Origin of the sequence: Azospirillum sp. Sh1 (assembly GCF_008365135.1) — a bacterium.
Classification (GTDB): Bacteria; Pseudomonadota; Alphaproteobacteria; order Azospirillales; family Azospirillaceae; genus Azospirillum; species Azospirillum oryzae.
In genome coordinates this window covers 57,672-106,498 of sequence record NZ_VTTK01000023.1, presented here as the reverse complement: position 1 = coordinate 106,498, position 48,827 = coordinate 57,672, and the positions used below count along the sequence as shown (strand labels likewise).

Here is a 48,827-nt window from a genome sequence, read left to right as displayed (position 1 = left end):
CACCGCGACCCGACCATCCTCCTGCATGGCGGCAAGACCCCCGCCGCGACGGGAGCCGCGAAATGAGCGCCGTGATGCCCCACACCACGATGAACGACAAGCCTTTGCTGAGCGTCGAGCACCTGACCATGCGCTTCGGCGGTCTGGTGGCGAACAACGACGTGTCCTTCGAGGCGCGGGCGGGCGAGATCACCGCGCTGATCGGCCCGAACGGCGCCGGCAAGACGACGCTGTTCAACTGCGTCACCGGCTTCTACACCCCCACCGTCGGCCGGCTGACGCTGCGCCACCCGCAGGGCAAGGAGTTCCTGCTGGAGCGGATGCCGGGCTACCGCATCGCCCAGCTGGCCGGGGTGGCGCGCACCTTCCAGAACATCCGGCTGTTCAGCGGCATGAGCGTTCTGGAGAACCTGATCGTCGCCCAGCACAACAAGCTGATGCGGGCGTCGGGCTTCGCCATCGGCGGGCTTCTCGGCCTGCCCGGCTTCCGCAAGGCCGAGCATGAGGCGGTGGAGCTGGCGAAATACTGGCTCGACCGGGTTCGCCTGACCGAGTTCGCCGACTGGGAGGCCGGCAACCTGCCCTATGGCGCCCAGCGCCGGCTGGAGATCGCCCGTGCCATGTGCACCGAACCGGTGCTGCTGTGCCTGGACGAGCCGGCGGCCGGCCTGAACCCGCGCGAGTCGGGCGAGCTGGCCGAGATCCTGACCTTCATCCGTGACGTCCGGACGCCGCAGGGGCACCAGACCGGCGTGTTGCTGATCGAGCATGACATGAGCGTGGTGATGCGCATTTCCGACCATGTTGTGGTGCTGGACTATGGCCGGAAGATTTCCGACGGCGATCCGGAGCATGTGAAGAACGACCCGGCGGTGATCCGCGCCTATCTCGGCGAGGACGAGGACGAAGCGCTGCCGCCGGAGATCGCGGCCGACCTGAACCTCGCGCAGAAGGGGGCCTGAGCCATGTTGAAGGTATCGGGCGTCCATACGTTTTACGGCGCCATCGAGGCGCTGAAGGGCATCGACATCGAGATCGGCGCCGGCGAGATCGTCTCGCTGATCGGCGCGAACGGGGCGGGCAAGTCGACGCTGCTGATGACGATCTGCGGCAGCCCGCGCGCCCGCCAGGGCCGGGTGTTCTTCGAGGGCGAGGACATCACCGACCTCCCCACCCACGAGATCGTGCGGCGCGGCATCGCGCAAAGCCCGGAAGGCCGGCGCATCTTCCCGCGGATGACGGTGCTTGAGAACCTGCAGATGGGCTCGATCGTCGCCCAGCCCGGCAGCTTCGAGCGCGAGCTGGAGCGGGTGCTGACGCTGTTCCCGCGCCTGAAGGAGCGCATCAACCAGCGCGCCGGCACGATGTCGGGCGGCGAGCAGCAGATGCTGGCGATCGGCCGTGCGCTGATGAGCCAGCCGCGTCTGCTGCTGCTGGACGAGCCGAGCCTTGGTCTGGCGCCGCTGATCGTGAAGCAGATCTTCCAGGTGATCCAGGAGATCAACCGGGAACAGAAGATGACGGTGTTCATGGTCGAGCAGAACGCCTTCCACGCGCTGAAGCTGGCGCACCGGGCCTATGTGATGGTGACGGGGAAGATCACGATGACGGGAACCGGGGCGCAGCTTCTGGCCGACCCGGAGGTGCGGTCGGCCTATCTGGAAGGGGGGCACTGAGATGGAGACGATCCTGGGTTCGTCGGTTCCGGTCTTCGTGTTCCTGACGCTTCTGGTGTTCGGCGGCTGCGGCGTGCTGACCGGGCAGACGCTGGCGGAGGGCTGGAAGCCGGTGTCGAACGTCCTGGCCTACTCGCTGCTGCTGGGGGTGGGCGACCGCTTCCTGGCCTGGGGCCTGTTCGGCGAGCAGCTGCTGTCCGTGTGGGGCTTCATCGTCCATACGGTCGTGCTCGGCCTCATCACGCTGACGGCGCATCGCATCGCCATCGCAAGGCGCATGGTCAACCAGTATCCGTGGCTCTATGAGACCGCCGGCCCCTTCGGCTGGCGGGAGCGCAATCCGGCCCGCGGCTGAGACGCTATGATCCTGGGGTGTCCCGGTGCCCATGGTGAGCCCGGATACCCCAGGATAGCGCACAACCAAAAGAACAGAAGCCGGATTAGCAATATATCCGGCATTGAAAGGCGCCGTTCCGTCAATGAAACGGCGGCGTCTTCACTTTAGACGCGTCGGCCCACGACTTTGGGATTGCCATGACAACTGGCAACCATCCGAAAGTCAGAGAAGAAGATCATGGCGCAGACCATGACGCTCCGTTACAATACCATTTAAATTTTGCAATTCGTTGACGCTTCGACAGCAAACGCCGGTCTTTCCGGCGGCTGATCCGTCATGCCTTGACGGTCGATGCGACGCGAAGGCGGCATGGGAAGGGCAAGAGCATGGCAGTGGACAAGGCGGCCGCATCCCGGCCGCGTCGGTTCTGGAGCGTCGGGCGCAAGGTGACGGCGGCCTTCGTCGCGGCCATCGTCGGCGGCTTCATCGTCATCATGGGGCTGCAGGCCAAGATGCAGTACGACGACGCGGTGCGGCTGGCCACGCACGACGCCCGCGTCAAGACGGACATGCTGGCGAACGCCACCAAGACCAGCTTCATCGCCAGCGACGGCGCCTCCATCGAGACGGAGTTCATGCCGCTGGCCGACAGTCACGAGGTGCAGCTCGCCTCGCTGCGCGCCGCGACGTCTTCCGACACGCTGGCCGACTTCTCCAACCCGCGCTTCGCCAAGTACGACCTGAAGGCCGACCAGGATCTGGTCGAGGCGGTGCTGGCCGGCAAGGGGGCGCAGACCCGCTCGGCCAAGGGCCACATCGTCGTGACGGTGCCGGTGGTGACCGGCAAGAGCAACCGGCTGGTCGGCGCCCTGCAGATCGCCTGGAGCCTGGACCAGCAGATCGACGCCATCGCCACCCAGATGCGCAACCAGATCGCCATCTGCCTGATCGCGCTGGTGGTGCAGATCGCCCTGCTGAACGTCCTGCTCGGCCGCATCGTCATCCGCCCGCTGCGCGCCATGTCGGCGGCGATGGCGAAGCTGGCCGACGGCGACACCGCCGTCGAGGTGCCCGGCAACGGCCGCTCCGACGAGATCGGCGCCATGGCCGGCTCGGTCACCGTCTTCCGCGACAACGCCCGCGCCATCGAGCGCATGCACGCCGCCCAGGCCGAAGCCGACGCCAGGGCGGAGGCGGCCAAGCGCGCGGCCCTGCTCGACCTCGCCGACCGCTTCCAGGGCACGGTGAAGCGGCTGGTCGAGGGCATCGCCGAGTCGGCGTCCGGCATGGCCGACAGCGCCGACCGCATGGCGGTGGTGGTGGGCGAGGCGTCCAGCCAGACCCGCAACGTCGCCCGCGAATCCGACGACATCCAGTCCAACGTCCGCTCCGCGGCGGCGGCGGCGACCGAACTCGCCAGCTCCATCGGCGGTATCACCGAGCAGGTCGGCCATTCCGCCCGCATCGCCGGCGAGGCGGTGTCCCATGCCGACCGCACCAACGCCACCGTCCAGGGGTTGATCGCCAATGCCGAGCGCATCGGCCAGGTGGTCGGGCTGATCCACGCCATCGCCAAGCAGACCAACCTGTTGGCGCTGAACGCCACCATCGAGGCCGCCCGCGCCGGGGAGGCCGGCAAGGGCTTCGCCGTGGTGGCGACCGAGGTGAAGGGGCTGGCCGACCAGACCGCCAAGGCCACCGACGAGATCGCGGCCCAGGTCAACGCCATGCAGTCGGTGACCCGCGAGGCCGCCGAGGCCATCGGCGCCATCGGCAGCACCATCACCGAGATCGACGGCATTTCCGGCACCATCACCCAGTCGGTGCAGGAGCAGAACTCCGCCACCCAGGAGATCGCGCGGGCGGTGGAGATGGCGGCGCTGGGCACCCAGGACGTGTCGGCGACCATCGCCGCGCTGGCCCACACGGCGGAAAGCGCCGGCAGCACGGCGCTGGGCGTGCAGGACGCCGCCCGCGGCCTGTCCGGCCAGACCCGCGCGCTGGCATCCGAGGTCGACCGCTTCCTGGCGGAGGTCCGCCAGCAGGCGACCGGGGATGTGAGGGCGGCGTGAGTTCCCTGACGGACCTCACGCCAGCAGCAGGAATCCCGCCCCGGTGCCGATCAGGGCGCCCGCCCACAGCAGATCGAAATTCACCCAGCCGCGGCGCAGGATGCCGAGCCCGACGGTTTCGAAGACCGCCAGCCCGATAACGGCGATCACCGCCAGCATCGCCGCCATATGCACCAGAACCACCGCCAGCCCGGCCGCCGCCGATCCCAGTGCGGCGACCGGGCCGGTCATCTCCGCCCCCGGTCCGCACAGGGACAGCGCCATCAGCTGCGCCGGCGCCAGCATGCCCAGCAGCAGGGGCAGGATCATCAGCCCGGCCCCGTGGGCCGACGCCATCAGGAAGGACCAGAGCGTCAGCCCGGCAAAGCCGGTGCGCATGCCGACCCGCAGCCGGTGGCGGTATCCGCGCACCAGCCGGTAGAGGCCGAAACCGATCAGGAGGGCAGGCGTGACCAGCCTCAGCGGGGCCGTCGTGACGACCAACTGCAGGATGGCGAAGCCCGCCACCACCACCAGCACCGACAGGGCATGGCCCAGCGCGATGGGGGGCAGAGCCCTGATGACGGCACCCCGCCGCCCCTCCTGAAGGCCGAGGGCCACGGCAAAGAGCCATCCCATCGCCGGGTTCACTCCATGGAAGGCGCCGAGCCCGGCCAGCGCCAGCCATTGCCAAGGGTCATCCATGGAGAGGCGTTCCTCAGAGTGCGGTCGCGGTCACGGATAGCAGTAGGAATCCGAAGAGGCGTCGCCTCCTTCCAGCCGGATCTGATGACCGCGGAACTCGTCGTCGAAGCGCAGGAAGAACCGCTCGTCGATGGTCAGGCCACCATCGGAGTCGGCATCGAGCTTGACCATCCAGCTCCTGATGCCGTCCGGATAGAACTGGTCGTCCCAACTCCGGTACAGCGAGTTGGTGAAGTAGACCCGCTTGCCGTCGCGGCTGACCTCGACCATCTGCGGGCCGCCGTTGAGGGCGCCGCCATCGGCATCGCCGCCGGGATGACGGCTGCGCCCGACGATCCCTCCCAACCGCACCGAGCCGGTCAGCCTGGGCTGGAACGGATCGGACACGTCGTAGCGCTGCATCTCCCCCGTGCCCCAGCAGGACACGTAGAGCCAGCGGTCGTCCAGCGACAGGTCGATGTCGGTGACGAGCGGCGGCACCGCCTTGAAGCCCTTGAGCATGGGCGGCAGCAGATCCGGGTCCGCCGGTTCGGCCGGGATGTCGATCACCTTCCTCATGGCCCACCGGCCGTCACCGTTCCCGCCGGTCTCGCGATGCCAGAGCCAGATCGACGAGGACAGGTCCGACAGGTTGACCACGGCATTCATGAACCCATGGGCCTTGGTCGGGTCGTGGGCCGGCCGCAGTTCCAGTGCCAGCTGGTATTCCGGCCCCAGATCGATGGTCTGCCGGTGCCGGCGGTTGCGCAGATCCCAGAAATGGACCTGATGGCCGTATTTCGCGCCGAGCAGCAGTTCGGGGTTCAGCCCGTCCTCGATCATGTCGGGCGTGCCCCATTCGCTGGTGATCAGCGTGTCCTGGCCGAGATGCCACCAGACATCATAGGCCAGGAACTGCGGGCCGCGGTCGATCTCCCACTGGCCCAGCACCTCGAAGGTTTCGTGGTCCATCAGGAAGACGCCGCCCGGCCCGCCGCCATCGCCTTTCCCGTTGCCGAGCGCGCTGACATAGATGCCTTCCGGTCCGCAATGCAGCGTGTGCGGGCGGGAATAATTGGCGCGCGCCGCGAGTTCCTCCGCCTCGATCACCTTGACGATCCTGGGGCTGGCCGGATCGGGCTTGGTGTCCAGGATGTGGATGCGCGACGAACGCAGCCCGGGCACGATCAGATAGCGCCGCTCCACATGCGGATGCGGGGCGTAGGGGCACAGGGCGGAACTGCAGGCGTTCCAGCCGAAATGGTGCAGCTCGTCGCCGACGTTCGGCATGTCGACCCGCCGGAGGAGCCGGCCGTAGCTGGCGGAGGATGGATCGACATCGACCACCCCAAGCGCATCCGGCCCCCCTCCGACATTCAGCATCGCCACATAGGCCAGCCGTTCCGAAGGAGCCTGCATCGCCATGCGTGGCGAGGGGTAGAAGCTGGGATCAGGAGTCCAGGTTGCCATGGAAATTCCTCCCAAATCGGCATGCGCCGAATTGGAAAGAATACCTCAGCCTTGACAGACGACAGCGGAAGAAAAGGGAGTGGATTGTCTATATACCGCGCCGACGATCACCCCAATTCTGAATTAGTTTTTGGGACGAACCGGCTGATTCTTCTGGAACGCCCGGCACTCAGTAGAAAAATTCCCGCCTCGGGACAAAGGAAGCCGGTGTCAGCCGAGAGGAGGAGCTTGCTCCGGGAATCCGCAACCACACCGATTCCCGCAAGGTCCCCGCGCATTCGCCGCATCACGCAGGCTCCCCTCCTCTCCCCGGCACCGGACGGATCTGCGATCCGCCCGATACCGCCGGCAACGCATGCGTTGGCACGAGAGGCGGGAAAGGGGATGGACTACCCGCTTAGAAGAACGCCTGCAGGCCCGTCTGCGCCCGGCCCAGGATCAGGGCATGGACGTCGTGGGTGCCTTCGTAGGTGTTCACCGTCTCCAGGTTCACCATGTGGCGGATGACCTGGAACTCCTCGGAGATGCCGTTGCCGCCGTGCATGTCGCGGGCGACGCGGGCGATGTCGAGCGCCTTGCCGCAGTTGTTGCGCTTGATCAGCGAGATCGCCTCCGGCGACCAGCTGCCGTCGTCCATCATGCGGCCGACCCGCAGGCAGGCCTGAAGGCCCAGCGTGATCTCCGTCATCATGTCGGCCAGCTTCTTCTGGACCAGCTGGGTCTGGGCCAGCGGGCGGCCGAACTGCTTGCGGTCCAGCGTGTACTGGCGGGCGGCGTGCCAGCAGAACTCCGCCGCGCCCAGCACGCCCCAGGCGATGCCGTAGCGCGCCTTGTTCAGGCAGCCGAACGGACCGCCCAGGCCCGACACGTTGGGTAGCAGGTTCTCGTCGGGGACGAAGGCCTCGTCCAGCACGATCTCGCCGGTGACGGACGAGCGCAGCGACAGCTTGCCCTCGATCTTGGGCGTGGAGAAGCCCTTGGTCCCGCGCTCCACCACGAAGCCCTTGATCTTGTTGTCATGGGCGTCCGACTTCGCCCAGACGACGGCGAGGTCGGCGATGGGGGAGTTGGTGATCCACATCTTGGAGCCCGACAGCAGATAGCCGCCGTCGACCTTGGTGGCGCGGGTCTTCATGCCGCCGGGATCGGAGCCGTGGTCCGGCTCGGTCAGGCCGAAGCAGCCGATCAGCTCGCCGGTGGCCAGCCGCGGCAGCCACTTCTTCTTCTGCTCCTCGCTGCCATAGGCGTAGATCGGATGCATGACCAGCGACGACTGCACCGACATCGCCGAACGATAGCCGCTGTCCACCCGCTCCACCTCGCGGGCGACCAGACCGTAGGCGACATGGCTGACGCCCGGCCCGCCATATTCCTCCGGGATGGTCGGGCCGAGCAGGCCCAGCTCGCCCATCTCGGTCATGATCTCGCGGTCGAACCGCTCCTCGCGGAAGGCGGAGATCACACGCGGCTGCAGCCGGTCCTGGCAGTAGGCGCGGGCGCTGTCGCGCACCAGCTTCTCATCCTCGGTCAGTTGGGCTTCAAGGAGGAAGGCGTCGTCCCACTGGATGCTCTGCACGGTGCGTCTCCTGGTCGGGTGGCGGTTCGGCCGTCGATGGTCATTTGGCCGGTCATTTATTGGGACGCACTGTGCCGCGCCGGCGCCATAGCTGCAAACACATATTTTCTATCATCCCCATATCGTTTTGATATGGTCCAAAGGAAACAGTCGCTATGTCGCACGGTTCCATAAAAGTTTTAACGTGAAGCTTACCATTTCCTATGCAATTTTGCCGATGGCACCGTAACCGCCCCCTACCCAACGGACACCCCGCACGTGTTTGCTGCATTGCAACCAATAACCGCTTTCGCCGGTTTTCCCCTGTTGCTGGGCCTTGCTTTGCTTACGCTTCTGCACGAAGACGTTGCAATTGCGGTTGGAGCGAGCCTCGTCAGCGTCGGCACGGTCAGCATCGGCGTGACCGCCATCACGCTGCTGTGTGGGATCGTTATCGGCGATTTGTTCATTTATGTCCTCGGACTATTGTCGCTGCGGGTGTCATGGATCCGGCGGCGGACCGAAGGGCCGATGCTTGAACGCTGCCGCGGAGCCTTGCAGAGGAACCTGCTGCCGACATTGGTGACTTGCCGGCTGGTGCCCGGCGTCTTGTTCCCGACCTATTTCGCCTGCGGCGTGATGCGGGTGCCGTTCCTGCGCTTCATCGCCATCACGCTGGCGACCGCCGGGGTGCATGTCGGGCTGCTGCTGACGCTGATGACCTCGTCGCTCGAAGCGGCGGCGATCCAGGTGCAGGTCATCGGCATCGGCTGTGCCGCGCTGCTGATGATCCTGCGGACCAAGCGGGCGCAGACCGTCGTCCGCGCGCTGTTCGCCCGCATCCGGGCGGCGCTGGAGCCGCTGCTGCCCGACGCCCTGCGCGATGCGCTGCACGGCAGCCCGACCCCGCGCGCCATCGCCCTGCCCGGCCTGCCGGTGGTGCCGGCCGGCGCCCCCACCATCGGCTGGGCGGAGCGCATTCCGCCGCTGCTGTTCTACATTCCGCTGGTGGCGCAGTGGTTCGCGCTCGGCATCCGCCACCGCAGCCTGACGCTGCCGACCGCCGCCAACCCGTCGATCGAGGCCGGCGGCCTGCTGGGCGAGTCGAAGATCGCCTGCATGGACCTGATCGGGCCGGAGGCGCGCAAATGGGCGGCGAAATCCGTCGCCCTGGTCAACCGCCCGTCGCTGACCCCGACACAGCTGGAGTCGCTGGCCTCGGGCGCCGGGCTGTCCTTCCCGCTGGTCGCCAAGCCGGACATCGGCTGGCGCGGCATCGGCGTGCGGCTGGTGCGCGATGCCGCCGATCTCCGCACCTATCTCCACGGCTTCCCGGCCGACGTCCGCCTGATCCTGCAGGAGCATGTGCCTTACGCCGGCGAAGCCGGCATCTTCTACGTCCGCAAGCCGGGGGAGCGGCACGGGCGCATCTTCTCCATGACCTTCCGCTATTACCCGCATGTGGTCGGCGACGGCCGCTCCACCCTGCGCCAGCTGATCGCCGCCGACCCGCGCGCATCCTGGAAGGCCGACCTCCACCACGAGGCGCTGGCCGACCGGCTGGACGAGGTGCCGGAGGCGGGCCGCACGGTTCGGCTGTCGCTGGTCGGCAGCAGCCGGGTCGGCGGCCTCTACAAGGATGCCTGCGGCCATGTCACGGCGACGCTGACCGCCCGCTTCGACGAGATCGCCGACCAGATGCCGGGCTTCCATTTCGGCCGCTTCGACGTCCGCTTCGCCTCGGTGGAGCGGCTGGCGGTGGGCGAGGATTTCCGCATCATCGAGGTCAACGGCGCCGGGGCGGAGGCCATCCACATGTGGGATCCGGAATTCAGGCTGGGCGACGCCTACGCCACCCTGTTCCACCAGCAGGCACTGATGTTCGAGGTCGCCGACGCCTGCCGCGCCCAGGGTGCCCGGCCGCTGACCGCGCTGGAGCTGGTCCGCTATCAGCGCCGCCAGCAGACCTTGCTTCCGCTCTATCCCGCCTCCAACTGAAGCGCTGCAGCCTCGGCTGCAGGCAATCGCCGGAGTCGAGATGCGCGGCAGCCTGACCCATCTGCGCAACCGCCCGTCGCTCAGCGGGGCGCTGGCGATCGCCCTGTTGGCCGGGTGCGCCGCCGCCGTCTGGCTGCGGCCGACCACCGCAGTGCTGATCGGCTGGGATTGCGGGGTCGCCGTCTACATCCTGCTGGCCAGCATCCTGATGAACCGGGCCACTGTGGCCTCCATGCGCCGGCGGGCGAGGCTGCTCGATCCCGGCAAATGGGGGGTGCTGGCCGGGGCGGTTCTGGCCTCGCTCGCCGCCCTGGTCGCCATCGTGGCGGAACTGGTGTCGGCCAAGGGCTCCCCGCACGAGGGCGTGGCGGCGGTCCTGTCGGGGGTGACGGTCCTGCTGTCCTGGGGCTTCCTGCACGTCTTCTTCGCCCAGCATTACGCCCACGAATACTGGCTGGACGGCGAAGCGGACCGGGAGCGCAGCCTGGATTTTCCCGGCAACGACGCGCCGGATTACCTGGAGTTCCTCTATTTCAGCTTCACCGTCGGGATGACCGCGCAGGTGTCCGACGTGACCACCCGCGGCGCCGGCATGCGCCGCCTGGTGCTGATGCACGGCGCCCTGTCCTTCCTGTTCAACACCGCGGTGCTGGCGCTGGGCGTCAATCTGGCCGCCGGGCTGGTCAGCTAGAGACAATCACTGAGCCGGTTCAGCGGATCGGCCGCAGGTCGGCGACCGTCCGGCAGCCGAGCAGCGCCAAGGTCCGGTCGAGTTCGTCCCGCAGGATCGCCAGCGCGTGTTCCGCCCCCGCCTGTCCGCCGGCCGCCAGTCCGAACAGCGGCGCCCGGCCGAGCAGAACCGCGGCCGCACCGGCGGCCAGCAGCTTCGCGGCGTCGCTGCCGCGCCGCACGCCGCTGTCGGCCAGCACCGTCATCCGGTCGCCGACCGCGTCCATGATCCGCGGCAGAACGCCAAGCGGCGAGGGCGCGCAGTCCAGGTTGCGCCCGCCATGGTTGGACACCACGACGGCCTCGACCCCCGACTCCGCCGCGCGCAGCGCATCCGCCGGCGCCAGCAGGCCCTTGAGGATGATCCGGCCATGCCAGCGGCGGCGCAGCTCCGCCACGTCGTCCCAACTCACCCGGTCGCACAGCCGGATCGGGTCGTGGGCGGCGGCGTCGGTGATGCGGGTGCGGAACTGCTTCGGATAATGGGCGTATCCGGGCCAGCCGCCGTCGGCCAGCAGGCGCAGCAGCACCCCTGCCGTCCAGGCCGGATGGCGCGCCACGTCCAGCGCGCCACGCAGGGACGGCGTGACCGGCACGGTGAAGCCGTTATGCCGGTTGTACTCGCGTTTCGGCGAAACGGCGGTGTCAACCGTCAGGATCAGCGTATCGACGCCGCAGGCGGCGACGCGGTCGAGCAGGGCATGGGTCAGGCTGCGGTCGCGCCAGACATAAAGCTGGAACCACAGCTCGGCCCCGGCCTCGGCGATGGCCTCGATGCTGGTGATCGACTGGGTCGAGACGCAGAAGGGAATGCCGGCCGCGCGGGCGGCCCGCGCCAGCAGAACCTCCCCGTCGTAGCGGACCAGCCCGGCGGCGGCGGTGGGCGCGATGACGAAGGGCAGCGGACGCTCGCGGCCGAACAGCGTCACGCCGGTGTGGCGGTCGGCGCAGTCGACCAGCACCCGCGGCGTCAGTTCGGCATGATCGAAGCCGTCGCGCAGCCGGCGCAGGGCGGTCTCGTCCTCGGTGCCGCGGTCGATATACTCGAACAGGCCGCGCGGCAGGAAGCGGCGGGCCTGATGCCGCAGCTCGTCGATGTTCAGGCATGCCTGATGGGCCGCCATCGGATCACCGCCTCCCGCGGGAAAGGACGCGTTATCGGGAATAGCTGCCGAACTTGTGGACGGAAATGGAGGCCGCGGCCACCTGCACATGGCGGGCGAGTTCCCGCTCGACCTGCTCCGGCGTCCAGCGCGTGGCCGGGACGGAGATGCTGAGGCCGGCCACCGCGCGGCCATGCTCGTCGGTGATGGCGGCGCCGACGGAGATGTCGCCCATCACCGTCTCGTTGATCAGCAGGGCATAGCCCTTCTCGCCCGCCTCGCGCACGCGGGCGCGCAGACGGTCGGGGTCGCAGACGGTGAAGGGGGTCAGCGGGCGCAGGTCGGTGCGGGCCAGGATGTCCTCCCGCTCCTCCTCCGACAGACGCGACAGGATGGCGGTGCCGGACGCCGTGTAATAGGCGGGCAGGCGGCTGCCGACCATGAACTCGATGTTGACCAGATGCTTGCCGGGGAAGCGGGCGACGAAGACGATCTCGGCGCCGTCCAGCTCCTGCAGGTTGGTGGTCTCACCGACGCTGCGGCTGATGTCCAGAAGGTAGGGAAACGCCTTCTCGATCAGCTCGTTGGCGCGCAGGTAGTTGTAGGAGAACTGCAGCAGCTTGGGCGTCAGCGCATAGTTGCGCGTGCCGTGGACGCGGCGCAGGTAACCCAGCACCTCCAGCGTGTAGACCAGCCGCTGGGCGGCGCTGCGGTCCAGGTTGGCGGCCTTGGCGATCTCCGACAGTGGCATCTGCCGGTGCGGCCCGTCGAAGGCGTGGAGGATCTGGAAGGTCTTCTCGGTCGAGCCGACGAACAGCGAGGACTCGCGCGGGTCGGCCTTCTTCGTGTCCGGCTCCGCTGCCGCCGCGGCCGGGCCTGTTTCCGTCACGGACCCTTGCGCCTTCGGCATCCGTCCTGCTGTCCGCGTCATCGGCAATCCCCCAAGACTTCCTCATCCGACCGGGCCGGCGCCTTCACGCCATCGCCCGGCGCCTCCCGCGCTAACGCATAGCATCCGGCGGACCGATTGCCACGCGCCGCGCGGTTGCCACCCGTCACGCCGGCTGGGCGGCCGGCATTCCCTCATAGGTGACCAGCAGGCGCGACAGCTCGCGCCGCAGCGCCTGCTTCAGCGGCTCGGCCGGCTCGCGCAGCGGCGCCAGCATCGCCGGGGCCTTGACGCCGACCAGATCCATCACCGACTTCATCGGGCCGGGGTTGGTCTCGGCGAAGGCGAGGTTCATCATCGGGATCAGCGAGCGGTGGATCTCCAGCGCCTTGTCCAGCTTGCCTGTCGAGGCGAGGTCGTGGATCAGCCGCCATGCCCGCGGCAGCAGGTTGGCCGTCACCACGATGCCGCCCCTGGCCCCGGCCGCCACCTGCAGCGGGAACAGCGTGTCCTCGCCGCTCAGCACCGCGAAGGACGGGTCCACCCCCGCCACCGTGCGCAGGAAATGGTACATGTCGGTGTTGCAGGCCTTCATGCCGACGATCCGCTCGTGCCGCGACAGCTCGTGCAGGATGTCCGGATCGATGGCGATGCGGGTGCGGTAGGGGATCTCGTAGATCAGGATCGGCACCGGCGATTCGTCGGCATAGCGCAGGAAATAGTCGCGGATGCCGGCCTGCGTCGGGTTGGTGTAGTAGGGGGTCAGCACCAGCAGCCCGTCCACCCCGGCCGCCGCGAAATCGCGGCCGGCGGCCAGTGCGTCGTAATAGCCGGTGTCGAGCACCCCGGCGATCACCGGCCCGCGCTTTTCGCCCGCCTCGGCCATGGCCTCCACCGACAGTTCGGCGAAGCGGATGCGCTGGTCCTTCGCCAGCGCGCCGTATTCGCCGGTGCCGCCGAGCGGGACCAGCCCGTCGATGCCCTGGCGGAACAGCCAGGAGAACAGAGCCTTGGAGGCCGCCACGTCGATGGTGCCGTCGGCTGTCACCGGCGTCGGGGTGGCGGGCAGAATGCCGCGAAGCTTCGTGGCGTCAAGCATGTCTTGTCCTTGGAAGAAGCGAGTGGCGATAAGCGGTTGGGGAGCCGGTCTCAGCCGGCGAGGCTGCGTCGGCGCAGCCGGTCCGCGACGAAGATCAGGGTGGCGACGAACAGCAGCAGCCCGGTCGACACCGCGGCGATGACGGGGGAGACCTGCAGCGTCACCTCGTCCCAGAACTGCTTGGGCAGCGTGGCGCTCAGCCCGCCCGAGGAGAACAGCGAGATGGTCAGTTCGTCGAAGGAGGTGGCGAAGGCGAACAGGAAGGAGGACAGCATGCCCGCCCCCAGGATCGGGAAGGTGACGTGCCGCAGCGCCGCCAGCGGCCGGGCGCCCAGGCTCTGCGCCGCAAGGTCGAGCCGGGTGTCGTAGTTGCGCAGCACCGCCATCATCGTCATCACCACATAGGGCACGGCGACCACCGTGTGGCCGATGACCAGCCCCAGGATCGTGCCGACCAGCCCCATCTGGGCGAAGACATAGAACATGCCGACGGCGATGATCATGCGCGGCACGACGATGGGCGACAGGATGAAGGCCAGCATGGCGCCCTTGCCCCGCATCCGCCCGCGCACCATCAGGAAGGCGGCGGGAACGCCGATCGCCATCGACAACAGGCCGGTGCCGAAGGCCACGACGATGGAGCGCCACAGCGCCTGCATCCAGATCGGCGAGTCCAGCAACTGCTGATACCATTGCAGTGTGAAGCCCGACGGCGGCCATGCCAGCCCGCCCTTGCCGAAGGACAGCGGGATCATCAGGAAGGCCGGCAGGCTGATCAGCACCAGCAGCAGCCAGACGAAGACGGTCAGTGCCACCGGACGCTCGGACCGGCCGCGGATGGGATGGCGGCGCGGCAGCAGGCCGATAGCCGCGTCGCTGGCCGATCCCAGCGCCGCCAGCACGCGCCCGCCCAGCCGCCGCATGGCGGTGTCCCGGTTGCGCACCACCGCGCTCTCCCCGGTCAGCGAGGCGAAGCCGAAGACGCGGTCGTACAGCACGAACACCACCAGCACGACGGTCAGCAGCAGGACCGAGATGGCGCCGGCCAGCCCCCAATTCAGCGTCTGCTGAACCTGATCGATGATCAGCTGGGTGATCATCGTCTCCTTCCGGCCGCCCAGCAGGGCGGGCACGATGAAGAAGCCGATGGCCGACACGAAGACCATGATCGCCGACGCGGCGACGCCCGGCAGCGACAGCGGGAAATAGACGGTCCAGAAGGCGGTGCCGGGCTTTGCTCCCAGCGTGCCGGCGGCGCGCGGCAGGGTGCGGTCGATGTTCTCCATCACCGCCAGCATGGTCATCACCGCCAGCGGCAGCATCGCATGCACCATGCCGACCAGCACGGCGCCGAAGCCGTAGAGCAGGTCGGCCGGGCTGTCGATGATGCCCAGCGACATCAGCGTGCTGTTGATCACGCCGTTGCGGCCGAGGATGACGACCCAGGCGAAGGCGCGCACCAGGAAGCTGGTCCAGAAGGACAGCAGCACCCAGAAGATCAGCCGGCTCTTCGCCGGTCCCTTGGCGATGGAGATCAGGTAGGCGACCGGATAGGCCGCGACCACCGCGACCAGCGTCGTCGCCAGCGAGATCTTCAGCGTGATCCACAACACGGTGACGTAGAGGCTGGAGGCGAACAGCTGCGCATAGGGCGCCAGCGTGAAGCCCTGCCCGTTGTGGACGCTGAGCGCCAGCAGCTGCCCGACCGGGAAGACCAGGAAGGCGACGAGCAGCAGGACGAGCGGGGCGCCCATCAGCACCGGCTTGCGCCAGGCGGGCGGGGGCGAATGGCGTTTGGCGCCGGGGGCGTGGGTCATGGCCAGGGATTGTCCGCTCATCTCACGCCGTCCCCGCAGCGCGCGCCGCATCGGCGATCACCACGGCGTCGCGCCCGCTCCAGGACAGCGTCAGCACGTCGTCGATGCGCACCGCGTCGGCCTCGTTGCGGGTGGGGAAGGCGGCGACCAGCGGCGGCAGCTTGCCGTCGAGCGGCTGCATGTAGACCTTGGTCAGGCTGCCGGTGACCATCACCTCCGACACCCGGCCCTGCAGCCCTTCGGCGGCGCTTCCACCCCTGCGGGCGACGGTCAGGTTCTGCGGACGCACCATCACCCGCACCTCGCTGCCCGGCGGCAGGTCGTTGCCGTTGGCGAGCGCCCGGCCGGGGATGCCCAGCGTGCCCAGCCCGATCTCCACCTCGTCGCCGCTGCGGCCACGCAGGGCGGCGGGCAGGATGTTGGATTCGCCCAGGAAATCGGCGACGAACAGCGAGCGCGGACGGAAATACAGGTCGGCCGGCGTGCCCAGCTGTTCGATCCGCCCGGCATTCATCAGGCAGATGCGGTCGGACATCGTCATCGCCTCTTCCTGGTCGTGGGTGACGTAGACGACCGTCGTTCCCAGCTCGCGGTGCAGGCGCTTGATCTCCAGCTGCATATGCTCGCGCAGCTTCTTGTCGAGCGCGCCCAGCGGCTCGTCCATCAGGATGATCGACGGCTTGTAGACCATGCAGCGGGCGAGCGCGACGCGCTGCTGCTGGCCGCCCGACAGCTCGCGCGGGTAGCGGCCGGCGATGTGCGGCAGGTGCACCATCTCCAGCGCCTCGACCGCCCGCCGCTTGGCCTCGGCCGCCGCCACCTTCCGCATCTTCAGCGGGAAGGCGATGTTCTCCTCGACGGTCATGTGCGGGAACAGCGCGTAGTTCTGGAACACCACGCCGATGTCCCGCTCGTAGGGCGGGGCGTAGGTGACGTCCTGCGACCCGATGCGCACGCTTCCCTCGTCGGGCGGCACCAGCCCGGCCAGCAGGCTGAGCAGCGTCGTCTTGCCGGAGCCCGACGGGCCGAGCAGCGTCAGGAATTCGCCGTCGGCGACGACGAGATCCGTCGGGGCGAGCGCCACGAAGTCGCCGTAGCGCTTGGCAAGGCCCTGGACGGAAAGGCTGGAAGAAGACATGCGCGCCTCCTCGCGAAGGGGGTGGGGCCGAAGGGGAATGGGGCGGGGATAGATCCTGTTGCCCCCTCCCCAACCCTCCCCCACCTTTGGTGGGAGAGGGAGTTAGTCGCAGAGCGGCGGAGTTCCCTCTCCCGCGTAAGCGGGGGAGGGCTAGGGAGGGGGCAAAAGCGTTGCCAAGCCTCAGCTCAGCAGCCAGGCGTTGTAGCGCTCCAGACCCTTCTGCTGGTTCTTCAGCCAATAGTCGGCGTTGATCTGCACGCCGCGCTCGATGTTGGCCGGGAAGGTCGGGCAGTCGGCGGCGATCTTGGCGTCGATGTGCTTGAAGGCGTCCGGCTGGGTCACGCCGGCCGGGAAGAACTTCACCAGCTCGGCCTGCCGCTTGGGATCGGAAGAGAACTTGATGAACTGGCGGCAGGCGTCGGCATTCGGCGTGCCGGCCAGGATCGCCCAGCTGTCCAGGCCCCAGATGTTCTGGTCCCAGACGATGCCGACCGGCGCGCCGGCGGCGATGGCGGCCTGCGGACGCGATACCCAGGTCGGGACCATGTCCACTTCGCCCGACAGCAGCATTTGCTCGACCTGCGCGCCGCTGGTCCAGAACACCGCGATGTCCTTCTTGATGCGGTCCAGCGCCTTGAAGGCGCGGTCGAGGTCGCAGGGATAGACCTGCCCGGTCGGCACGCCGTCCGCCATCAGCGCCTGCTCGATGGTGTCGAACGGGTGCTTGCGCAGGGCGCGGCGGCCGGGGAAGTTGGCGACGTCGTAGAAGTCCTTCCACGAGGCCGGCGCCTTGCGGCCCTTGAAGGCGTCGGTGCGGTAGGCCAGCACCGTGGTGTAGACGTTGGTGCCGACGCCGTATTCCGACATGTACTGCTTGGGGATGGAGGCGACTGCCGGGTCGGCCTCCAGCCCGTGCTTCTCCAGCAGCGGCTTGTCGCCGCCGGTCAGCATCAGGATGGCCGGCTGGCTGATCTTCGCCATGTCCCAGGTGTAGGACTTCGCTTCCACCATCGAGCGGATCTGCGCCGTCGGCTCCGCATTCGCCTGGACGCCGATCACCTCGATGCCGGTCGCCGCGGTGAAGGGCTTGTAGAACACCTCGCCATAGGCCTTGGTGTAGATGCCGCCGTCGTCGCGCACGACGATCCGCTTGTTCTGCGCGCGCGCCGGACTCCAGATCGCCGGCATGGCAAGGGCGGATGCGCCGACGGCGCCGGCTTTCAGCAGGGTGCGGCGGGACCAACCGGATTGGCGGATGCTCATGTCGGAACTCCTCTTGGTGGGCCGGAACGGCGAAGGAACGGCGGAAGAATGGACGGAAGGCGGGCTCAGCCCGGCGGCAGCAGGCGGCCGGGATTGAAGAGGTTCTGCGGGTCCAACGCCTGCTTCACCGCGCGCATCAGCGCCAGTTCGGCGGCGGGCTTGTAGCGCGCCATTTCGCCCAGCTGGACGCGGCCGACGCCATGTTCGGCGCTGAAGGTGCCGTGCAGCCGGGCGGCCTCGTCGTTCACCGCATGGCGGATGGCGCTGGCGAGCGCCTCGCGCTCTGCGACCGCATTCCAGGCGTCGAAGGTGAAGAAGGGGATGAAGTGGACGTTGCCGTCGCCGAGATGGGCGACGACGATCACCGGCAGGTCGGGCACCAGCGCCCGCACCGCGGCGGTCGCGGCGTCGATGAAGGCGGGCACCGCCGACAGCGGCACGGCGCAGTCGGTGGTCAGGCCGACGCCGGCCTTCTTGTTCGCCTCCGAAACGCTGTGGCGCACCTCCCACAGGGCGTGGCGCTGGGCGTCGCTGGCGGCCAGCACCGCGTCGGTCAGCAGCCCGTCGGCGAAGGCATCCTCCAGGATCGCCTGAAGTTCGCTGTCGAGCGCGTCGCCGCCGCTGTTGTCGGACAGCTCGATCAGGACATGCCAGTCGGCCGGCGTCTCGATCGGGCTGCGGCGGCCCGGCACCTGCTCCACCACCAGATCGAGCTGGAGGCGGTTGATCATCTCGAAGGCCGACAGCCGGGCGCCGCAGCGTTCCTGCACGCGGGTCAGCAGGGTCAGCGCGTCGGCCGGGTCGGCGATCCCGACCCAGGCGACGGCATGGCGCGTCGGCAGCGGGTGCAGCTTCAGCGTCGCCGCCGTGATGATGCCGAGCGTGCCTTCCGACCCGATGAACAGGTGCTTCAGGTCGTAGCCGGTGTTGTTCTTGCGCAGGCCGTACAGGCCGGACCAGATCGTGCCATCGGCCAGCACCACCTCCAGCCCCAGCACATTGTCGCGCGTGTTGCCGTAGCGCAGGACCGAGGTGCCGCCGGCGTTGGTCGCGATGGTCCCGCCGATCTGGCAGGAGCCCTCCGCGCCCAGGCTGACCGGATAGAGCCGTCCCACCGCCGCCGCCGCTTCCTGCACGGTGGCGAGCACGCAGCCGGCCTCGACCTCCATCGTGCTGTTGACCGAGTCGATGCCGCGGACCGCGCGCATGCGCGCCAGATTGAGGATGACCGGAGCCGGTCCCGTCTCCGACGGGGTGGCGCCGCCGCACAGGCTGGTGTTGCCGCCCTGCGGCAGCAGCGGAATCCCGTGCCGGGCGCAGCAGCGCACCACCGCGGCCACCTGCTCGGCGTTCGACGGCCGGACGAGGCAGAGGGCCGGCCCGCGGTAACGCCCGCGCCAGTCCTCCGTCGCGCCCTCCAGATCGGATTTTGATGTCAGAACGGCGTCGGCGCCGATCAGGCCCGACAGCTCAGCGATCACGTCCACACGCGATCTCCTTGATCTGCATGGTGTCTGTTTAAGTAATCGCTATTCGATTACAACAACTGAAATATGATACTCTGTGATTGGCACGCCAACAATCCACTTTTTGCATAGAGACCGAATTTTTGGCTGTGCGGCCGAATTGGGCGCCATGCGGGCGAGCCATCCGGGATGCCTGTCCTGCGACGGCACGGACTCTCGACCTGCGGTGGCGGGCCCGCCTATAGTCGGCGCGTGTTTGACGTGGCAGGGCCGTCCTGCCCCCGGGGCGAGAGGTCATGAGCCGTTTGATCGATGCAGTGCGTGCCCGTCCGGCGGCGGAGAAACCCACACCAACGCAATCATCCGCCCGCCGTTTCGTCGTGATCGACTGCGAGACCACCGGGCTGTCGCCGGCCGGCGGTGACCGCATGGTCAGCTTCGCCGCGATCGAACTGGCGGAGGCGACGCCGACCGGCCGCTGTCTCAGCCTCATCTTCAATCCGGGCCGCAAGTCGAATCCGCATGCGCTGAGGGTGCATGGGCTGCCGGATCACCTGCTGCGCCACCAGGATCCCTTTCACAGCGTCGCCCAGGACATCCGCGGCTTCCTGGACGGCGCGGTGCTGGTCGGCCACAATGTCGGCTTCGACATCGACTTTCTGCGGCACGAGTTCCAACTCTGCGGCCTTCCCTGGGGACCGCCCCAATCGGTTTGCACGATGCACCACGCCAGGGGGCAGGTGGCCGGGCGCGTGTCGCTCGACGCGGTGGCGACCCTGTTCGGCATCGATGTCGGCATCCGGGCGCGCTTCCACGGCGCCTTCGTCGATGCCGAGATCACCAGCCGCCTGTTCCAGAAGATGATCCTCGGCAGCGCCGAGATGCTGGCGGTTCCCCATCTGGCGCCGACCAACCAGATCGATCCGCCGCCGGTGGTGCGGGCTCCGGCCGTTCCCATCACGCACGGCATCGGCGGTCACGCCTTCGCCGTGACCGGTGAACTGACCGGCCTGTCGCGCGAGGCGGTGATGGCCCGCATCCTGGCGCTGGGCGGACGCTGGCATCACAGCGTCCGCAAGGACACCGACTATCTCGTCGTCGGCCACGCCCCCGGCGCCACCAAGCTGGACACCGCCGCCGCCCGCCGCGCCAAATACGGCAAGCCCGACATCATCGACGAGGCGCAGTTCTTCGCCATGATCGCGGCGTCCCGCGCCGGAAAGCGCGCCTGACGCCGGCCCCATGCGTCAGGCCGCGCGGACCTCGCCGATGAAGGCCTGGATCCGCTCGCGCAGGCGGTCGGAGTCGCGGGACAGGCTGTCGGCGGCGCCCAGCACTTCCCCGGCGGCCTGACCGACCTGACCGGCGGAATTGCTGACCTCGGCGATGTTGCCGGTCACCAGCTGGGTTCCCTGGGCCGCCTGCTGGATGTTGCGGCCGATTTCCTGGGTGGCCGCGGTCTGCTGTTCCACCGCCGCGGCGATGGCCCCGGCGATGGCGTCGACGTCGTTGATGGTGCGGCCGATGGTCTGGATCGCGGTCACCGTTCCGTCCGTCACCGTCTGGATCTCGGCGATCTGGCTGCCGATCTCCTCGGTCGCCTGCGCAGTCTGGGTGGCCAGCGCCTTCACCTCCTGCGCCACGACGGCGAAGCCCTTGCCGGCCTCCCCCGCCCGCGCCGCCTCGATGGTGGCGTTCAGCGCCAGAAGATTGGTCTGGCTGGCGATGTTCTGGATCAGGCTGACGACGTCGCCGATCCGCTGGGCCGCCTGTACCAGCCGGGTGACCAGCGCATTGGTCCGTTCGCCCTCCTCCACCGCGTTGCGGGCGATGGCGGCGGCGGCGTTGACCTGCCGGCCGATCTCGCCGATGGAGCTGCCGAGCTGCTCCGACGCCGCGGCGACCGTGGCGACGTTGGCGGAGGATTGCGCCGTGGTGGCGGCGACGGACGATGCCTGCTCCGTCGTGCGCGAGGCGATGGCGGTCATGGTCTCGGCATTGCCGCGCAGATGGCGCGCGGCCGACGCCACCGCCTGCACCACGTCCTGCACGTCCGCGTCGAAGCGGTCGGCCAGCGCCCGCATGCCGGCCTGCCGGTCGCGCTCGGCCTGCAGCTTCTGCGCGTCCCGCTCCTCCTGCAGCGCATGCATGGCAAGGCCGTTGCTCTTGAACACCTGCAGCGCGCGGGCGAGCAGCCCGACCTCGTCGCCGCGCCCGGCGCCCTGGATCTCGACCGCGAGATTGCCGTCGGCGATGGCGGTCATGTCGGCGACCAGCCGGTGCAGCGGCTGGACGACGAAGGCCACGATGATGGCGCCGAACAGCCCGAAAGCGACCAGCAAGCCGACGCCCGCGACTCCGTACAAACGGGCCATGACGCCGGAGGACAGGGCCTGGGCCCGCTCCTGGGCGCGCCCGGTCTCCTCCAGGCTGTGCTCCACCCGCTCCGTCAGCGCCGCGGTCAGCTTCTGGCGGACCGGACGGCCGACGTCGATCGACACGCGGATGGCGCTGTCGGTGTCATAGGCGCGCGCCAGCTCGACCGCCTTCTCGGACACCCGCTCATACTCGCCGACGATGGACTTGATGCCGGCAATCGCCTCGCGGTCGGCCGGGGCGTCATAGGCGGCGGCCAGCCGGTCGATGGCGGTCAGCGCCGTGCCGATGTTGGATTTGTAGGTCGCGAAGGCGGCGTCGATCCGCTCGCGCGTGCCGCCGACCAGCGCGTTGGATTCCGCATCCATCGCGTCGCCCATGGCCGACTGGATGGCCAGCGCCGCCGACAGCCGGCCGGCCACCACCTCGGTCACCCGGCTGGTGGAGGCGGTCAGGTCGACCAGCGCCGACCTTGCGGTCCAGACCACGCTGCCCATGACGGCAAGCAGCAGGACCGCCGGAATCAGCAGCTTATGAACCAGTTTCCGGTCGGAAAACCAGCGGTGCAGGGCCATGGGATGTCTCTTTCCAAAAGACTCGGGTGGGCCGAAGGACTCGGGTGGGCCGAGCGGGAGCGTTCCGCCCGAGCCAGTCGGCGGGCAGCCATTCCCGAAATTTTTAATTGATATACGATTGCTTTACGCGCATTATGATAGCGAAAGATCCGTTCCTAAACAAACGGATTTGTCATCGGCCACGCGCACGGCATCGGCGGCTGCGCCCGGCAGCCGCCGATGGAGAAGAGTCGGCGTCGAGGAAGATTGGAGTGCCGGCGGCCCGAACGCGCTACGCGCCCAGCAGTCCGCGGGCCTGCAGGTCGGCGAAACGGCCGGCATGGGCGACGCGGCCGCCGTCCAGAATCAGGATGCGGTCGGCGCCGCGGATGGTCTCCAGCCGGTGGGCGATGACGATCCGCGTGCAGTCGAGCGACGACAGGGTGCGGATGGTCGCCGCCTGGGTGGCGTTGTCCAGCGCGCTGGTCGCCTCGTCCAGGATCAGCACGTCGGGCTTGGTCACCAGCGCGCGGGCCAGCAGCAGCCGCTGCACCTGCCCGCCCGACAGCGTGCGCGACGCATCGGCGATGGGCGTGCGCACGCCCAGCGGCATCGCCCGGATTTCGTCGGCGATGGCCGACGCCGCCAGCGCGTCCCAGATTTCCGCCTCGGTCGCGTCGCTCAGGCCGCGCACCACGTCGATCAGCGCGCCGGGCGGCAGCTGCGCCCCCTGCAGCACGGTGCCGACCCGCCGCCGCAACAGTCCAAGATCGAGCGAGGACAGATCGTTGCCGTCATAGGTGACGCTGCCCACCCGTGGCCGCTCCAGCCCCAGCAGAATCCGGACGAGCGTGGACTTGCCGCAGCCCGAGCGGCCGAGGATCGCCACATACTCGCCGGCGGCGATGGACAGGTTGAGGTTGGCGAACACCGGAGTTTCCGCCTGGGCGTAATTGAAGTACAGGCCGCTGACCGCGATCTGGCCGGACAGCCGGCCGGGGTCGATCCGTCCCAGCGCCGGCTCCGGCGCGCATTGCAGAACCGGATCGGCGAAGGCGCGGGCGGCGTAGATCTGGTAGAAGGCGCCGAACCCGTCGCCCAGCGCCGCCGCCGCGCCGTTGGCGATCATATAGGCGGTCATCATCGCGACGATGCTGGCGCTGTCGGTCCCGGCGGAATGGAAGACCAGGAACAGCGCCGCCATCGCCAGCACCGGCAGGGCTGAGTTGACCGCCGCCATCCGGCCCTCGATCTCCTGCACCTCCATGCGCTTCTCGCGCATGCCGATGAAGCGCTCCGACCAATGGGTCAGCGCCCAATGCTCGGCGGCGGCCAGACGCAGCTTGGCGATGCCGGTCAGGAACTGCATCGCCAGGGAATCGGCCTGCCCGCTCAGCGCCTCGCCCACCTTGTAGACCCGCGCCCGCAGCACCGCCGATAGAACCGCCAGCCCCAGCTGCACCGCCAGCGCCAGCACCGCCACCACCGCGCCGGCGCCATGGAAGGACGCCATCGCGAAGATGCTGGCCACCAGCACCGCGCCGGTGCCGATGCCGGCGACCGTGAAGCCCTGGGCGGCCAGCGGCAGGGCCATCGCCATCCCCACCCGCGCCGCCATGTCGCCGGCCGAATGCTGGCGCAGCACCGGCATCGGCAGCCGCAGCACCCGGTCCCACAGGCCGGCATGCAGCCCGGCCTCGCGCATCGTCTGCATGCTTTGCCGCGTCACCTCGCCGACGAGCTGGATCACCAGCGTGACGGCGGCGACGCAGCCCAGCAGGATGCCAAGCTCCAGCAGGCCGCCATGGTCGCGCGCCGGCACCAGCGACGAGAAGGCGAACTTCATCCCGAACGGACTGGCGAGGCCGAGCAGCGCGCCCAGCGCCGCCACCGCAAGCGTCAGCAGCCAGAAGGCCGGCGGGGTGCGGACGAACCGCATCAGCGACCCGACGGTCTGCGGCCGGTCCGGCAGCGGCTCCACCATGGTCCAGGCCGACGGCGACAGTCCGGCGGCGACCGGCGCGGTGATGCGGACCGGCCTGGCGCCCTCGCCGGCCAGCAGTTCATAGCCGCGCCCCTTCGGCAGCAGCGCCACCGGCCGGCCGTCCAGCGTCGCGCCGACCAGCGGGCCGAGCGGCCGGCGCCACCAGCCCTCCGTCAGCGTCACCGGCCGCATGTGCTGGCCGGAGGCGCGGGCGATCTCCTCCATCGTCGGCTGCACGTCGAGGTCGCGCTCGCGCAGCAGAGTCGGCCGGCGCAGCCGCAAACGGGGGTTGGTGCGGGCGGCGACCGCGCTCATCGCCGCGAACAGCGGATCGTGGTGGCCGCCGTCCGCCGGCGCCGGCGCTTTTCGGGCATGGTCGAGCAGCCGCCCGGCCAGATGGATGAAACGCTCGCCCTCCTCCGCCTCGCGCGCGCCGCGCAGCGACAGCCGCCCGGCCTCGTCGGCTTCGGCCAGACCGCGGGCGCCCATCAGCATTTCGCCGCAGGCCGCGGTCAGCGCATGGATGCCGGCCAGCGCGGCGGGCAGGTCGCGCGGCAGCGGGCGGCGGCCGAAGACGATGCGCATCGGCCCCGCCGCCTTCAGCCACGCGCGCGGCGGCAGCGGCATGATGCCCTGGATGATCTCCTGCTCCAGCAGCATTGCGCCGGGGGCGGGCACCGCGCACCACAATCCGGCCTCCTGCACCATCGCCAGCTGCCCGTCCGCCAGCTCCACCGCCATGCCGCTGCGGGCCTGCCGGTCGATGCGCTCGGGATGCCAGAGGATGGCGGCGATGCCGGAGATCAGGGTGGACGACCACGCCTCCATCCCCGCCAGCAGAGCATCCGGCTCGATCTCCTCCAGCGGCTCGGCGACGGCCTCCAGCCGCGACCCGGCCGCCGGGACGGCGATCAGTTCCTGCATGAAGGCGTCGATGCCGACCAGCAGGCTGCCCGCCGGAAGGCGGCCGAGGAACAGGCGGGAGCCGGCGTTGGCGCCCATGGCGGCGACGGCGAAGATGTCGGCCTCGCCCTCCTCCAGAAACCAGACCGATCCTGCCGGCTCCAGCGCCACCGCCGGCTGCTGGAAGGCGATGACGGGAGCGCCGGACATCTCCTGGATGTCGGGTTCCGGCAGGGCGGCTTCGGCTGCTGTCGTCATCTGCGGCTCATCCGGTCAGGCCATGCTTAGCATCAGCGAGGAAAAGGCACCCGCGCGGCGCGCCAGCTCGGCCGGCGGGCCGGACTCGACGATCTCGCCGCTCTGCATCACCAGCACCCGGTCGCAGTCGCGGATCGCCGTCAGCCGGTGGGCGATCACCAGCATGGTGGATCCCCGGCGGCGCAGGTTGGACAGCAGCTGTGCCTGGGTGTGGTCGTCCAGCGCGGCGGTCGCCTCGTCCATCACCAGGATGCGCGGGTTCTGCACCAGGGCGCGCGCCATCTCGATGCGGGCGCGCTGGCCGCCCGACAGGTTGGCCCCGCCTTCGCTGACCGGGGAGGCATAGCCGTCGCGGCGGTCGATGATGATGTCGTGGATCACCGCGTCGCGGGCGGCGGCGAACAGCCGCTCGTCCGACACCGTCGGGTCCCAAAGGGCGATGTTGTCGCGCACGCTGCCTTCGAACAGCGTCACGTTCTGGTCGACGACCTGCACGCTCTGGCGCAGCACCCGGCGCGGGATCTCGCGCAGCGGCTTGCCGTCGAGCAGCACCTCGCCCGACCAGGGTTCGTAAAGCCCGGCGGTCAGCAGAGCCAGCGTCGATTTGCCGGAGCCGGAGCCGCCGACCACCCCGACCCGCTCGCCCGGCTCGATGGTCAGCGACAGGCCGCGGATCAGCGGCGGCGCCCGGCGGGAATGGCCGAAGGTCACGTCGCGCAGCTCGATCCGCCCGGTCAGCCGGCGCAGTACGGCGGGGGCCTGCTGCGGCTGCGGCTGCCGGAATTCCTCGGCGATGGGATGCTGCATGGTGTCGTCGAGCAGGCGCAGATAGGAGCGCGCCTCCTGGATGCGGGCGCCGAGCTGGACGAGGCGCGACACCGGCGCCAGGAAGGCCGACATCAGCACCATGAATCCCATCATGGCGCCGATGGTCATGCCGCCTTCCGCGACGATGCCGCCGCCGACGGTGACCACGGCGGCCGACGCCACCCCGCCGACGAAGGCCGGCAACAGCCGCAGCACGGCGCGGCGCAGCATCAGCGACTGGCGGATGTTCAGCACGCGGGCATGGCGGGCGACAAGCCGCTCGAACAGCAGCCGCTCCGCCCCCGCCGCGCGATAGGTCTCGATCATGCGCAGCCCCTGCTTGGCGTCGGCGCCCTCCTGCGCCGATTCGTTCAGCAGGCGCTGCTGCCCCTCCTCCAGCTGGCGCGACAGCAGGGCCAGCGCCAGCGCGAGGCTGGCGGCGGCGGCCACGGCGACCAGCGCCAGCGCCGGCTGGTAGAAGGCCATCGCCGCCAGATAGGTCAGCGCGGTCAGGATCGCGAACAGGCAGCCGCCGATCTCGCCGGCCAGCAGTTCGGCCAGCCGGTCGCTCTGCATGATGCGGTCGGCGACCGCCGCCGGCCCGCGCTGGCCGAAGAACCCCATCGGCAGCCGCAGCACCCGCTCCATGAAACCGATGCCGCCCAGCAGGGCCAGCCGGGTCTCCAGCCGGTGCAGCACGCTCTTCTGCAGCCATGTGAAGGTCAGCGTGACCGCGCCGACCAGCATCATCGCGCCGATCAGCGGGGTCATCCAGTCGGCCAGCCCGCCGACCAGCACGCTGTCCATGAAGATCTGGCGGAAGGCGGGGAACAGCATGCCGGGGATCGCCAGCAGGAGGCTGATCGCGGCGGCGAACCACACCGCCCCCCAGGATTTGCGCAGCCGCCGGGCGAGCCCGCGCAGCGCGCTGGGGGCGGAACCGCCCTTGCGGAACTCCGGCCCCGGCGCCATCAGCAGGGCGATGCCGGTGAACTGGCGGCGGAATTCGGCATCGTCGACGCGGCGCCGGCCGCGCGCCGGGTCGTTCAGATACCACCAGCGCCCGCGCCGCCCCTCCAGCACCAGGAAATGGTCCATTCCCCAATGCAGGATCATCGGCCCGGCCTGTCCGGCCAGCCCCTCCGGCTCGGTGCGGACGCCGCGGGCCTGCAGCCCCAGTTCGCGCGCGGCCTGGACCAGATTGGCGGCGCGGCTGCCGTCGCGCGAGATGCCGCAGCGCTCGCGAAGATCCTCCAGCGTCAGCCAGCGGCCGTAATGGGCGGCGACGATGCCGAGCGCCGCGGCGCCGCATTCCGCCGCCTCGATCTGCAGGATCGACGGGGTGCGCATCTCAGGCCCCGGACGCCGCCGGCGCGGCCTTGGGAGCCTTGCCCGCACCCGGCTCCGTCGCCACGTCGGTCAGATCCAGCCGAAGCCATTGTTGCAGGATGGGCAGGGCCAGCGCGATCAGCCGGACCTTCTGCACGGTGATCTCCACCGACACCAGCGTGCCGCCATCCATCGAGAATTTCGGAGGATTGCCGGTGGACCAGCGCAGCGCGCCGGCCGGGTCGCGCTCCAGCCGGATCATGATCTCGAAGGGGGTGCGCAGCGTCTTCTGGAATTCACCGACCAGCGCGTCGTTCTGCAGGGTGCGCAGCATGCCGACGCTGCTGGCGGGGGTGTCGGCCACGCGGTCGACCCGTCCGATCAGGTGCCCATGCTCCTCCTTGCGGACGGATGCCGGCGATACGTCGGCCTCCATGCCATGGCGCAGCTTCTTGCCGTCCTGCGCCCCGACATAGACCAGGGCCACCAGATCGCCGCCCGGATTGCCCCCCTGGCCGGCCAGCGCGCCGTCGCGCTCGATGCTGACGATCGGCGCCCCGCTCGACACCACCTGCCCGATGTTCGCCTTCGCCTCCACCACGCGGCCGCCATAGGGCGACAGCACCGCGGCATAGCGCTTCAGCCGGTCGCGGGCGGATTCCACCGCGCGCGCGGCGGTCGCCACCCGCTGCTCGGCCGCCAGCATGTCCTTCTCGCGCTGGGTCTGGCGGCGGGCGGCGTCGAGCGTCATGGTCTGCAGCTCGTTGCGCTGGGCCTCCAGGTCGGAGCGGATGGTGAACAGCTCGATCTTGGCGGAGATGGCGCGGTCGCGGGTGATCAGTCCGCGTTCGGCGAGCTGGCGGACCAGCTCCTCGCGCTCGCTCATCATGCGCTGGCGTTCCTGCAGCGACGCGATGTTGCCGTTGACCGCCTGCTCGCGCGCCTGCCGCCAGACCTCGTCGGCATGCAGGTCGCGCTCCTGGAAGCGTTGCATGTCGTCGCGGGCGGCGATTGCGTCCTGCAATTCGCCCTCGGCCTCCGCCAGCCGCAGCTTCTGCTCGCTCTGGTCGACAAGCGCGACGACGTCGCCGGGGTGGATCACGTCGCCCGGCTTGAAGCGGATGTCGTTGATCCGGCCGCTGGATTCCGACACCACGTCGATGACGCCGCCCGGACTGACCAGAATGCCCTGCCCGGTGATCTTGATCGGCACGTCGGTGAAGGACGCCCAGACCACGACGCCGACCACCAGCAGAGCCAGCGTGACGCAGAAGGCCAGCACCGGCGGCCGCACCACCTCCAGCGCATCGTCCACCTGCGACACGGAGGTGGCGGCCTCCGCGGCCTCGGCGCGGAAGCTCGCCTTGCCGCCATCCTTGCCGGTATTGCCGCCGGAAGCGGCCGGACCGCCGCCCCCGGCCGGCGAAGTCGCCGCTGCCGGCCGTTCCGCCTGCCGTTCCGCCGTCGCGCTGTCGCTCATGCCGCGATGCCGTCCGCCGCCATGACCACCGCCGATCCGCCCGGCATCACCACTTCTTCATCTTCTTCTTGATGGAGTTGGTGACGCTCTTCGCCGTGTTCGACACGCTGTTGACGGTGCTCTGCGCCGTGCTGGACACGTCGTGAACGGCCGTCTGCGCGGTGTTGCTGACCGTGCTGGCGGTGTTCTGCGCCGTGTTGGACACCGTGTGCGCCGCGTCGGTCACCGCCGGGGCCGCGGTGGTCGCGACCGACTGCGCGGTGTTGGCGACCGTGTGGGCGGCGTCGGTGACGGCCGGCGTGGCCGCGGTCACCGCCTGGGCGCCGGCATGTTCGAGCGGGGCGGTGTTGACGGTGACCTCCTGGCCCACCGTGACGCCGCCGATGCCGATCGCCGCGGTGGCGCCGAGCCCAAGGGTGACGTGGCCGTCGGCATAGCCCGCCGTGACCTCGGTGCCGGCACCGACCGATCCGGAATCGATGACGCCGACCGTGGTGGTGCTGCTGACGTCGTTGTTGCCGGCGGTGACCGATGCCGTCACCTCCACGTAATTGCCGGCATAGGTGCTGACGTCGCCATGGACGCCGCTCGCCCCGATGGAGCCGCTGACCTCGGCGCCGGCGCCGACCGCAATGGTCTGGGTGACCGTGCCCTCCACCGTGACGCCGTGGCCGACATTGCCGCCGACCGTGGTTTCGGTGGTCACCGAAACGCCGACCGAGCCGGATGCCGAGCCTTCCACGCCGGTGTAGGACACCGAGACGCTGGCGCTGCCGCTGACGCCGGCCTCATAGCTGATGGTCTGGGTGACCGGCCCGTTGGTCACCGTCACGCTGCCGTGGCTGCCGGCAAAGCCGTCCGCCGTCGCGGTGACGCCGCCCGACCCGACGGTGACGCCGGCCGACCCGCTGGCGCCGGCCCCGACCTCGGTGGTTACGGTGGCGCCGCCGATGTCGTGGCTGGAGGAGGTGGAAACGCCGACGCTGCCCGACGCGCTGGCGACCTCGACCCCGACGCTGACGCTGACCCCGTTCTCATCCTCCTGCGCATGACCGGATTGGGCGTTGGTCGATCCGGTTCCGCCCACCACCACCAGAAGCTCGTCATCGGAAATTTCGACCATCGCCGCCTGCGTCTTGCTCATGCCTGCAATCCCTGGTTATTGGATGATCGGAAGTGATTCGCCCCAGCATTGGCCACCGCCGGGATCCGCGCAAAGTTTGCGCCAAATCCTTTGTATGGGTGCCAACCGTTCGAGGTAATCCCATGTTTATGGGAGATCTGGAGAAACCGGGATTTTTGCAAGTTCTGGTGGCGCCGAATCGATGCCTGCTCTATCGGATGCTTTAAAAGTCCGGCAGGCGGAATGGCAAATCGATGACGACCCGGGTTCCATCAGGACCGGTGGCCAGGGTCAGGTCGGCACCCAGCGACGCCGCGCGCTGGCGCATGTTGTTCAGGCCCTTGCCGGGCCCTGCGGCGATTCCGTCCGGAATGCCGCGCCCTTCGTCTTTGACGACGATGCGGACCGCGAAGCGTCCGTTGCCGTCCGGAGCCGGCGCCATGGCGATGCCGACCCGGCGGCAGCCGGAATGGCGCACCGCGTTGGTCACGGCCTCCTGCAGGATGCGGAACAGGGTCAGGGCATGTTCCGACCTGAGCCCCTCGATGTCGGGCAACGGCGCCATCTGCCAGTCGAGTTCCATCCCCTGCGCCTGGAGCTGGGGACCGATGCGCTCGTGGAACTGCGCCAGCATCATGCCCAGGTCGTTGCCGACATCGTCCAGCGACGCCACGACCAGCCGCAGATCGTCCAGCGCCTGCCGGGCTGCGGCGCCGATGCGGCGGTAATCATGCTGCGGCAGCTCGCATTGGGCGACGATCGACACCAATTGCCCGGCCAGCCCGTCATGCAGATCGCGGGTCAGGCGCAGCCGTTCGCTTTCCAGCGCGACGGCGCGGGTCTGCGCCTGTTCGCGGGCGAAACTGGCCCGCAGCTCGGTCTCCGCCGTCGCCACCTCGCGCCGCAGGATGTCGTTGAAGCGGCTGACCTCGCCCAGCGCCTGGGCGAACCGCCACATCAGCGTCGCGCTGATCACCGTCATCAGCAGCGGCGCCATGTAGCGGGTCATCGACGGCACGCGCAGGTCCAGAACGCCGGTCACCGACAGGATGTCATGGCCGGCCATCAGCGCGATGACGATCAGGCCGCCAAGCACGAGCTGGGCGGCGGCATGGTTCCGCCGGATCGCCGCCGACAGCACGATCCAGCCCGACCAGCCCAGCATCGCCACCGCCCAGGGGATCACGAGGACGAGCCACAGCCACGCGAACCACGGCTGCAGCGTCGGCGGATCGAATGCCGCGAGCAGGAACGCGCCGGCGACCACCGCCGGAATCACCAGCAGCCAGCGCAGCGGAACCGTCAGTTCGCGCCCGACCAGACGGGACATCACGAAGGGCAGCAGCGCCCCCTGCCACTGGCCGGCGAAATTGAGGACGCGATACAGCCGCTCCAGGCCGTTCGGCTCGGTGCCCAACATCGGCAGGCCCTGCAGCACGCCCAACCCCAGGATCAGGCTCATCACCAGATGGATCGGCTCGTCGCGATGGCCGGCCCACACGATCAGCAGGGACAGGCACAGGGCCGCCTGCCACGCAACCAGCAGGCGCGGCAGCGTGACCATCATCCATTCGCGCTGGCTGTAGGCGGGACGAAGCAGGCGGTCGGGACCGACCACCACCGTGTCGAGAAAGCCGCCGGACTGGCTCCAGGCCACGATGCGGATGTCGATCCGATTGTCGCCATCCTTCAACAGCGGCCGGGGGATCGGCTGGATCAGCGGCAGCGACTGGTTGACGACCACGTCGGACTGGATGGTCATGCTGTCGATCAGCAGCGCCCCGTTCAGCCACAGCGTCGCGCGCCCGGACAGGATCGGCACGTAGATCGACCAGAGGTCCACGTCGCCCGGATCGTCGCCGGGATCATAATGGAAAGTCAGGCGGAACAGGCCGGAACAGCCGACCGGATCGGGAACGGCCTTGCAGCGGTAAGGCAGCGGGACGGCGGCGGCCCCCGGCGGCATCGTCTCGGGCGGCGGACGTTCCATGGCCAGATCCATGGCCACCGGGGCGAAGGTCGCCTCGGCGACGGCCAATCCGCCCTCCGGCATCTCCGGGGTCGCCGTCACCAGCCCGAGCCCGAAGATCGCGGCCAACCCGTAATACAGGAGCAGCAGCGGGCCGCGGCCTCTCAGCCATGCCCGCAGGCGCTCCGGCAGGGACGGACCGGACGCCGGCAGACCGGCGATATGCTGGCTCAAATTCGCCTCAAGGCGTCAGTCCGACAGCTTGATGATTCTCCGCTCCACCGCAGTGTAGACCGCTTCGCTCCGGGAATTAACCTCAAGCTTGCGGTAGATGTTCTTGATGTGGCTGGGAACCGTCTGCCGGCTGATGCCCAGCCGGGCCGCGATGTCGTTGTAGGTGAAGCCCTTGGCGATGCCCCACAGGATGTCCATCTCGCGCGGGGTCAGGGCGGGCGGCGCCTCCTCCGCCAGGGCCGGCGGAGCGGTCTGGGTCTGCCGGATGATGTGGCGGGCGATGGAGGCGGAAATCGGCGACCGGCCGTTGGTCAGGTCGTGGATCGCCGCGATCAGGTCGATCGGCCGCGCGTCCTTCAGGATGTAGCCGGATGCACCGGCCCGCACGGCCTGCATCACCGACGGCTCGTCGCCCAGGACGGAGATCACCATGATCTCGGTCTCCGGCATGCGTTGCCGCACCTCGCGGATCAGGTCGCTGCCATGGCCGTCGGGAAGCTTCAGGTCGGTCACCAGCACGCCCGGACGGCCGATCTCCAGCGCCGCGCGCGCCTCCGCCAGCGTTCCGACCGAAGCCTGCAGGCGGATCCCCTCGCCAGCGGCCAGCGACGCGGCCAGGAAGTCACGGGTCGGCGCGTCGTCCTCCACCAGGACCACGGAGATGACGCCGCCGGCATCGGCGGCCGATCGTGCCTGATCCACTGTGACGACCCCATGCGGACTGTCGGATCGAATCTTCGATTCGGAATTCATCATACCGGGGCGCAGTGGCAAATCGCCATACCATGAAAACGGGATGCCTTCCCCGGTATGCAGTCTGCCACCATGGACCGTACCGCCGCCACGACGACCGCATCGGGACCGCCCCAAAATGCCCAGGATGCCCACGCCGCCCGCCCTCCTTGCCGCTTCGCCTGCCACCAGCGAACCGCCCGCCGACGCGCTGGAGGAGTGGCGGCGCATCGTCGGGCCGGAGCATGTCCGAACCGAGGAGGCGGAGCGCCAGGACTGGGGCCGGCGCACCTTCGCGCCGGATGTCCGGGTCTCGGCCGTCGTCAGTCCGGGCGATGCCGAGCAGACGGCCGCCTGCCTCGCCGTCGCCACCCGGCACCGCCTGCCGGTCCATCCGGTCAGCCGCGGCGCCAACTGGGGGCTGGGGTCGCGGGCGCCGACGCGGGACGGGGCGGTGGTGCTCGATCTCCGGCGGCTCGACCGCATCTCCGGCTTCGACGGCGAGCGCGGGCTGGTGCGGGTCGAGGCCGGGGTGACCTTCCGGGCGCTGGCCGACTTCCTGGCGGAGCGAACCGACCGCTTCTTCATCCCCGTCATCGGCGGCCCGGCGGAGGCCAGCGCGCTCGCCAACGCGCTCGACCGCGGCGACGGCAGCATGGGCGAGCGCTGGACCTCGCTGTGCGAGCTGGACGTCGCCTTGCCGGACGGCCGGCGGCTGCGGACCGGCTGCGGGCCGCTGGGGGCGGAGCGGACGGCCGGGCTGGACCCGGCGCCGGCCGGGCCGCTGATCGATGGGCTGTTCAGCCAGTCGAACCTCGGCGTGGTGACAAGCGCCGTCATCCGGCTGGAGGCGATGCCCAGCGACCTCGCCATCCTGTCGGTGGATATCGGCGGCCTCGACGCCCTGCCCGCCTTCCTGGAGCTGTGGCGCGACTGCCAATGCGAGCAATCCCTGCCCGACCGGTCGCTGACCCTGTGGAACGGCATCAAATGGCTGGCGCTCGACGATGTCCGCGCGGCCGTCCCGACCGACCGGCTCGCCCCGGCGGCCCTGAACGAGTGGCACGCCTCCGCCCTGATCCGCGCGGAGGCGCCGGAGGTGCTGGAGGCCCGCGCCGGCCGCCTGTCCCGCCGCTTCGCCGCGGTGTCCCAGGCGGTGGAACTGGACATCGCCCGGCGGGACGGCGCCTGGATCGAGGGATTCGAGGATTGGCTGGGCGTGCCGGACGGACGCAACCTGCGAACGGTCTATTGGCGCAAGGATCGGCACCCCGACCTCGCGGCGGCCGACCCCGACCGCGACGGCTGCGGCCTGATCTGGCTCTGCCTCGCCTTCCCCTTCGAGTTCGGAGCGCTGGCCGATTACCTGAGCTGGGCGCGCGACCGGCTGGAGCAGGCCGGCATCGACCTGAATGTCGGGATCGAGTCCAACGGCTTCCGTTGCCTGCTGACCTATTTCACCCTGGGATTCGACCGGATGATGCCGGGTGCGGACGAGGCCGCCCTCGCCGCCTACCGGGATCTGATCGGAACCGCGCTGGAACGGGGCTTCGCGCCCTATCGGCTGGCGAACGGCCTGCCGGTGCCCGAGGCGCTGCGCCGATCACCCGCCGCCGCCCTGCTGACGGAGCTGCGTGCGGTGGGCGACCCGGCCGGTGTCCTGTCTCCGGGCCGCAACGGCGTTGGCTAAGCCCGCTCCCAAATCAGGACGGCCATTGCCGCCACAGCTTGGCCGCGCAGACGGCCAGCGGCACCGACAGGGTCGCCCAGCACAGCCAGTCCCACACGCCGTCGCCCAGGATGGCGGCGGCAAGCCCGATGATGGAGAGCACGGCCAGCGCGGCCGGAATGCGCCAGACGCCGGTCATGCCTTGCTCCCCAGCTTGGCGCCGGTTGCAGCCGATGCCGCCCGCGCCCGCGGCCGTTTCAGCCAGACGACGAAGCCGGTCACCGTCACCACGCCGGTGACGATGGTGAACAGCGCCCAGACGATCTGCAGCGGCAGCCCGCCGTAATCGCCGAAATGGAACGGCCCCGACAGCATCAGCACCGTCATGTACCAGGGCGTGCCGGCCGCCTCCGCCACCACGCCGGTCTCGGCGTCGACCAGGGCGACGCTGAGCAGACGCTGGGTCAGTTCGGTGTGGCCGCGCACCATCACGCTGAAATGGCGGCTGCCGGCATATTCGTTGCCGGGATAGGCGATGAAGGCCAGATCCTTGCCGGGAAAGGCGGCCAGCCCGGCTTCGGCCACCCGGTCGATCGACACAGGACTTCCGGTCATCGGCTCGGGATGGCGGGCGGTCATCGCCGCCAGCTCGGTCTTCTGCCAATAGCCGGTGATCAGCGGCGAGAAGGACAGGATGGCGCCGGTCAGCCCGACGACGAAGGCCCAGACCAGCGTCGCCACGCCGAACAGGTTGTGCAGGTCGATGTTGCCGATGCGCGTCCCCCGCCCGAAGCGCAGGATGCCGAAGGCCAGCTTCTTCATGAAGGGGCCGTAGACGACCAGCCCGCTGACCGTGCTGACCACGAACAACAGCCCCATCACCCCGACGAACATCTGCCCGGCGAAGCCGGTGAACAGGTCGACATGCAGCTTCAAGAGGAAGCCGACCAGCGTCTCCGTCGGCTGCTTCAACATCTGGTTGGCGCCGGTGAAGCCGTTCAGCACCACCCAGCGCCCCAGCTCGAATCCGCTTTCCTCCGGCGGGCCCAGATAGATGTAGTTGACCGCCTTGTCCTCCGGATCGAAGGACAGCAGCTTGGGCTGCAGCGCCGGATCGGCCTTCTGCGCGATATCGACCAGCGACTGGAGCGGCAGGCGGGCCTGCCCCTCCGTGTAGCTGCTGTCCAGCTCCTCCCCCATCAGATGCTGGATCTCGTGGTGGAACACCAGGATCAGCCCGGTCACGCAGAGGATCAGCAGGTTCGCCGAACAGATCAGGCTGGTCCAGCGGTGGACGAGGCGCCAGCCCCGCAGGCTCGCAGGCGTCATGACGGCTTCCTTCGGCAATGACGGAAGAAGGGGGGAAGGAGGGACGGCACGGGCGGCTTACCAGCGATAGCGCAGGCCGGCGGTCACCGTCCGCTGATAGCCGTAGGCGCACCACTCGCCGTAATAGCAGGAGGCGACATACTCCTTGTTGAACAGGTTCTTGCCGTTGACGGTGACCTCCGCCCCCTGGAGCTTGGAGGACAGGGCGCCCAGGTCGTAGGACACGGTGGCGTCCACCAGCGTGAAGGACGGCACCTTGAAGGTGTTCGCCGTGTTCATGGTGCTGCCGGTGAAGCGCACGCCGGCGCCGACGCCGAGCCCGGTCAGCGGGGTGCCTTCCGGCATGTGGTACATGGCCCAGGCCGACGCCTGATGGCGCGGCACCGCCGCCAGGCGCTTGCCCTCCAGCCCGTCATTGTCCTTGGTGTATTTGGTATCGAGGTAGGTGTAGGTGCCGATCAGCTCCAGATCCTTGGTCACGCCGACCTTGGCCTCCAGCTCGATGCCGCGCGCCCGCGCCTCGCCGCTCTGGACGGAGAAACCGGGGTGGGCGGGATCGCTGGTCGTCAGGTTGCTGCGGGTCAGGTCGAACAGGGCCGCGGTGAACAGGCTGTTCATGCCCGGCGGCTGGTACTTCACGCCGACCTCGTACTGGGTGCCTTCCTCCGGCTTGAAGGGCGTGCCGGCGAAATCGACGCCGCTGCTGGGCGTGAAGGATTCGGCATAGCTGATGTAGGGCGCGATGCCGCTCTCGAAGACATAGGTCAGGCCGGCGCGGCCGGTCCAGGCCTGATCGGACTGGGTGGTGCTGCCGAAGGCGGTGGTCGAGGTGGTCTTCGCCCAGTCGCGGCGTCCGGCCACCGTCAGGATGAAGCCGCCGAGCCGCATCTGGTCCTGCAGATAGATGCCGGTCTGGCGCCCGTCGATGTCGGTGCGGCTGACCGCCGGCGGGGTGACGGCGACGCCATAGACCGGGTTGAACACGTCGATCGACGGCGCCAGTCCGAAGCCGGCGGTGTAATGACCGTCGAGCCGCTGGTAATCGACGCCGGCCAGCACGGTATGGCCGACCGGACCGGTGGAGAAGCGCCCTTCGATCTGGTTGTCGAAGGCGTAGGCGTTCATCTCCTCCCGCGAGGTGGCGATGCCGCGATAGAGTGTGCGGTAGTCCGCCGACAGGCCGTTGGCGTACAGGCTGTCGTAGGCGACCTTGGCGTTCAGCCAGCGCCCGTTCAGCCGCAAGGTCCAGACGTCGCTCAGTTTCTTGTCGAAGGCGTAGCCGACCGAGGCCTGACGGCGGTCGAACTTCTCGAAATTCGGATCGCCGTCATAGAAATCGACCGGGATCCTGCCCAGCGGGTTCGACAGCACCGTGCCCTGCGGCGGGATGCCGCCATAGGAATTGCCCTTCGGATCGTGCTGATAGAAGCCCAGCAGGGTCAGGCTGGTCTCGGCATCCGGCTTCCAGGTGAAGGAGGGGGCGACGGCGATGCGCTCGTTCTCCGTCATCCGGATCTGGCCGTCCTCGCTCAGGCCGACGGCGGTCAGGCGGTAGAGGAACTTGCCGTCCTTGTCGATCGGGCCGGAGAAGTCGGCGGTGCCGCGCCAATGGTTGTCGGTGCCGTATTCGATCCCGACCTCGTTCAGCGCGGTGGCGGTCGGGCGCTTGGAAACCTGATTGATCAGGCCGCCGGCCGGCGACTGGCCATACAGAACGGAGGTCGGGCCCTTCAGCACCTCCGCCCGCTCCAGCAGATAGGGGTCGATCTGCGACGCCGCGTAGTAGAGCGACTGCAGCTTCAGCCCGTTCAGATAGGTGTCGGCGTCGAAGCCGCGGACCTTCAGCTGGTCATAGCGGGTCGCCACCGCGCCACGCGTCTCCGCCGTCACGCCGGCGGTGTAGCGCACCACCTGATTCAGCGTCTGGGCGTTCTGGTCGCGGATCTGGTCGGCCGGAATGACCGAGATCGACTGCGGCGTCTCGATCAGCGGCGTGTCGGTCTTGGTGCCGGTCGCCTGCTGGTTGGCGACATAGCCGGTCACCGGCGACAGCGCCGTTTCCCCCTGCCCGGTCACCGTCACCGCCGGCATCTGCAGTGCGGCACCATCGGAGCCCTGCTCGCTTGCGCTCTGGCCACCGATACTTTGGGCCCCCGCCACCGCCGGCACCATCAGACCGCTCAGCACCACGGCGCCGAATGCCGCCCCACGCGACACCCGGCCGCCCTCAACCCGTTTCTTCACTTGCTTGCCCCCAGCACGAATAAGAATCATTCGCAGTTGAGAGCCCTCATAATGCAAATGATTATCAAGTTCAATGCCTATTCGCGTATGTGCTGCGACGATCGCATCCTGCTGGCGGTCCCATCACCGCCGAGCCGCCACCGGCGCCATGACAGCGCGCACCGGCCGCCCGCAAGCGGCCGGCTCATTGACTCTCCACGTTCAACCAATCATATTGATTTCAGTTGGATATTTTTCCTGGATGTCAAATCGTGACGGCGCCGATGAATGGAACCTTGCCGATGCGCATCCTCCACGACCTGCGCCGCAGCGGTGTGGTGACCGTCGCGTCGGGTACGCTGGTCGGGCGTTTTGGGTCCGCATCGACGGTAAGCCGTGCGCTGAGGAAACTCGTCGCCGCGGAGAAGCTCGAACCCATCCAGCGTGGCCTCTACCGCGTCCTGCCGGAACGGGAGCCGCGCCTCGCCTTCAACCGGGCCTGGAGCAATCCCGGCGGCAGGTTCGATCCCGACCACCTGATCGCCATGACGCTTTCCCGGCCGACGTTCAGGGACGTTGCCCGGCTTTGCAAATCCTACGGCGTCGGCCGGGTACGCCGTGTCCTGAACGACCTCGAAGCGGAGAAGGACGTCCCGTCCGTCCTGGCTTCGGAATGGCGGCATCGCCTGGACAACATCGAGAAGGGGTTCCGGGATGCTGCGCGTCGACTGTCTGCCGGGCGAAACCAAGCAGCTGCTTGAGGCGATTTCGGCCATTCCGGAAATCGGCCGGTTCACGCTGATCGGGGGCACAGCTCTGGCGCTCTCGTGGGGACACCGCCGCAGCGAGGATCTCGATTTCGCCTTCCCCGGAAACAAACTGCCGCGCGACAGCTGCCGGACCATTCTTGACCGCCTCGGTGCCCAGGGCTGGCGGATATCGGACATCTCCAGCGAGATGGCGCGCATGTATGCCGAGAATGACGGCGACGACCTTGCCGACACCCAGCAGGACTGGCTTTGCCGGACTGGCAGAGCGGAGACCGGCGTCAAGCTGACCTTCTTTGCCGATTATTCGCCGAAGCGGCAGCAGCCCTACGCGCTGGAGCCGGCGCGCCTGCGTTGCGTCAAGGTGATGCCGCCGGACGGGATTTTCCTGCTTAAGTCCCAGCTCATCCTGCGTCGGACGACATCGCGCGACCTGTTCGACCTGTGGTCGTTCCTCGAACGCGGCAAGACCATCGACGCAATCCTCGACGCCGCGAAGCAGGAGAACCCGTATCTCTCCTATGAGAAACTCCGCACCCATTTGCTGCCGTCGCGCCTGCCCCGCACCGATCCGGGCCTGACGGCTCTGGTCGATGACGGCCCTACGGACTTCGATTCCCTTAAGACCGCGATCACCAGGCATCTGGACCGATACGAGGAAGCCCTTGCGGCGGAGATCCTGGTAAACGACCGCAATGATCCGGCGGGCGACGCCACCCCATAAAAGCTGCAATCGCCGTGATCCACCGCGGAGAGGCGTGCGTCCCTGCGCGAAAAATCTTCGCCGCCCCCCGACGAATCCCTCCCGCCGCTGCGTATCAGGAACGGACAGCAAGACCGCGGCGGGCGAAAGCGCCGTCCGGTCGAGCGTCGGGACAAGCGTCGGAACAGGTCATGACGATTCGTTGGAAGCCGGTGGTCACCGGTGTTGTTCTTGCCGGACTGATCGGCGGCGTCGGTTACGCGGTTCAGCAGAAGCTGGCCCCTCAGGCGGCGAAGCAATCGACCGGCGCCGGCGGCCCGCCGCCCGGCCCTCCCGGCGCACCTCCCGGCGGCCCCGGCGGCGCGCGCAGCAACGTGGTGGCGGTGCAGGCCGGCACCGTGGCGCGGGAGGATGTGCCGATCTGGTTCGACGGCATCGGCACGGTCCAGGCCTTCAACAGCGTCACCATTCGCGCCCGCGTCGATGGCGAGCTTCAGCGCGTCTCCCTGCAGGAAGGGCAACTGGTCAAGACCGGCGACCTCCTTGCGACCATCGATTCCCGCCCGCTCCAGGCCCAGCTCGCCCAGGCCGAGGCGAAGAAGGCGCAGGACGAGGCGCAGCTCGCCAACGCGCGGCGCGATCTCGAGCGCAACATGAACCTGAAGGAGTTCGCCTCCCGCCAGACGGTGGACACCCAGCGCGCGCTGGTCGCCCAGTACGAGGCGCAGATCCGGGCCGACGAGGCGGCGATCGAGGCGGTGCGGGTCCAGCTGAACTACACCACCATCACCGCCCCCATCAGCGGCCGCATCGGCCTGCGCAACGTCGACCAGGGCAACGTGGTGCGGGCCAGCGACCAGAGCGGCATCGCCACCATCACGCAAATCCAGCCCATCGCCGTCATCTTCACCCTGCCGGAGAAGCAGCTGCAGGCCGTGCTCGCCACCCAGGCGCAAGGACCGGTGACGGTCGAGGCGCAGGACCGCGAGGGCCGCCGCGTGCTCGACACCGGCGCGCTGGCGGTGGTGGACAACCTGATCGACACCGGCACCGGCACCATCCGCCTGAAGGCGCAGATGCCCAACGACCCGCAAAAGCTGTGGCCGGGCCAGTTCGTCAATGTCCGCCTGCTGTCCACCGTCCGCCGCGGCGCCACCACCGTGCCGGCCACCGTGGTGCAGCGCGGACCGCAGGGCACCTACGCCTATGTCATCAAGGACGACCTGACGGTGGAGCAGCGCCCGATCAAGGTCGCCCGCCAGGAGGAAACCAAGGCGATCATCGACGAGGGCCTGACCCCCGGCGAGCGGGTGGTGGTGGACGGCCAGTACCGTTTGCAGCCCGGCTCCAAGATCCGCATCGTCGAGCCCATCGCCTCGGCCGCACCGGTTGGCGCCGCCCCCGCCCCTGCCACCCCCGCGCCGGAGTCCGCCCCCGCCAACCGGCCGCAGGACCAGCCACACGACCCGGCCGCGCGCGAGGAACGGCGGCGCGAGCGCCAGCAGCAGCGCGAGAACAACGGCGCCTCTCCCACTCCCGGCCCCGCCGCCCCGCGTGAGGGACGGCAGCCCTCATGAACATCTCCGCCCCCTTCATCCTGCGGCCGGTCGCCACCGGGCTGCTGATGCTGGCGGTGGTGCTGCTGGGCCTGCTGGGCTACAGCGCGCTGCCGATCTCTTCGCTGCCGACGGTCGATTTCCCGACGGTGCGCGTCACCACCCAGCTGCCGGGCGCGGCGCCGGAGGTGATGGCGTCGTCCGTCACCGCCCCCCTGGAACGGCAACTCGGGCAGATCGCCGGCATCTCCTCCATGGTGTCGACCAGCTCCTTCGGGTTGTCGGTCATCACCCTGCAGTTCGACCTGACCCGCGACATCGACGCCGCCTCGCAGGACGTGCAGTCGGCGATCAGCGCCGCGTCCGGCACGCTGCCCAAGGGGCTGCCGAACCCGCCGGTCTATGACAAGGTCAATCCCGCCGACACGCCGGTCATGGTGCTGGCGCTGAGTTCGGACAGCCTCCGCCTGGAGACCGTCAGCGACGCCGCCGACACGCTGCTGGCGCAGAAGCTGTCCCAGGTCGACGGCGTCGGCTATGTCGGGATCGAGGGCGGACTGCGCCCGGCCGTGCGCGTCCAGGTCAACCCCGCCGCCGTCGCCGGTCTCGGCCTGACGCTGGAGGATGTGCGGACCACCATCACCCAGGCCAACGTCAACGCGCCGAAGGGCAGCTTCGACGGCCCGCGCCAGTCCTGGTCCATCGGCGTCAACGACCAGATCGAGAATGCCGCCGCCTACCGCCCGATCATCATCGCCTACAAGAATGGCGGCCCGGTGCGGCTGACCGACATCGGCACCGTGGTCGATTCGGTGGAGAACACCCGGCTCGCGGCGTGGCATGACGGCAAGCCGGCGGTGCTGCTGAACGTGCTGCGCCAGCCCGGCGCCAACATCATCGACACGGTGGACCGCATCCACAAGCTGCTGCCGTCGCTCCAGGCCAGCCTGCCGCCGCAGATCCACATGGCGGTGCTGACCGATCGGACGGAGACCATCCGCGCCTCGGTGGTCGACGTGCAGAAGACGCTGGTGCTGACCGCCGGGCTGGTGGTGCTGGTGATCTTCCTGTTCCTGCGCAAGGCGTGGGCGACGGTGATCCCGGCGGCGGCATTGCCGCTGTCGCTGATCGGCACCTTCGGCATCATGGCGCTGTGCGGCTTCAGCCTGGACAACCTGTCGCTGATGGCGCTGACCATCGCGTCCGGCTTCGTCGTCGACGACGCCATCGTGATGATCGAGAACATCGTCCGCCACATCGAGAAGGGCGAGAAGCCGATGCAGGCGGCCTTGAAGGGCGCCCGCCAGATCGGTTTCACCGTCGTTTCGCTGACCCTATCCCTGATCGCGGTGTTCATCCCGCTGCTGTTCATGGGCGGCGTGGTCGGCCGGCTGTTCCGCGAGTTCGCCATCACGCTGTCCATCGCCGTGCTGGTGTCGGCGGTGATCTCGTTGACGCTGACGCCGATGATGTGCGCCCGCCTGCTGAAACCGGAGGCGGAGACCAAGCCAAATGCCCTGTTCCGCTGGACCGAACGCGGCTTCGACGCCCTGCTGAACGGCTACGCCGCCTCGCTCCGCTTCGTGCTGCGCCACCAGCCGGCGACTTTGCTGGTCACCATCGCCACGCTGGCCGCCACCCTCTACCTCTACGACGTGGTGCCGAAGGGCTTCCTGCCGCAGCAGGACACCGGCGTCATCATCGGCGTGACCGACGCCGCGCCCTCCATCTCGGTCAAGGCGATGGCGGAGCGCCAGCGCGAGGTCGCCGACATCGTGCGGCGCGACCCCGACGTGGCCGGTGTGGCGAGCTTCGTCGGCACCGGCACGGTGAACGCCACCACCAACACCGGCAACCTGACCATCGCGCTGAAGCCGCGCGACCAGCGGAGTTCCTCGGCGGAGGAGATCATCGCCCGGCTGCGCGCCGCCACCGGCGACCTGAAGGGCGTGTCGCTGTTCATGCAGGCGGTGCAGGACGTACAGATCGACAGCCGCGTCAGCCGCACCCAATACCAGTACGTCCTTCAGGACGCCGACCCGCGCGAACTGGAGAACTGGACGCCACGCCTGCTGGACGCCCTGCGCGCCCGGCCCGAGCTGACCGACGTGGCGAGCGACCAGCAGCCCGACGGCCTGCAGGTCTACCTGACCATCGACCGCGACGCCGCCAGCCGCCTGCATGTCCTGCCCCAGGCCATCGACGACACGCTGTACGACGCCTTCGGCCAGCGTCAGGTCTCCACCATCTACACCCAGACCAACCAGTACCGCGTGATCCTGGAGGTCGAACCGTCCTTCCAGATGGACCCGGCGTCGCTGTCCAAGATCTATGTGAAGGCCAGCGGCGGCACCGTCGTGCCGCTGAATGCCGTGGTGTCGGTGGAGCGCAAGACCGCCCCGCTGGTCATCACCCACCAGGGCCAGTTCCCGTCGGTCACCCTGTCCTTCAACGTGGCGCACGGCGTCTCGCTGGGGGCGGCGGTCGCGGCGATCCAGGAGGCGCGCGGCAGCATCGGCATGCCCGACACCGCGACCGCCCGCTTCGCCGGCACGGCGGCCGAATTCCGCTCGTCGCTCGACACCCAACCCTGGCTGATCCTGGCGGCGGTGGTCGCGGTCTATATCGTACTGGGCGTGCTGTACGAGAGCACGATCCATCCCATCACGATCCTGTCGACCCTGCCGTCCGCCGGCATCGGCGCGCTGCTGGCGCTGATGGCGACCGGCCACGACCTGTCGCTGATCGCGCTGGTCGGCATCGTGCTGCTGATCGGCATCGTCAAGAAGAACGCCATCATGATGATCGACTTCGCCCTGGAGGCGGAGCGCAACCAGGGCATGGCGCCGGAACGCTCGATCTACGAGGCGTCGCTCCTGCGTTTCCGCCCGATCATGATGACCACCATGGCCGCCCTGCTGGGCGCCCTGCCGCTGGCGCTGGAGAACGGCACCGGATCGGAACTGCGCAAACCGATGGGCATCGCCATCGTCGGCGGCCTGCTGCTCAGTCAGGTGCTGACGCTCTACACCACGCCGGTCGTCTATCTCTACATGGACCGTCTCGGCAACCGGCTCGGCCGCTTGCTGCGGCCATGGCGGCGCAAGGAGGTTGCAGAACCCGGCAACGACAGCTCCGCCGGCCGGGCGGCGGCGGAGTAGCCGGCCATGCTCCCCGCAAATCTTCTCCCCTCCGCCGCCTCGCTCTCCGCCGCCTTCATCCGGCGGCCGGTCGGCACGTCGCTGCTGATGGTCGGGCTGATGATCCTCGGCATGGTGGCCTACCGCTTCCTGCCGGTGGCGCCGCTGCCGCAGGTGGAATTCCCCACCATCATCGTCACCGCCTCGCTGCCCGGCGCCAGCCCGGAGACCATGGCCGCCTCCGTCGCCACGCCGCTGGAACGCCGGCTCGCCCGCATCGCCGGCGTGTCGGAGATGACCTCCAACAGCAAGCTCGGCAGCACCACCGTCGTCGTGCAGTTCGACCTGAACCGCGATGTCGAGGCGGCGTCGCGCGACGTGCAGGCCGCCATCAACGCCGCCGGCGGCGACCTGCCGGCCGACCTGCCCAGCCCGCCCAAGATGCGGCGCATCAACCCGGCCGACGCGCCGGTGATGACGCTGGCCATGACCTCCACCACCCTGGCCCCGGCCGACCTCTACAACCTTGCCGACAGCATCATCGGCCAGCGCCTGAGCCAGATCGAGGGGGTGGCCCAGGTCTCCATCAACGGGGCGGAGAAGACGGCGGTGCGTGTCCGCGTCAACGCCGCCGCGGCCGCCAACATGGGTGTCAGCCTGGAATCGATCCGCAGCGTCATCTCCCAGGCCAATGCCAACGGGCCGAAGGGCAGCTTCGACGGCACCCATGAATCCTGGTCCATCGGCGCCAGCGATCAGCTGTTCGGCGCCGACGCCTACCGCAAGCTGATCGTGACCGAGAAGAGCGGCGCCACCATCCGGCTCGGCGACGTCGCCGAGGTGATCGAGGCGCCGGAGAACAGCCGCACCGCCGCCTGGCAGGACGGCCAGCGCGCCGTCCTGATCAACATCCAGAAACAGCCCGGCTCCAACGTGGTGGAGACGGTGGACCGCATCCGGGCGGAGCTGCCGACGCTGCGCGGCTGGATGCCGCCGGGGGTCAGCCTGTCGGTGCGCACCGACCGCACGCCGACCATCCGCGCCTCCATCGACGACGTGCAGAAGACGCTGGCGGTCACGGTGGCGCTGGTGGTGATGGTGATGGCGCTGTTCCTGCGCCGGCTGTGGGCGACGGTCATCCCGGCGGCGTCGGTGCCGCTGTCGCTGGCCGGCACCTTCGGCGTGATGTGGATCGTCGGCTACAGCCTGGACAATTTCTCGCTGATGGCGCTGACCATCTCGGTCGGCTTCGTGGTCGACGACGCCATCGTCGTCATCGAGAACATCGTCCGCCACATCGAAAAGGGCGCCAAGCCGTTCGAGGCGGCGGTGAAGGGCGCGCGGCAGGTCGCCTTCACCGTGATCTCCATCAGCCTGTCGCTGGTCGCCGTCTTCATCCCCATCCTGTTCATGGGCGGCATCCAGGGCCGGCTGTTCCGCGAATTCGCCGTGGTGCTGTCGGTCGCCATCGCCGTCTCGGCGGTGGTGTCGCTGACCCTGACCCCGATGATGTGCGCCCATCTGCTGGCGCCGGAGGCGGAGCGCGGCCCCCCCGGCCGCCTTGCCCGTGCGCTCGCCTGGATCGGCGACCGCCTGTTCGGCCTCTATGCCGCCGGGCTGGACTGGGTGCTGGCCCACCGCCGCACCATGCTGGCGGCGACCTTCGCCATCATCGGCGTCAGCGTCTGGCTCTACGGGCAGGTGCCGAAGGGCTTCGTGCCGCAGCAGGACACCGGCCTGCTGATCGGCTTCAGCGATCCGCCGCCCGACATCTCCTTCAAGGCGATGGTGACGCGCCAGCGCGCGTTGCAGGACGCGGTGGCCGGTGACCCGGCGGTGGACAGCGTCGGCGGAACCATCGGCGGCGGCGGTCCGGGCGGCACCTATTCCGGCCAGATCTTCATCGGCCTGAAGCCGAAGGCGGAGCGTGACGATCTCCAGACCGTCACCCAGCGGCTGCGCCAGCGCGCCGGCCGGGTGCCGGGGGTGCAGCTTTACCTGATGCCGGTGCAGGACATCCGCGTCGGCGGCTTCCAGGGGCGCAGCCAGTACCGCTACAGCCTGCAGGACGCCGACATCGGCGCGCTGAACGAATGGGCGCCCAAGCTGGTGGAAAAGATGCGCACCCTGCCGGAGCTGGTCGACGTCGCCAACGACCGCCAGAACGGCGGCATCCAGGCCAACGTCATCGTCGACCGCGACGCCGCCACCCGCCTCGGCGTGTCGTTGAGCAGCCTGGAGGCGACGCTCTACGACGCCTTCGGCCAGCGGCAGGTCTCGACGATGTATCTGGCGCAGAACCAGCACAAGGTGGTGCTGGAGGTCGCGCCATCCGAGGCGCTCGGCCCCGACGACCTGAAGCGCATCTATGTGTCGGGCCGCAGCGGCATGGTGCCCCTGTCGGCGGTGTCGCGCGTCGTCATCGGCAACCAGGCCGCCAGCATCCAGCACCAGAGCGGCTTCCCGGTCGCCAACCTGACCTTCGACCTCTCCCCCGGCGTCTCGCTGTCCCAGGCGACCGAACTGATCCAGCGCGCGGCCGACGACATCGGCATGCCCGCCAGCATCCGCGCCGGCTTCCAGGGCGACGCGCGGGCCTTCCAGCAATCCTCGTCCAGCCAGCCGCTGCTGATCCTGGCGGCGCTGATCACCATCTACATCGTGCTGGGGGTGCTCTACGAAAGCCTGATCCACCCGCTGACCATCCTGTCGACCCTGCCGTCGGCCGGGCTGGGGGCGCTGATCGCGCTGATCCTGACCGGCTACGACCTGTCGATCGTGGCCCTGATCGGCATCATCCTGCTGATCGGCATCGTCAAGAAGAACGCCATCATGATGATCGACTTCGCCCTGGAGGCGGAGCGGGAACGCGGCCTGTCGCCCCTGGAGGCGATCCGCGAGGCCGGACTGGTCCGCTTCCGCCCGATCATGATGACGACGATGGCGGCGCTGCTCGGCGCCGTTCCGCTGGCCTTCGATTACGGCACCGGCGGCGAGATCCGCCGGCCGCTCGGCATCGCCATCATCGGCGGCCTTCTGGTCAGCCAGATGCTGACGCTCTACACCACGCCGGTGGTCTATCTGACCCTGGAACGGCTGGCCCTGCGGCGCACCCGCCGCGCCGCCATCGCCGCCCCGGCGGAATAGGGGGCGGCGGATGGGCAGGCTTTCCGTAATCCTCAGGATTTCCCTCACCCTCGCGAGATCCCCTCTCCCCCCCGGGGAGAGGGTTAGGGTGAGGGGGGCGCACGGCGAGGATTCTCGAGAGTCCACCCCTGTGCATCCCCCTCACCCCGCCCCTCTCCCCGGGGGGGAGAGGGAGAGATCGCACCCCTGGCGCCTATCCCCCCTCTTGGGCATAGTTCTCGCCCACGGCATGAGCGGAGCCCCGGTGGCCGACAACACCGACAGCGACGACGGGTTGATGGAGCGCGTGGCCGGCGGCGACGCCGCCGCCTTCGACCGGCTGGCCGCCCGCCACATGCGCCGCGCCGTGGCGCTGGCCCAGCGGATGACCGGCAACCCGTCCGACGCCGACGAGATCGCGCAGGAGGCCTTCCTGCGGGTCTGGCAGCATGCCGGCCGCTGGGACGCGGCGCGCGCCGCCTTCACCACATGGCTCTACCGCATCGTCATGAACCTCGCCATCGACCGTGGCCGCCGCCCCGGCTGGTCGCCGCTGGAGGACGCCGGCGATCCGCCCGACGAGTCCCCCGACGCGCTGGCCCGCATCGCCGAGCGCCAGACCGCCGAGCGGGTCAACCGGGCGCTGGCGGCATTGCCCGACCGCCAGCGCGCCGCCGTCGTCCTGTTCCACCAGGAGGGGCTCAGCCTGCGTCAGGCCGCCGAAATCCTGACCATGAGCGAGAGCGCCTTCGCCTCGCTGCTGGCTCGCGCCCGCGCCGCGCTGAAGACCGCGCTCACCACCTCCGAGATCCTGTGAGGGAGGATGCCATGACCGACGAAGACTTCCTCCGCCACCTGGACGATTACGGCGCCTCGCCGGAGCGCTGGCCGCCCGAACTGCGCGCCGCGGCCGACGCCGCGCTCGCCCGCTCTCCCGCCCTGCGTACGGCGCTGGAGGACGCTCAGTCCTTCGACCGCCTGCTCGCCGCCCCCGCCCCGCCGGTGGAGGACGCCCGCGTCGACCGCCTGCTGGCAGCCGTCGGCAAGGCGGCGCGCAGCATGCCGCAGGACAGCATCGCGGTGCTCCTGCTCGGCCGGATGCCGCGGCGGACGGTGGCCGGCTTCTGCGTCGCCCTGCTCGCGCTCGGCTGGCTGACCGGAGGTTGGCTGAACGGCCAGCTCACCGGCCCTACCCTCAGCGCGCCGCGCAGCCAGGAACTGGCCCTGCTGAACGACGAGGTCGTCACCCTGTTCGACGGAGACTCCCGATGAGCGGTACCGCCGCCACCC

General features: G+C 69.2%; 36 protein-coding genes (1 of these 36 only partly in view). 16 read left to right on the top strand and 20 right to left on the bottom strand.

Annotated features, from left to right (window positions below):
- Window positions 1-62: 62 nt before the first annotated feature.
- The 4 genes from FZ029_RS21635 (at window position 63) to FZ029_RS21620 (ending at window position 4,085) form a co-directional block, all read left to right on the top strand.
- Window positions 63-962: an ABC transporter ATP-binding protein gene (locus tag FZ029_RS21635; protein ID WP_149271860.1), complete on the top strand. Its 900-nt coding sequence runs from the start codon at window positions 63-65 to the stop codon at window positions 960-962.
- A gap of 3 nt (window positions 963-965) precedes the next feature.
- Window positions 966-1,676: an ABC transporter ATP-binding protein gene (locus tag FZ029_RS21630; RefSeq protein ID WP_012978041.1), complete on the top strand. Its 711-nt coding sequence runs from the start codon at window positions 966-968 to the stop codon at window positions 1,674-1,676.
- Window position 1,677: 1 nt separating this feature from the next.
- On the top strand, window positions 1,678-2,031 hold the full coding sequence (locus FZ029_RS21625) for a DUF6867 family protein (RefSeq protein WP_149271859.1): 354 nt from the start codon (window positions 1,678-1,680) through the stop codon (window positions 2,029-2,031).
- A 368-nt stretch (window positions 2,032-2,399) separates the two neighbouring features.
- On the top strand, window positions 2,400-4,085 hold the full coding sequence (locus FZ029_RS21620; RefSeq protein WP_149271858.1) for a HAMP domain-containing methyl-accepting chemotaxis protein: 1,686 nt from the start codon (window positions 2,400-2,402) through the stop codon (window positions 4,083-4,085).
- A gap of 15 nt (window positions 4,086-4,100) precedes the next feature.
- Here the strand turns inward: FZ029_RS21620 and FZ029_RS21615 are convergent, their stop codons facing one another.
- The 3 genes from FZ029_RS21615 to FZ029_RS21605 form a co-directional block, all read right to left on the bottom strand.
- Window positions 4,101-4,769: a hypothetical protein gene (locus FZ029_RS21615; protein ID WP_149271857.1), complete on the bottom strand. Its 669-nt coding sequence runs from the start codon at window positions 4,767-4,769 to the stop codon at window positions 4,101-4,103.
- 30 nt (window positions 4,770-4,799) lie between these two features.
- Window positions 4,800-6,218 carry a selenium-binding protein SBP56-related protein gene (locus FZ029_RS21610; RefSeq protein ID WP_149271856.1) on the bottom strand — a complete coding sequence of 473 codons (1,419 nt, stop codon included), beginning with the start codon at window positions 6,216-6,218 and terminating at the stop codon, window positions 4,800-4,802.
- Window positions 6,219-6,615: 397 nt separating this feature from the next.
- Window positions 6,616-7,794: an acyl-CoA dehydrogenase gene (locus tag FZ029_RS21605; RefSeq protein WP_149271855.1), complete on the bottom strand. Its 1,179-nt coding sequence runs from the start codon at window positions 7,792-7,794 to the stop codon at window positions 6,616-6,618.
- 258 nt (window positions 7,795-8,052) lie between these two features.
- On the opposite strand from FZ029_RS21605, the gene FZ029_RS21595 reads away from it, so the two are divergent.
- Together FZ029_RS21595 and FZ029_RS21590 are read left to right on the top strand one after the other, a co-directional pair.
- A complete protein-coding gene (locus tag FZ029_RS21595; RefSeq protein WP_149271853.1) occupies window positions 8,053-9,771 on the top strand; it encodes a VTT domain-containing protein in 1,719 nt (572 codons plus the stop codon).
- 40 nt (window positions 9,772-9,811) lie between these two features.
- Window positions 9,812-10,462: a DUF1345 domain-containing protein gene (locus FZ029_RS21590; protein ID WP_149271852.1), complete on the top strand. Its 651-nt coding sequence runs from the start codon at window positions 9,812-9,814 to the stop codon at window positions 10,460-10,462.
- Between the two features lie 19 nt (window positions 10,463-10,481).
- Here the strand turns inward: FZ029_RS21590 and FZ029_RS21585 are convergent, their stop codons facing one another.
- The 7 genes from FZ029_RS21585 to FZ029_RS21555 all read right to left on the bottom strand — a co-directional run bounded on the left by FZ029_RS21585 (window position 10,482) and on the right by FZ029_RS21555 (window position 19,296).
- Window positions 10,482-11,624, bottom strand: a complete 1,143-nt coding sequence (locus tag FZ029_RS21585) for an alpha-hydroxy acid oxidase (RefSeq protein ID WP_149271851.1) — start codon at window positions 11,622-11,624, stop codon at window positions 10,482-10,484.
- Between the two features lie 31 nt (window positions 11,625-11,655).
- Window positions 11,656-12,492 (bottom strand): IclR family transcriptional regulator C-terminal domain-containing protein, encoded by an 837-nt coding sequence (locus FZ029_RS21580; RefSeq protein WP_246457288.1) that lies wholly within the window; start codon window positions 12,490-12,492, stop codon window positions 11,656-11,658.
- 166 nt (window positions 12,493-12,658) lie between these two features.
- The gene (locus FZ029_RS21575; RefSeq protein WP_149271850.1) at window positions 12,659-13,591 is read right to left on the bottom strand and encodes a dihydrodipicolinate synthase family protein; all 933 of its coding nucleotides are present in this window, start codon (window positions 13,589-13,591) and stop codon (window positions 12,659-12,661) included.
- 50 nt (window positions 13,592-13,641) lie between these two features.
- Window positions 13,642-15,429 carry an ABC transporter permease subunit gene (locus tag FZ029_RS21570; RefSeq protein ID WP_149271849.1) on the bottom strand — a complete coding sequence of 596 codons (1,788 nt, stop codon included), beginning with the start codon at window positions 15,427-15,429 and terminating at the stop codon, window positions 13,642-13,644.
- A gap of 1 nt (window position 15,430) precedes the next feature.
- Entirely contained in the window at window positions 15,431-16,546 is a 1,116-nt protein-coding gene (locus tag FZ029_RS21565) for an ABC transporter ATP-binding protein (RefSeq protein WP_149271848.1), read from the bottom strand.
- Between the two features lie 180 nt (window positions 16,547-16,726).
- Window positions 16,727-17,809 carry an ABC transporter substrate-binding protein gene (locus tag FZ029_RS21560; protein WP_149271847.1) on the bottom strand — a complete coding sequence of 361 codons (1,083 nt, stop codon included), beginning with the start codon at window positions 17,807-17,809 and terminating at the stop codon, window positions 16,727-16,729.
- 65 nt (window positions 17,810-17,874) lie between these two features.
- Window positions 17,875-19,296, bottom strand: coding sequence for an FAD-binding oxidoreductase (locus FZ029_RS21555; RefSeq protein WP_149271846.1), 1,422 nt, complete (start codon window positions 19,294-19,296; stop codon window positions 17,875-17,877).
- 275 nt (window positions 19,297-19,571) lie between these two features.
- Between FZ029_RS21555 and FZ029_RS21550 the strand changes: the two genes are divergently transcribed.
- Entirely contained in the window at window positions 19,572-20,507 is a 936-nt protein-coding gene (locus FZ029_RS21550) for an exonuclease domain-containing protein (RefSeq protein ID WP_149271845.1), read from the top strand.
- A gap of 15 nt (window positions 20,508-20,522) precedes the next feature.
- On the opposite strand, the gene FZ029_RS21545 is transcribed toward FZ029_RS21550, so the two are convergent.
- The 7 genes from FZ029_RS21545 to FZ029_RS21515 all read right to left on the bottom strand — a co-directional run bounded on the left by FZ029_RS21545 (window position 20,523) and on the right by FZ029_RS21515 (window position 32,994).
- Complete coding sequence (locus tag FZ029_RS21545; RefSeq protein WP_149271844.1) at window positions 20,523-22,226, bottom strand: methyl-accepting chemotaxis protein; 1,704 nt, start codon at window positions 22,224-22,226, stop codon at window positions 20,523-20,525.
- A gap of 271 nt (window positions 22,227-22,497) precedes the next feature.
- Entirely contained in the window at window positions 22,498-25,350 is a 2,853-nt protein-coding gene (locus tag FZ029_RS21540) for an ATP-binding cassette domain-containing protein (RefSeq protein ID WP_149271843.1), read from the bottom strand.
- Between the two features lie 15 nt (window positions 25,351-25,365).
- Window positions 25,366-27,507, bottom strand: coding sequence for an NHLP family bacteriocin export ABC transporter peptidase/permease/ATPase subunit (locus tag FZ029_RS21535; RefSeq protein WP_149271842.1), 2,142 nt, complete (start codon window positions 27,505-27,507; stop codon window positions 25,366-25,368).
- Between the two features lies 1 nt (window position 27,508).
- Window positions 27,509-28,966: an NHLP bacteriocin system secretion protein gene (locus FZ029_RS21530; RefSeq protein ID WP_149271841.1), complete on the bottom strand. Its 1,458-nt coding sequence runs from the start codon at window positions 28,964-28,966 to the stop codon at window positions 27,509-27,511.
- Between the two features lie 46 nt (window positions 28,967-29,012).
- Window positions 29,013-30,110 carry a hypothetical protein gene (locus tag FZ029_RS21525; protein WP_149271840.1) on the bottom strand — a complete coding sequence of 366 codons (1,098 nt, stop codon included), beginning with the start codon at window positions 30,108-30,110 and terminating at the stop codon, window positions 29,013-29,015.
- A 202-nt stretch (window positions 30,111-30,312) separates the two neighbouring features.
- Window positions 30,313-32,292 (bottom strand): ATP-binding protein, encoded by a 1,980-nt coding sequence (locus FZ029_RS21520; RefSeq protein WP_149271839.1) that lies wholly within the window; start codon window positions 32,290-32,292, stop codon window positions 30,313-30,315.
- 15 nt (window positions 32,293-32,307) lie between these two features.
- Complete coding sequence (locus tag FZ029_RS21515) at window positions 32,308-32,994, bottom strand: response regulator transcription factor (RefSeq protein ID WP_247892431.1); 687 nt, start codon at window positions 32,992-32,994, stop codon at window positions 32,308-32,310.
- Window positions 32,995-33,163: 169 nt separating this feature from the next.
- On the opposite strand from FZ029_RS21515, the gene FZ029_RS21510 reads away from it, so the two are divergent.
- Window positions 33,164-34,714: an FAD-binding oxidoreductase gene (locus FZ029_RS21510; RefSeq protein ID WP_188052014.1), complete on the top strand. Its 1,551-nt coding sequence runs from the start codon at window positions 33,164-33,166 to the stop codon at window positions 34,712-34,714.
- Window positions 34,715-34,727: 13 nt separating this feature from the next.
- On the opposite strand, the gene FZ029_RS33105 is transcribed toward FZ029_RS21510, so the two are convergent.
- The 3 genes from FZ029_RS33105 to FZ029_RS21500 are packed head-to-tail and all read right to left on the bottom strand — an operon-like array spanning window position 34,728 to window position 38,266.
- Window positions 34,728-34,892, bottom strand: a complete 165-nt coding sequence (locus FZ029_RS33105; RefSeq protein WP_188052013.1) for a hypothetical protein — start codon at window positions 34,890-34,892, stop codon at window positions 34,728-34,730.
- Complete coding sequence (locus FZ029_RS21505) at window positions 34,889-36,022, bottom strand: PepSY-associated TM helix domain-containing protein (protein WP_149271837.1); 1,134 nt, start codon at window positions 36,020-36,022, stop codon at window positions 34,889-34,891. The genes FZ029_RS33105 and FZ029_RS21505 overlap by 4 nt, the downstream gene beginning before the upstream one ends.
- Before the next feature lie 57 nt (window positions 36,023-36,079).
- A complete protein-coding gene (locus FZ029_RS21500; protein ID WP_247892430.1) occupies window positions 36,080-38,266 on the bottom strand; it encodes a TonB-dependent siderophore receptor in 2,187 nt (728 codons plus the stop codon).
- A gap of 251 nt (window positions 38,267-38,517) precedes the next feature.
- Here FZ029_RS21500 and FZ029_RS21495 point away from each other — a divergent pair, with 251 nt between their 5' ends.
- The 8 genes from FZ029_RS21495 to FZ029_RS21455 all read left to right on the top strand — a co-directional run.
- Window positions 38,518-39,006 (top strand): hypothetical protein, encoded by a 489-nt coding sequence (locus tag FZ029_RS21495; protein ID WP_149271835.1) that lies wholly within the window; start codon window positions 38,518-38,520, stop codon window positions 39,004-39,006.
- Complete coding sequence (locus FZ029_RS21490) at window positions 38,960-39,736, top strand: nucleotidyl transferase AbiEii/AbiGii toxin family protein (RefSeq protein ID WP_149271834.1); 777 nt, start codon at window positions 38,960-38,962, stop codon at window positions 39,734-39,736. The genes FZ029_RS21495 and FZ029_RS21490 overlap by 47 nt, the downstream gene beginning before the upstream one ends.
- A 170-nt stretch (window positions 39,737-39,906) precedes the next feature.
- Window positions 39,907-41,292: an efflux RND transporter periplasmic adaptor subunit gene (locus FZ029_RS21485; RefSeq protein WP_149271833.1), complete on the top strand. Its 1,386-nt coding sequence runs from the start codon at window positions 39,907-39,909 to the stop codon at window positions 41,290-41,292.
- On the top strand, window positions 41,289-44,432 hold the full coding sequence (locus FZ029_RS21480) for a multidrug efflux RND transporter permease subunit (protein ID WP_149271832.1): 3,144 nt from the start codon (window positions 41,289-41,291) through the stop codon (window positions 44,430-44,432). The genes FZ029_RS21485 and FZ029_RS21480 overlap by 4 nt, the downstream gene beginning before the upstream one ends.
- 6 nt (window positions 44,433-44,438) lie before the next feature.
- Entirely contained in the window at window positions 44,439-47,558 is a 3,120-nt protein-coding gene (locus FZ029_RS21475) for an efflux RND transporter permease subunit (protein WP_149271831.1), read from the top strand.
- Between the two features lie 244 nt (window positions 47,559-47,802).
- Complete coding sequence (locus FZ029_RS21465; RefSeq protein WP_149271829.1) at window positions 47,803-48,354, top strand: RNA polymerase sigma factor; 552 nt, start codon at window positions 47,803-47,805, stop codon at window positions 48,352-48,354.
- Window positions 48,355-48,365: 11 nt separating this feature from the next.
- On the top strand, window positions 48,366-48,809 hold the full coding sequence (locus FZ029_RS21460) for a hypothetical protein (RefSeq protein ID WP_247892429.1): 444 nt from the start codon (window positions 48,366-48,368) through the stop codon (window positions 48,807-48,809).
- On the top strand, window positions 48,806-48,827 hold the beginning of the coding sequence (locus FZ029_RS21455; RefSeq protein ID WP_149271826.1) for a periplasmic heavy metal sensor. Its footprint extends 485 nt past the window's final position; the window shows 22 of its 507 coding nt (coding positions 1-22); it begins with the start codon at window positions 48,806-48,808; the stop codon falls past the right edge of the window. The genes FZ029_RS21460 and FZ029_RS21455 overlap by 4 nt, the downstream gene beginning before the upstream one ends.

Excerpts from the sequence above, each read along its gene's own strand:
- FZ029_RS21475 (WP_149271831.1), top strand. The coding sequence starts at position 44,439 with ATGCTCCCCGCAAATCTTCTCCCCTCCGCCGCCTCGCTCTCCGCCGCC.
- FZ029_RS33105 (WP_188052013.1), bottom strand. The coding sequence starts at position 34,892 with ATGACCGGCGTCTGGCGCATTCCGGCCGCGCTGGCCGTGCTCTCCATC.
- FZ029_RS21585 (WP_149271851.1), bottom strand. The coding sequence starts at position 11,624 with ATGGCGGCCCATCAGGCATGCCTGAACATCGACGAGCTGCGGCATCAG.
- FZ029_RS21590 (WP_149271852.1), top strand. The coding sequence starts at position 9,812 with ATGCGCGGCAGCCTGACCCATCTGCGCAACCGCCCGTCGCTCAGCGGG.
- FZ029_RS21460 (WP_247892429.1), top strand. The coding sequence starts at position 48,366 with ATGACCGACGAAGACTTCCTCCGCCACCTGGACGATTACGGCGCCTCG.
- FZ029_RS21525 (WP_149271840.1), bottom strand. The coding sequence starts at position 30,110 with ATGAGCAAGACGCAGGCGGCGATGGTCGAAATTTCCGATGACGAGCTT.
- FZ029_RS21505 (WP_149271837.1), bottom strand. The coding sequence starts at position 36,022 with ATGACGCCTGCGAGCCTGCGGGGCTGGCGCCTCGTCCACCGCTGGACC.
- FZ029_RS21575 (WP_149271850.1), bottom strand. The coding sequence starts at position 13,591 with ATGCTTGACGCCACGAAGCTTCGCGGCATTCTGCCCGCCACCCCGACG.
- FZ029_RS21620 (WP_149271858.1), top strand. The coding sequence starts at position 2,400 with ATGGCAGTGGACAAGGCGGCCGCATCCCGGCCGCGTCGGTTCTGGAGC.
- FZ029_RS21510 (WP_188052014.1), top strand. The coding sequence starts at position 33,164 with ATGCCCAGGATGCCCACGCCGCCCGCCCTCCTTGCCGCTTCGCCTGCC.
- FZ029_RS21540 (WP_149271843.1), bottom strand. The coding sequence starts at position 25,350 with ATGACGACAGCAGCCGAAGCCGCCCTGCCGGAACCCGACATCCAGGAG.
- FZ029_RS21560 (WP_149271847.1), bottom strand. The coding sequence starts at position 17,809 with ATGAGCATCCGCCAATCCGGTTGGTCCCGCCGCACCCTGCTGAAAGCC.
- FZ029_RS21565 (WP_149271848.1), bottom strand. The coding sequence starts at position 16,546 with ATGTCTTCTTCCAGCCTTTCCGTCCAGGGCCTTGCCAAGCGCTACGGC.
- FZ029_RS21630 (WP_012978041.1), top strand. The coding sequence starts at position 966 with ATGTTGAAGGTATCGGGCGTCCATACGTTTTACGGCGCCATCGAGGCG.
- FZ029_RS21535 (WP_149271842.1), bottom strand. The coding sequence starts at position 27,507 with ATGCGCACCCCGTCGATCCTGCAGATCGAGGCGGCGGAATGCGGCGCC.
- FZ029_RS21610 (WP_149271856.1), bottom strand. The coding sequence starts at position 6,218 with ATGGCAACCTGGACTCCTGATCCCAGCTTCTACCCCTCGCCACGCATG.
- FZ029_RS21550 (WP_149271845.1), top strand. The coding sequence starts at position 19,572 with ATGAGCCGTTTGATCGATGCAGTGCGTGCCCGTCCGGCGGCGGAGAAA.
- FZ029_RS21530 (WP_149271841.1), bottom strand. The coding sequence starts at position 28,966 with ATGAGCGACAGCGCGACGGCGGAACGGCAGGCGGAACGGCCGGCAGCG.
- FZ029_RS21635 (WP_149271860.1), top strand. The coding sequence starts at position 63 with ATGAGCGCCGTGATGCCCCACACCACGATGAACGACAAGCCTTTGCTG.
- FZ029_RS21625 (WP_149271859.1), top strand. The coding sequence starts at position 1,678 with ATGGAGACGATCCTGGGTTCGTCGGTTCCGGTCTTCGTGTTCCTGACG.
- FZ029_RS21490 (WP_149271834.1), top strand. The coding sequence starts at position 38,960 with ATGCTGCGCGTCGACTGTCTGCCGGGCGAAACCAAGCAGCTGCTTGAG.
- FZ029_RS21570 (WP_149271849.1), bottom strand. The coding sequence starts at position 15,429 with ATGAGCGGACAATCCCTGGCCATGACCCACGCCCCCGGCGCCAAACGC.
- FZ029_RS21480 (WP_149271832.1), top strand. The coding sequence starts at position 41,289 with ATGAACATCTCCGCCCCCTTCATCCTGCGGCCGGTCGCCACCGGGCTG.
- FZ029_RS21545 (WP_149271844.1), bottom strand. The coding sequence starts at position 22,226 with ATGGCCCTGCACCGCTGGTTTTCCGACCGGAAACTGGTTCATAAGCTG.
- FZ029_RS21485 (WP_149271833.1), top strand. The coding sequence starts at position 39,907 with ATGACGATTCGTTGGAAGCCGGTGGTCACCGGTGTTGTTCTTGCCGGA.
- FZ029_RS21615 (WP_149271857.1), bottom strand. The coding sequence starts at position 4,769 with ATGGATGACCCTTGGCAATGGCTGGCGCTGGCCGGGCTCGGCGCCTTC.